Origin of the sequence: Streptomyces sedi (assembly GCF_006335015.1) — a bacterium.
Lineage (GTDB): Bacteria > Actinomycetota > Actinomycetes > Streptomycetales > Streptomycetaceae > Streptomyces > Streptomyces sedi.
Window position 1 is genome coordinate 57,672 of the sequence record NZ_VDGT01000020.1, and the last position, 57,091, is coordinate 114,762.

49 protein-coding genes (1 of these 49 running past the window's edge) are annotated in these 57,091 nt (G+C 72.7%); 18 read left to right on the top strand and 31 right to left on the bottom strand.

The features are described from left to right. The first annotated feature begins 347 nt into the window (after positions 1-347). Genes FH715_RS28360 through FH715_RS22575 form a run of 3 tightly spaced genes read left to right on the top strand, consistent with a single transcriptional unit; the run spans position 348 to position 1,572 of the window. On the top strand, positions 348-515 hold the full coding sequence (locus tag FH715_RS28360) for a hypothetical protein (RefSeq protein ID WP_170184795.1): 168 nt from the start codon (positions 348-350) through the stop codon (positions 513-515). 52 nt (positions 516-567) lie between these two features. Next, on the top strand, positions 568-1,200 hold the full coding sequence (locus FH715_RS22570; protein WP_139648238.1) for an HhH-GDP family DNA glycosylase: 633 nt from the start codon (positions 568-570) through the stop codon (positions 1,198-1,200). A 30-nt stretch (positions 1,201-1,230) separates the two neighbouring features. Beyond that, positions 1,231-1,572 carry a DUF3140 domain-containing protein gene (locus FH715_RS22575; RefSeq protein WP_139648240.1) on the top strand — a complete coding sequence of 114 codons (342 nt, stop codon included), beginning with the start codon at positions 1,231-1,233 and terminating at the stop codon, positions 1,570-1,572. 47 nt (positions 1,573-1,619) lie between these two features. Here FH715_RS22575 and FH715_RS22580 read toward each other — a convergent pair whose 3' ends face one another. Then, positions 1,620-2,807, bottom strand: coding sequence for an MBL fold metallo-hydrolase (locus FH715_RS22580; protein WP_246108899.1), 1,188 nt, complete (start codon positions 2,805-2,807; stop codon positions 1,620-1,622). 142 nt (positions 2,808-2,949) lie between these two features. On the opposite strand from FH715_RS22580, the gene FH715_RS22585 reads away from it, so the two are divergent. Next, complete coding sequence (locus tag FH715_RS22585) at positions 2,950-3,462, top strand: gluconokinase (protein WP_139648244.1); 513 nt, start codon at positions 2,950-2,952, stop codon at positions 3,460-3,462. Between the two features lie 80 nt (positions 3,463-3,542). On the opposite strand, the gene FH715_RS22590 is transcribed toward FH715_RS22585, so the two are convergent. The 6 genes from FH715_RS22590 to FH715_RS22615 form a co-directional block, all read right to left on the bottom strand. Beyond that, the gene (locus FH715_RS22590; RefSeq protein ID WP_139648246.1) at positions 3,543-4,547 is read right to left on the bottom strand and encodes a sugar phosphate isomerase/epimerase family protein; all 1,005 of its coding nucleotides are present in this window, start codon (positions 4,545-4,547) and stop codon (positions 3,543-3,545) included. Positions 4,548-4,579: 32 nt separating this feature from the next. Then, the gene (locus tag FH715_RS22595; RefSeq protein ID WP_139648248.1) at positions 4,580-5,743 is read right to left on the bottom strand and encodes a Gfo/Idh/MocA family protein; all 1,164 of its coding nucleotides are present in this window, start codon (positions 5,741-5,743) and stop codon (positions 4,580-4,582) included. A gap of 13 nt (positions 5,744-5,756) precedes the next feature. Then, positions 5,757-6,809, bottom strand: coding sequence for a substrate-binding domain-containing protein (locus FH715_RS22600; RefSeq protein WP_139648249.1), 1,053 nt, complete (start codon positions 6,807-6,809; stop codon positions 5,757-5,759). Between the two features lie 54 nt (positions 6,810-6,863). Then, positions 6,864-7,814, bottom strand: a complete 951-nt coding sequence (locus FH715_RS22605) for an ABC transporter permease (protein ID WP_425472767.1) — start codon at positions 7,812-7,814, stop codon at positions 6,864-6,866. Positions 7,815-7,927: 113 nt separating this feature from the next. Further along, positions 7,928-9,451: a sugar ABC transporter ATP-binding protein gene (locus FH715_RS22610; RefSeq protein ID WP_139648253.1), complete on the bottom strand. Its 1,524-nt coding sequence runs from the start codon at positions 9,449-9,451 to the stop codon at positions 7,928-7,930. A gap of 126 nt (positions 9,452-9,577) precedes the next feature. After that, complete coding sequence (locus tag FH715_RS22615) at positions 9,578-10,765, bottom strand: ROK family transcriptional regulator (RefSeq protein ID WP_139648255.1); 1,188 nt, start codon at positions 10,763-10,765, stop codon at positions 9,578-9,580. A 628-nt stretch (positions 10,766-11,393) separates the two neighbouring features. Here FH715_RS22615 and FH715_RS22620 point away from each other — a divergent pair. The 5 genes from FH715_RS22620 (at position 11,394) to metG (ending at position 19,037) form a co-directional block, all read left to right on the top strand. After that, positions 11,394-12,296 (top strand): phosphatase PAP2 family protein, encoded by a 903-nt coding sequence (locus FH715_RS22620; RefSeq protein ID WP_139648257.1) that lies wholly within the window; start codon positions 11,394-11,396, stop codon positions 12,294-12,296. Positions 12,297-12,652: 356 nt separating this feature from the next. Beyond that, the gene (locus FH715_RS22625) at positions 12,653-13,852 is read left to right on the top strand and encodes a transglycosylase family protein (protein WP_139648260.1); all 1,200 of its coding nucleotides are present in this window, start codon (positions 12,653-12,655) and stop codon (positions 13,850-13,852) included. A 324-nt stretch (positions 13,853-14,176) separates the two neighbouring features. Next, positions 14,177-14,989: an SAM-dependent methyltransferase gene (locus FH715_RS22630; RefSeq protein WP_139648262.1), complete on the top strand. Its 813-nt coding sequence runs from the start codon at positions 14,177-14,179 to the stop codon at positions 14,987-14,989. Then, a complete protein-coding gene (locus FH715_RS22635) occupies positions 14,986-17,121 on the top strand; it encodes a putative bifunctional diguanylate cyclase/phosphodiesterase (protein ID WP_246108900.1) in 2,136 nt (711 codons plus the stop codon). The genes FH715_RS22630 and FH715_RS22635 overlap by 4 nt, the downstream gene beginning before the upstream one ends. A 176-nt stretch (positions 17,122-17,297) precedes the next feature. Then, a complete protein-coding gene (gene metG, locus FH715_RS22640) occupies positions 17,298-19,037 on the top strand; it encodes a methionine--tRNA ligase (protein ID WP_139648264.1) in 1,740 nt (579 codons plus the stop codon). Positions 19,038-19,065: 28 nt separating this feature from the next. On the opposite strand, the gene FH715_RS22645 is transcribed toward metG, so the two are convergent. From FH715_RS22645 to FH715_RS22665, 5 genes are all read right to left on the bottom strand, one after another. Further along, positions 19,066-19,635 carry a GTP-binding protein gene (locus FH715_RS22645; protein WP_246108910.1) on the bottom strand — a complete coding sequence of 190 codons (570 nt, stop codon included), beginning with the start codon at positions 19,633-19,635 and terminating at the stop codon, positions 19,066-19,068. Positions 19,636-19,729: 94 nt separating this feature from the next. Beyond that, complete coding sequence (locus tag FH715_RS22650; protein WP_139648268.1) at positions 19,730-20,116, bottom strand: DUF742 domain-containing protein; 387 nt, start codon at positions 20,114-20,116, stop codon at positions 19,730-19,732. 9 nt (positions 20,117-20,125) lie between these two features. After that, positions 20,126-20,554: a roadblock/LC7 domain-containing protein gene (locus FH715_RS22655; RefSeq protein WP_139648270.1), complete on the bottom strand. Its 429-nt coding sequence runs from the start codon at positions 20,552-20,554 to the stop codon at positions 20,126-20,128. 47 nt (positions 20,555-20,601) lie between these two features. Next, positions 20,602-22,149 carry a sensor histidine kinase gene (locus FH715_RS22660; RefSeq protein WP_139648272.1) on the bottom strand — a complete coding sequence of 516 codons (1,548 nt, stop codon included), beginning with the start codon at positions 22,147-22,149 and terminating at the stop codon, positions 20,602-20,604. A gap of 151 nt (positions 22,150-22,300) precedes the next feature. Continuing rightward, the gene (locus FH715_RS22665) at positions 22,301-23,017 is read right to left on the bottom strand and encodes an alpha-ketoglutarate-dependent dioxygenase AlkB family protein (protein WP_139648274.1); all 717 of its coding nucleotides are present in this window, start codon (positions 23,015-23,017) and stop codon (positions 22,301-22,303) included. Between the two features lie 99 nt (positions 23,018-23,116). Between FH715_RS22665 and FH715_RS22670 the strand changes: the two genes are divergently transcribed. Beyond that, positions 23,117-23,908 (top strand): tyrosine-protein phosphatase, encoded by a 792-nt coding sequence (locus tag FH715_RS22670; protein ID WP_246108901.1) that lies wholly within the window; start codon positions 23,117-23,119, stop codon positions 23,906-23,908. A gap of 33 nt (positions 23,909-23,941) precedes the next feature. On the opposite strand, the gene FH715_RS22675 is transcribed toward FH715_RS22670, so the two are convergent. From FH715_RS22675 to FH715_RS22725, 11 genes are all read right to left on the bottom strand, one after another. Next, on the bottom strand, positions 23,942-25,000 hold the full coding sequence (locus tag FH715_RS22675; protein WP_139648278.1) for a polyprenyl synthetase family protein: 1,059 nt from the start codon (positions 24,998-25,000) through the stop codon (positions 23,942-23,944). After that, complete coding sequence (gene hpnE, locus FH715_RS22680; RefSeq protein WP_246108902.1) at positions 24,997-26,418, bottom strand: hydroxysqualene dehydroxylase HpnE; 1,422 nt, start codon at positions 26,416-26,418, stop codon at positions 24,997-24,999. Before hpnE ends, FH715_RS22675 begins: the two co-directional genes overlap by 4 nt. After that, a complete protein-coding gene (hpnD, locus tag FH715_RS22685) occupies positions 26,415-27,344 on the bottom strand; it encodes a presqualene diphosphate synthase HpnD (RefSeq protein WP_246108903.1) in 930 nt (309 codons plus the stop codon). The genes hpnE and hpnD overlap by 4 nt, the downstream gene beginning before the upstream one ends. An 11-nt stretch (positions 27,345-27,355) precedes the next feature. After that, a complete protein-coding gene (hpnC, locus tag FH715_RS22690) occupies positions 27,356-28,261 on the bottom strand; it encodes a squalene synthase HpnC (RefSeq protein ID WP_139648279.1) in 906 nt (301 codons plus the stop codon). Positions 28,262-28,425: 164 nt separating this feature from the next. Beyond that, positions 28,426-29,226 carry an ABC transporter ATP-binding protein gene (locus tag FH715_RS22695; RefSeq protein WP_246108905.1) on the bottom strand — a complete coding sequence of 267 codons (801 nt, stop codon included), beginning with the start codon at positions 29,224-29,226 and terminating at the stop codon, positions 28,426-28,428. Next, the gene (locus tag FH715_RS22700) at positions 29,219-30,133 is read right to left on the bottom strand and encodes an ABC transporter permease (RefSeq protein WP_139648281.1); all 915 of its coding nucleotides are present in this window, start codon (positions 30,131-30,133) and stop codon (positions 29,219-29,221) included. The genes FH715_RS22695 and FH715_RS22700 overlap by 8 nt, the downstream gene beginning before the upstream one ends. Before the next feature lie 87 nt (positions 30,134-30,220). After that, the gene (locus tag FH715_RS22705; RefSeq protein WP_139648364.1) at positions 30,221-31,066 is read right to left on the bottom strand and encodes a glycosyltransferase family 2 protein; all 846 of its coding nucleotides are present in this window, start codon (positions 31,064-31,066) and stop codon (positions 30,221-30,223) included. A gap of 53 nt (positions 31,067-31,119) precedes the next feature. Continuing rightward, positions 31,120-31,905, bottom strand: a complete 786-nt coding sequence (locus tag FH715_RS22710; protein WP_139648283.1) for a CDP-alcohol phosphatidyltransferase family protein — start codon at positions 31,903-31,905, stop codon at positions 31,120-31,122. Continuing rightward, positions 31,883-32,944 (bottom strand): iron-containing alcohol dehydrogenase family protein, encoded by a 1,062-nt coding sequence (locus FH715_RS22715; protein WP_139648284.1) that lies wholly within the window; start codon positions 32,942-32,944, stop codon positions 31,883-31,885. The genes FH715_RS22710 and FH715_RS22715 overlap by 23 nt, the downstream gene beginning before the upstream one ends. Then, the gene (locus tag FH715_RS22720; RefSeq protein ID WP_139648286.1) at positions 32,932-33,684 is read right to left on the bottom strand and encodes a phosphocholine cytidylyltransferase family protein; all 753 of its coding nucleotides are present in this window, start codon (positions 33,682-33,684) and stop codon (positions 32,932-32,934) included. Before FH715_RS22720 ends, FH715_RS22715 begins: the two co-directional genes overlap by 13 nt. Continuing rightward, on the bottom strand, positions 33,681-35,549 hold the full coding sequence (locus tag FH715_RS22725; protein WP_139648288.1) for a DUF5941 domain-containing protein: 1,869 nt from the start codon (positions 35,547-35,549) through the stop codon (positions 33,681-33,683). The genes FH715_RS22720 and FH715_RS22725 overlap by 4 nt, the downstream gene beginning before the upstream one ends. Positions 35,550-35,713: 164 nt before the next feature. Here FH715_RS22725 and galE (FH715_RS22730) point away from each other — a divergent pair, with 164 nt between their 5' ends. Continuing rightward, complete coding sequence (gene galE, locus FH715_RS22730; RefSeq protein ID WP_139648290.1) at positions 35,714-36,685, top strand: UDP-glucose 4-epimerase GalE; 972 nt, start codon at positions 35,714-35,716, stop codon at positions 36,683-36,685. Between the two features lie 204 nt (positions 36,686-36,889). After that, positions 36,890-37,852: a cation diffusion facilitator family transporter gene (locus tag FH715_RS22735; RefSeq protein WP_139648292.1), complete on the top strand. Its 963-nt coding sequence runs from the start codon at positions 36,890-36,892 to the stop codon at positions 37,850-37,852. 35 nt (positions 37,853-37,887) lie between these two features. Here FH715_RS22735 and FH715_RS22740 read toward each other — a convergent pair whose 3' ends face one another. After that, positions 37,888-38,409, bottom strand: a complete 522-nt coding sequence (locus FH715_RS22740) for an ATP-binding protein (RefSeq protein ID WP_246108906.1) — start codon at positions 38,407-38,409, stop codon at positions 37,888-37,890. Between the two features lie 669 nt (positions 38,410-39,078). Here FH715_RS22740 and FH715_RS22745 point away from each other — a divergent pair. After that, the gene (locus FH715_RS22745) at positions 39,079-40,845 is read left to right on the top strand and encodes an ABC transporter ATP-binding protein (protein WP_139648296.1); all 1,767 of its coding nucleotides are present in this window, start codon (positions 39,079-39,081) and stop codon (positions 40,843-40,845) included. A gap of 36 nt (positions 40,846-40,881) precedes the next feature. Here the strand turns inward: FH715_RS22745 and FH715_RS22750 are convergent, their stop codons facing one another. From FH715_RS22750 to FH715_RS22760, 3 genes are all read right to left on the bottom strand, one after another. Beyond that, the gene (locus tag FH715_RS22750; RefSeq protein ID WP_139648298.1) at positions 40,882-42,507 is read right to left on the bottom strand and encodes an ABC-F family ATP-binding cassette domain-containing protein; all 1,626 of its coding nucleotides are present in this window, start codon (positions 42,505-42,507) and stop codon (positions 40,882-40,884) included. A gap of 417 nt (positions 42,508-42,924) precedes the next feature. Next, positions 42,925-43,905, bottom strand: coding sequence for an acyl-ACP desaturase (locus FH715_RS22755; protein WP_139648300.1), 981 nt, complete (start codon positions 43,903-43,905; stop codon positions 42,925-42,927). Between the two features lie 174 nt (positions 43,906-44,079). Continuing rightward, a complete protein-coding gene (locus FH715_RS22760; protein WP_342782186.1) occupies positions 44,080-46,515 on the bottom strand; it encodes a Tex family protein in 2,436 nt (811 codons plus the stop codon). 100 nt (positions 46,516-46,615) lie between these two features. On the opposite strand from FH715_RS22760, the gene FH715_RS22765 reads away from it, so the two are divergent. Continuing rightward, positions 46,616-47,311 carry a TetR/AcrR family transcriptional regulator gene (locus tag FH715_RS22765; RefSeq protein WP_170184796.1) on the top strand — a complete coding sequence of 232 codons (696 nt, stop codon included), beginning with the start codon at positions 46,616-46,618 and terminating at the stop codon, positions 47,309-47,311. Positions 47,312-47,461: 150 nt separating this feature from the next. Continuing rightward, positions 47,462-47,890, top strand: coding sequence for an ATP-binding protein (locus FH715_RS22770; RefSeq protein WP_139648307.1), 429 nt, complete (start codon positions 47,462-47,464; stop codon positions 47,888-47,890). A gap of 78 nt (positions 47,891-47,968) precedes the next feature. On the opposite strand, the gene FH715_RS22775 is transcribed toward FH715_RS22770, so the two are convergent. Beyond that, entirely contained in the window at positions 47,969-49,228 is a 1,260-nt protein-coding gene (locus tag FH715_RS22775) for an ROK family protein (protein WP_139648366.1), read from the bottom strand. A gap of 194 nt (positions 49,229-49,422) precedes the next feature. Between FH715_RS22775 and FH715_RS22780 the strand changes: the two genes are divergently transcribed. Next, complete coding sequence (locus FH715_RS22780) at positions 49,423-50,496, top strand: LacI family DNA-binding transcriptional regulator (protein ID WP_139648309.1); 1,074 nt, start codon at positions 49,423-49,425, stop codon at positions 50,494-50,496. Between the two features lie 269 nt (positions 50,497-50,765). Next, positions 50,766-52,514, top strand: a complete 1,749-nt coding sequence (locus FH715_RS22785) for a discoidin domain-containing protein (protein WP_139648368.1) — start codon at positions 50,766-50,768, stop codon at positions 52,512-52,514. A 203-nt stretch (positions 52,515-52,717) separates the two neighbouring features. On the opposite strand, the gene FH715_RS22790 is transcribed toward FH715_RS22785, so the two are convergent. Further along, the gene (locus FH715_RS22790; RefSeq protein ID WP_139648311.1) at positions 52,718-53,287 is read right to left on the bottom strand and encodes a DUF4291 domain-containing protein; all 570 of its coding nucleotides are present in this window, start codon (positions 53,285-53,287) and stop codon (positions 52,718-52,720) included. A gap of 147 nt (positions 53,288-53,434) precedes the next feature. On the opposite strand from FH715_RS22790, the gene galE (FH715_RS22795) reads away from it, so the two are divergent. After that, a complete protein-coding gene (gene galE / locus FH715_RS22795) occupies positions 53,435-54,436 on the top strand; it encodes a UDP-glucose 4-epimerase GalE (RefSeq protein WP_139648313.1) in 1,002 nt (333 codons plus the stop codon). Here the strand turns inward: galE (FH715_RS22795) and FH715_RS22800 are convergent. Both FH715_RS22800 and FH715_RS22805 read right to left on the bottom strand, forming a co-directional pair. After that, on the bottom strand, positions 54,433-55,248 hold the full coding sequence (locus FH715_RS22800; protein WP_139648315.1) for a putative protein N(5)-glutamine methyltransferase: 816 nt from the start codon (positions 55,246-55,248) through the stop codon (positions 54,433-54,435). The genes galE (FH715_RS22795) and FH715_RS22800 overlap by 4 nt on opposite strands. Before the next feature lie 300 nt (positions 55,249-55,548). Continuing rightward, positions 55,549-57,091: the 3' portion of an adenylyl cyclase gene (locus FH715_RS22805; RefSeq protein WP_139648317.1), read on the bottom strand. The gene runs 299 nt beyond the window's last position; only the last 1,543 of its 1,842 coding nucleotides appear in the window; its start codon lies off the right edge, out of view; the stop codon is at positions 55,549-55,551.

The window sequence follows — 57,091 nt, forward strand, 5'->3', positions numbered from 1 at the left end:
GAACGCCAGCCCGCACCCGACCCGACCACGCCCACCACACCAGGGGCGCGGGGAACTGCGCGAGCAACCACACACCGGGCTGCGGACGACAACCCACCCACCCACGAAGCTCCATAGTCGACCAACCCCCGCCACCCAGCATTCGCGCAGTTCCCCGCGCCCCCAAACAAGCCGCCCACGGCAGGACAGGGGCGCGGGGAACTGCGCGAGCAACCACACACCGGAAGGCAGACGACAACCCACCCCAACCAGCACGGACCGTAGTCGCTCCGCCACCCCCTCCCCCCGGCAGGGGCACGTTTGAGCCGGACTCGACCGGGAACCCGCCGTTGTCGAGGTGATAAGACATGCCGGAATCGAGCCGGACGCTCACGAACTCGCCCGCTCACCCCACCCACGAGCCCCCCGGCCACCAGGAGTGGCGGCCGGTGTTGGAGGGGCGCGCCGCCGAGCGTGCCCTCGGCTCCGTGCCCGAACGGGCCGTCTTCGGGGAGCAGCTGCCGGAGACCGACTGACCCGTGGGGCGGCGCGGAGCGCGGGCCCCACCGCGGCGGGAGGAGAAGCGGGATGACCGCACAGACGAAACGCACGGCGCGGGCGCTGCTCGACCGCTGCGGCCAGACCTACGCCGCGCAGGCCGGCATCCGGTTGCGGGACACCCCGGCGCCGCTGTACCAGACGCTGGTCCTCGCCCATCTGCTGTCGGCCAGGATCAAGGCCGACGTGGCGGTGGCCGCGGCCCGGGCGCTCTTCGACGCGGGGATGCGCACGCCGCGCGCGATGGCGGACGCCAGCTGGCAGCGGCGGGTCGACGCGCTCGGCGTGGGGCACTACCGCCGTTACGACGAACGGACCGCGACCCAGCTCGGCGACGGGGCCCGGCTGCTGCTGGACCGCTACGGCGGCGACGTGCGGCGGATGCGTGAGGACGCGCCGTCCCGGCTGCGGGAGTACCCGGGCATCGGCGCGATGGGCGTGGACATCTTCCTGCGCGAGGTGCAGGCGGTGTGGCCCGAGTTCGCCCCCTACGTCGACGACAGGACCAGGGAGGGCGCCGGCCGGGTCGGGCTGCCGCGTTCGCCGAAGGCCCTGTCCGGATTGGTACGGCGCGCGGATGTCGCCCGACTCACCGCCGGCCTTGTCCGGGTATCCCTGGACAAGAGGTTGGCCAGGGACGTGACCGACCTGGCCCGCGCCTGAACCGTGCACCACCGGTCCTGGAGGCGGATGATGACCGACGCCGAGGCTTTCGAGATGGACGCGCTGTGGGCGGACTTCCACCGCGCGGTGAACATGACCTCGCAGGAGCTGGCCGCCTGGCTGCGGGTCAGCGGCGCGGGCGAGGAGGCCGAGCGCCTGCCGGACCGTGCCGGGCCCGCGCAGGGCCGCGGCGTCCTCGCGATCCTGCGGAAACGCCAGATGGATCTCACCGAGTCCGACATCGACCTGATGCGCGAGGTCGTGGACACCGTCAACAGCGAACGGGCGGCCGGCCCCCGGGAGGACCGGCCCGAGCCCGACTGGCGCTACCAGTTGATGTCGCTGGGGCACGACCCGCTGCGCGCCGGCTGACCGGCGTTGACCGGCGCCGGCGCGGCCCGTTCAACCACCCGTTTCGGTCAACCGTCGGCGGGGCGCGGCCCCAGCCGGGCCCGGCCCGCCCGCGCGGCGCGCGCCGGGCGGGCGACCGCCCGCCACCACGGGTCGGAGGGCGGCGGCGCCGCCGGCTCGACGGAACCGCCGGGCCGGGGCGCCGTGACCGGCACGCCCGCCTTCTCGGCGGCGGCGAGCGTCAGCTCCACCGGCTCGTCCCAGGAGTGCGGCCCCAGGTTGAACGTCCCCCAGTGCACCGGCATCAGCAGCCCGGCCTCCCCCTCCCCCGCGAGGTCGAGGTGGGCGCGGACGCCCTGCTCGGGCGTCATGTGGATGTCGGGCCAGAACCGCTCGCTGTAGGCGCCTATCTGGATCATCGTCGCGTCGAACGGGCCGTGCTCCCGCCCGGTCTCCGCGAAGCCGGGGAAGTAGCCGGTGTCCCCGCTGTGGTAGATCCGGTGCTCGGGGCCCGCGACCACCCACGACGCCCAGAGCGTCTGCCAGCGGTCGAAGAGGCCGCGCCCGCAGAAGTGCTGTCCGGGGGCGGCCGTCAGCGTCAGCGCGCCGACGCGGGTCGACTCGTGCCAGTCCAGCTCGGCTATCCGCTCGGCGGGCACGCCCCAGCGCTCCAGGTGCGCGCCGACGCCCAGCGGCACGGCGAAGACGGCGTCCCCGGCGACCAGCGCGCGGACCGTCGCCATGTCGAGATGGTCGTAGTGGTCGTGCGAGATCACGACCGCGTCCACGGCTCCCAGCTCGGACGGCAGGATCGGCAGCGGGTGCAGCCGCTTGGGGCCTACGAAGCCGAACGGGGAGCAGCGCTCGCCGAAGACGGGGTCGAAGAGCACCCGGTGGCCGTCGATCTCGGCGAGCACACTGGCGTGGCCCAGCCAGGTCAGCCGCAGCCCGGAGGCGGGCGGGCCGGCCTCGTCGCCCAGCCACGCCGGCCTGGCCAGCGGCGGCTGGCGCAGCGGGGTGCGCCGGCCGCGGGCGTCGTCCCCCGCCATCTGGCGCAGCACGCCCGGCATGTCACGGAGGCCGGTCATCCGGATCGGCCGGTCGTTGCGGAAGGCGCCGTCGCGGTACTGCGGCGAGCGGCGGATACGCTCCAGCCGCTCCCCGGTCGGCCGGGCGCCGAACGAGGCGGGGCGGAGTCGCGCCAGCGCGCCGGTCAGGGGCGCGCGGCGGGCGGGGGGCGTGCGGGGCTGGGACAACGCGACCTCCGGAACGCGGGTACCCGGAACGGGTATGTCCGTCAGCGTAGTTGATCGCTCCGACATTCCCCGGAGGGGTCCCTTCCGCTCGCTGTCCGGACGGTGTTTGCCGTGCGTCCCGGGGGCGGGCGATAGTGGGGGCATGACTGTAACCACCGTGGTCGTGATGGGTGTGTCCGGTGTGGGGAAGACCACGGTGGCACGGCCGTTGGCCGAGCGCCTCGGGGTGCCGTTCGCGGAGGCGGACGAGTTCCACTCGCCGGGGAACATCGCCAAGATGTCGGCCGGCACCCCGCTCACCGACGAGGACCGCCGGCCCTGGCTGGAGGCGATCGGCGACTGGCTGCGGGAGCGTCGCCGCACGGGCGAGGGCGGCGTGGTGACCTGCTCGGCGCTGAAACGTTCCTACCGTGAACTGCTGCGCGCGCGGGCCGGCGGGGAGGTCTTCTTCCTGCACCTGTCGGGCTCGCCCGAGCTGGTGGGCGAGCGGATGGCGCACCGCACCGACCACTTCATGCCGACGTCGCTGCTGCGCAGCCAGTTGGCGACGCTGGAGCCGCTGGGTTCCGACGAGCACGGGGTGGTGCTGGACGTCTCCCCCGGCGCGGACACGCTGGTCGACGAGGCGGCGCTGGCAGTCGGCCGGGGAGACTGAGCCGGCGGGCGAACGATGACGCCCGCGCGGCGGCCCCGGGTGCAGCGGGGCACGCCACGCGGGCGGACGGTCGCCTCGCGTCAGTCGCCGCCTCCGAAGGCGGCGTCGAACGAGGCGGTGGGCGGGGGATAGTCGTAGGCGCGCAGCCTGGCGAGCGCCTCGGGCGCGCCGGCCAGCCGGTCCATGCCGGCGTCCTCCCACTCCACGGAGATGGGGCCCTGGTAGTCGATGGACCGCAGCAGCCGGAAGACGTCCTCCCAGGCCACGTCGCCGTGGCCGGCGGAGACGAAGTCCCAGCCGCGCCGCGGGTCGCCCCACGGCAGGTGCGAGCCGAGGCGCCCGTTGCGGCCGTCGAGCCGGCGGCGGGCCTCCTTGCAGTCGACGTGGTAGATCCGGTCCCGGAAGTCGTAGAGGAAGCCGGCCGGGTCGAGGTCCTGCCAGACGAAGTGGCTGGGGTCGAAGTTCAGGCCGAAGGCCGGCCGGTGGTCGACCGCTTCGAGGGCCTGCTTGGTCGTCCAGTAGTCGTAGGCGATCTCACCCGGGTGCACCTCGTGCGCGAACCGGACGCCCTCGGCGTCGAAGACGTCGAGGATCGGGTTCCAGCGGGTGGCGAAGTCCTCGTAGCCGCGCTCGATCATCCCGGGCGGGACGGGCGGGAACATGGCGACCAGGTGCCAGATCGAGGAGCCGGTGAAGCCGATCACCGTGTCGACGCCGAACTTGGCGGCTGCCCGCGCGGTGTCCTTGATCTCCTCGGCGGCGCGGGTGCGCACGCCCTCGGGGTCCCCGTCGCCGAAGATGCGGGCCGGCAGGATGCCCTCGTGGCGCTCGTCGATGATGAGGTCGCAGACGGCCTGGCCCACCAGGTGGTTGGAAATGGCCCAGCACTCCAGGCCGTACTTCTCCAGCAGCGCCTTGCGGCCGGCCACGTAGTCGGGCTCGTTCAGGGCCCGGTCGACCTCGAAGTGGTCGCCCCAGGCGGCCAGTTCGAGACCGTCGTAGCCGAAGTCACGGGCCAGGCGGCAGACCTCCTCCAGGGGGAGGTCGGCCCACTGGCCGGTGAACAGGGTGAACTTACGGGACATGGGGTGCGTCTCCTTCCGTTGTGCGGCGGCGCTCACTCGGCGGCCGGGACGGGGGTGTGCACGGCGTTCTTCTCCGCGCTCTCCTCGATGGCGGCGAGCACCCGCTGCACCTGGAGGCCGTCGGCGAACGAGGGCCTGGGCTGGGTGCCGTCGGCGATCGCCTGCACCAGGTCCCTCGCCTGGTGGGCGAAGGTGTGCTCGTAGCCGAGCCCGTGACCCGGGGGCCACCAGCCCTCAAGGAACGGGTGGTCCGGCTCGGTCACCAGGATCCGCCGGAAACCGCCCTCGCTGGCCGGCTGGTCGTTGTCGTAGAACTCCAGCTCGTTCAGCCGCTCCAGGTCGAACGCCAACGCGCCGCGAGAGCCGTTGAGTTCGACGCGCAGCGCGTTCTTGCGGCCGGTGGCGAACCGGCTGACCTCGAAGGAAGCCAGCGCCCCCGAGGTCAGCCGGCCGCTGAACAGAGCGGCGTCGTCGACCGTGACCTGGCCGACCCCGCTGCCGTCCGGCAGCTCCCGCTCCTTGACGAAGGTCTCGGTGTGCGCCGAGACGCCGGTGATCAGCTCGCCGGTGAGGTGCTGCGTCAGGTCGACGACATGCGCGCCGAGGTCGCCGAGCGCGCCGGAGCCGGCCAGCTCCTTGCGGAGCCGCCAGACCAGCTTCAGCTCGGGGTCGGCTCCCCAGTCCTGGAGGTAGACGGCGCGGACGTGGCGCAGTTCGCCGATCCGGCCGTCGGCGACCAGCTTGCGCGCGAGCGCCAGCGCCGGCACGCGGCGGTAGTTGAAGCCGACCATCGTCAACTGGCCGCGTTCGCGCGCGGCTTCGGCGGCGGCGACCATGGCCTCGGCCTCGGCGACCGTGTTGGCCAGCGGCTTCTCGCACAGCACGTGCTTGCCGGCCTCCAGCGCGGCGATGGCGATCTCCGCGTGGCTGTCGCCGGGTGAGCAGATGTCGACCAGCTGGACGTCGTCCCTGGCGATCAGCGCGCGCCAGTCGGTCTCGGTGGCTGCCCAGCCGAGCTTGTCGGCTGCCGCGGTGGCCTTCGCCTGGTCACGGCCGCACACCGCGGCCATGACCGGCGAGAGGGGAAGGTCGAAGGCACGCCCGACGGTGCGCCACCCCTGGGAGTGCGCGGCGCCCATGAAGGCGTAGCCGACCATGCCCACACCGAGGGTCGGGCTTGTGGAGGGGTTTGGCATGGAGGAATCCCTGTCAGTTGAAACCGGTCGGCAGGTACTGCTCGACGTTGTCCTTGGTCACGACCGCCGAGTAGAGCTGGATGAAGGACGGGATCTCGAACTCGGCGAGCCCGCCGATCCCCTTCGCCTGGGCGCAGGCCCGCGCCAGGTCGATCGCCGATGCGGCCATCGTCGGCGGGTAGAGCACCGTGGCCTTGAGCACGGTGTTGTCCGCCTGGATGGCCTCCATCACGTGCTGGGAGCCGGCTCCGCCCACCATGAAGAACTCGTCGCGGCCGGCCTGGTCGATGGCGCGCTCGGCGCCCACGCCCTGGTCGTCGTCGTGGTTCCACAGGGCGTCGAACTCGGGGACGGCCTGGAGCAGGCCGGACATGACGTCCTGGCCGGACTCGACGGTGAACTCCGCCGCCTGGCGGGCGACCTTCTCGATGTTCGGGTAGTTCGCGAGCGCGTCGTCGAAGCCCTGGGTGCGCTGCACGGTGAGTTCGAGGTTGTCCGGGCCCGAGAGTTCGACGACCCTCGCCCCCTCCACGTCCTTGAGCTGCTCGCCGATGTAGTGGCCGGCGTTCAACCCCATACCGTAGTTGTCGCCGCCGACCCAGCAGCGGTAGGCCTGGGGCGTGTCGAAGACGCGGTCGAGGTTGATCACCGGGATGCCGGCGTTCATCGCGGAGAGCGCGACCTGGGTCAGCGAACGGCCGTCGGCCGGGAGGATCACCAGGACGTCGACCTGGCTGTTGATCAGGCTCTCTATCTGGCCGATCTGCTGCGCCGTGTCGTTGGAGCCCTCGGTGATCTCCAGGGTGACGTCGTCGTACTCCTCGGCGCGGCTCCTGGCGTGCTCGTTGATCGCGCTGAGCCAGCCGTGGTCGGCCTGCGGGCCGGCGAAGCCGATGGTGACGTCCGGTCCGGACTCCTCGTTGGAGGCGGCCTGGTTCCGCTCCGCGCCGTCGCTGTCGTCGTCGTTGCTCTCGTTGCTCGTACAGCCGGCGAGGAAGACCCCCGCGCCGGCGGCGGCTCCGCCGAAGAGGAGGCCTCTGCGGCCCAGTCCTGAGGGCATGTTCATGAGGAGAAACCTTCCGTGGTCAAAGGGAGCGGTCAGTCAGGGTGGTGCGGGTGCCTAGGTGGTGTGACTGGCGGATCGACGCTGGAGCAGCACGGCGGCCACGATGATGGCGCCGGTGGCGATCTGCTGGAAGGCGCTCTCCAGGTTGTTCAGCACGAACAGGTTGGTGATCAGCGTGAAGACGAGGACACCGAGCACGGAGCCGATGATGGTGCCGCGACCGCCGGTGAGGAGGGTTCCGCCGATGATGGCGGCGGCGATGGAGTTCAGCTCGTAGAGGTTGCCGTTGGTGTTCTGGCCGGAGCCGGAGAGCACGACGAGCATGAACGCGGCGATCCCGCAGCAGAGCCCGGACAGGGCGTAGAGCATCAGCCGCTGGCGCTTGACCGCGATGCCGGCGAGCCGGGCCGCCTCGGCGTTGCCGCCGATGGCCACGGTGCGGCGCCCGAAGGTCGTGCGGTTGAGCAGCACCCAGCCGAGGGCGGTGATCACGGCGAAGATGATGACCAGCGGGGGTATGCCCAGGATGTAGGAGTCGCGCCGGCCGAGGTCGAGCACCGAGTCGACGGTGACCATCTGGGTGGAGCCGCCGGTGATCTCCAGGGAGAGACCGCGCGCCGAGACCATCATGGCGAGGGTGGCGACGAAGGGCACCATCGGCCCGTAGGCGATCAGCACTCCGTTGACCAGTCCGCAGCCGACGCCGACGGCGAGGGCGCAGAAGATCATGCCGCCCATGCCGAACTCCTGGGTGGCGACCGTGGTGCACCACACCGAGGCGAGGGCGACGATGGCGCCGACGGAGAGGTCGATCCCGCCGCCGATCATCACGAAGGTCATGCCGACGGTGACGACACCGATCACGGAAGCCTGGGTGAGCACCAGTTGGAGATTGTTGGTGTCCAGGAACTGATCGCCCGCGGTGATCGCGCCGATCACGCAGAGGATGGCCAGCACGCCGAGCAGCGACAGGGTGTGCAGGTCGAAGAGCTTGCCGAGGACCAGCCTCGGCCCCTGGCCCGGTCCCTTGTCCCCGGTGGCGGCGGCCGGGGGCGGGCCCGGTGGCGCCGGCTTGTCGAGCGAGGCGGTCGCGGACGGTTCTGGGGTGGCGCCAGTGGTCACGCCTGGCTCCCTTCCATGACGAGGTCGAGAACCCGGTGCTCGTCGAGCTCCCGGGCCGGTGCGGTGTGCACCACCTGGCCCTCCCGCAGCACCAGCACCCGGTCGGCGAGCCCGAGGACCTCGGGTATCTCGCTGGAGACCAGCAGGACGGCGACGCCGTCGTCTGCCAGGCGGCGGATCAGGGTGTACAGCTCGGACCTGGCGCCGACGTCCACCCCTCGGGTGGGCTCGTCGAGCAGCAGGACCTTGCAGCGGCGGAGCAGCCAGCGGGCCAGCACGGCCTTCTGCTGGTTGCCGCCGGAGAGGGTGCGGATGGCCGCGTCCGGGTTGTCCGGCCGCAGCGACAGCTCCCTGATGTTGTCGTGCGCGGCGGCGCGTTCGCCGGAGCGGTCGAGCCAGCCGCCCCTGGAGAAGCGGGGCAGCGAGGAGATCGAGACGTTGCGGGTCACCGACTCCAGCATGAACAGCGCCTGCGCCTTGCGTTCCTCGGGCGCGAGCCCGAGGCCGGCGCGGACGGCGGAGATGACGCTGCCGGGGCGCAGCCTCTTGCCCTCGACGCGCACCGTTCCGCCGGTGGGTGTCCTGGCGCCGTAGAGCGTCTCCAGGATCTCGGAGCGGCCCGAGCCGACGAGGCCGGCGAGGCCGACGATCTCGCCGGGCCGGATCTCCAGGTCGAGAGGGTCGAACTCCCCCGCGCGGGAGAGCCCTTCGGCGACGAGCACGGGCTCGCCGCCCTCCGCGTCGTCGAACGGCGTGGCGCGCCGCGGGAAGGAGTGCTCGACGTCGCGGCCGGTCATCAGGGCCACGATGTCCTTGGTCGCGGTCTCCTTGGCGGGCAGTCCCCGCGCGACGGCGCGGCCGTCCTTCAGCACGGTGACCCGGTCGCCGATGCGGCGGATCTCCTCCAGCCGGTGCGAGATGTAGACGACGGCCACGTTGTCGGCCGTCAGGTTCTCCACGATGCGGAAGAGGTTGCCGACCTCGTCGGGGTCGAGCACGGCCGACGGCTCGTCCATCACGATGAGTTGGGTGTCGTGGGAGAGCGCCCTGGCCATGCTGACGATCTGCTGGCCGGCGGATGAGAGGTCGCCGACGATGGTGTCGGGGTGGATCTCCGGGTGGCCGAGCCTGGTGAGGAGTTCGGAGGTGCGGGTCCTGGCCTCGCCCCGGCGCACGAAGCCGGCGGTCGCCCTCTCGTGGCCCAGGTGCACGTTCTCGGCGACCGAGAGGTGCAGCACCAGGTCGAGTTCCTGGTAGATGGTCGAGATGCCCAGGCGCATCGCCGAGACCGGGTTGGAGAGGGTGACCTGCTCCCCCTGCCAGGTGATCTCGCCGGTGTCCGGCTGGTGGGCACCGGCGACGACCTTGATCAGCGTGGACTTGCCCGCGCCGTTCTGGCCCAGCAGGCAGTGCACCTCGCCCGGCAGCACCTCCAGGTCCACCCCGTCCAGGGCACGGACCCCGGGGAAGGACTTGGTGATGCCGGAGAGGGTGAGTATCGGTGGTGGCGCGCTTGCCATGCTGGTCTCCTGGGCAACGGTGCCGGTGCGCGGACATGCGGGGGTAGGGCTGCGGCGGTGCTGGTGGTGCGCCGGCCGTCAGGGGCCGACCGGGCCCGCGTGCGGCCCGGGGTGAGTCGGTGCGGCTCAGGTCGGGGTGTAGCTGAACAGGTGGTCGCTGATCAGGCGGGCGGCGCCGGTCACCCCGGCGACGGGCCCGAGTTCGCCGAGGACGATGGGCAGGTTGCCGGTGGCCAGCGGCAGGGACTGCCGGTAGACCTGGGTGCGGATGCTGGCGAGCAGGGTGTGGCCGAGGCCGGTCACTCCGCCGCCGATCACCACGAGCGCGGGGTTGAAGAAGCTGACCAGGGCCGCGATCACCTGTCCGGTGCGCGCGCCGCCCTGGCGAATGAGGTCGAGCGAGGCGACGTCGCCCGCGGCGGCGGCCCCGGCGACGTCGGAGGCGGTCAGCGTGCCGGCCGCCTCCAGCCGCGAGGCCAGCTCGACGGAACGGCCGTCCCTCGCCGCCTGTTCGGCGTCCCTGGCGAGCGCGGCGCCGCCGAAGTACGCCTCCAGGCAGCCCCGGTTGCCGCAGGGGCACTGCCGCCCGTCGGACTCGACCTGGATGTGTCCGATGTCGCCGGCGCTGCCGGTGGCGCCGCGGTGGACCTTGCCGTCGGCCACGACACCGCAGCCGATGCCGGTGCCGATCTTGACGCAGATGAAGTCCTGGACGGAGTGGGCGACTCCGGCGTGCCGCTCGCCCAGCGCCATCAGGTTCACGTCGTTGTCGACCATGATGGGGCAGCCCAGCTCCTGGCTGAGCACCTCGCGGACGGGGAAGCCGTCCCACCCGGGCATGATCGGGGGCGCGACCGGCACCCCGTCGGGGAAGCGCACCGGCCCCGGGACGCCGATGCCGGCGCCGTCGAAGTGCTCGGCGAGGCCGGCGTTCCGCAGCTTCCCCGCCATGGACAGGACCTGCTCGAAGACCGCGACGGGCCCCTCGCGGACGTCCATCCGCTCGGTGAGGTGGCCGAGGATCTCCAACTCCGGCCCGGTGACGGCCACGTCGAGGGACGTGGCGCCGATGTCCACGCCCAGGAAGCGCAGTTCGGGCGCGAGCCGCACGTTGTGCGAGCGGCGTCCGCCCCTGGAGGCGGCGAAGCCGTCGCCGACCACGAGTCCCGTCTGGAGCAGGCGGTCGATCTCCACGGCCAGCTTGGAACGCGACAGCTCGATCTGGTCGCCGAGCTGCGCCCTGGAACTGGGGCCCGCGTCCCGCAGCAGCCGAAGCAGCCGCGCCTGGTGCGCGTTCGCGGGCCGAGCCGTCATGCGCCTCACGCTGCCCCTCCCGCCACCGTCGGCATCGATCCCCGACACGAGGTCCGTACCGGGCTTGCCGAGGGAATGTAGCAGCGTGAAGGCGGGCAGGGAAGAAGTTCTGCATGAATCACTGAAACTTCTTCCTCGTTGAGGACAAAGCCTCCGAGGTCACCCTTCTGACCTGCGAAGATCTTCACCCTCCGCGCGTCGCCCCGCCGCCGCCCTCCGCCCCGTTCCGTTTTCCCCGCCTCCGCGCCCCGCCGGGCCGACGCCCGTCCGGGCGCGACCGGGACGAACGGGCACCCGGCCGGGCGTGAGCAGCCTGGTCCGCGCCCGAATCACCCGAACGGTGGGGGGCGCGTCGACGCCTTGAGGAGCGCAGGAGCGCGCGAGGGGGCTTCCGCTTAGGCGCGGAACCGGTCGTGAACGCCCCGTGCGCTCCACGTGCGGCCCTCGTGTGCTCCGGTCACCCGGGGGCGTCGAACAGGGGGAGCGCCGTAAACTCACCGAGGGGGAACCGAGGACCACGGGGGAGAGTAAGGGCGGGTTCCCTCGCGCCGCGCCAGACCGCGACCATCTCCTGCGTTCGGGAACACTGCCTATGCCTCGTAACGGAACGTCCCAGCTGATCCGCCGAATGCGGACGCCCCAGAGACCCGAGCAGAGCCGGCGCCCGCCGCTGGTCAGGGAACTCCTGCTCGTCAGCGTCCTCTACCTCGCCTACAAGCTGGGCAGACGTGTGGCCAACGGGCAGTTCGACGACGCCTACGCGAACGCCGAACGCGTCTGGGACCTGGAGCGGGCGCTCTTCCTGCCCAGCGAGGCATGGGTGCAGGAGATGGTGCTGCACAGCGAGCCGCTGATCCGCTTCATCAACGTCTACTACGCGACCGTGCACTTCCCGGCGACGGTGGCGTTCCTGATCTGGATGTACTGGCGGCGTCCGGGCTTCTACGTCTGGATCCGCTGGGTGATCACCTGGCTGACCGCCGGCGGCCTGGTGCTGCACCTGCTGGTGCCGCTCGCGCCGCCCCGGCTCTTCGACCGGGTGGACATGATAGACACCGGCGTCGTCTACGGCCCCGCCGTCTACGACAAGCCGGACCCGGACTCGATGGCCAACCAGTTCGCGGCCATGCCCTCCCTCCACGTGGGCTGGTCGGTGCTGGTCGCGGTCGGGCTGATCGTCGCCACCCGCAGCCGGTGGCGCTGGCTGTGGCTGGCGCACCCGCTGATCACGGTCACCGCCGTGGTCTCCACCGCGCACCACTACTGGATGGACGGCCTGGTGGCCTGCGCGATCCTCGCCGTGGTCGTCTACTTCCTGCGCCCCCCGCGCCGCACCCCGCTTCCGGTGGGGTCCGAGTCGGCCGCCCGCCGAGGGCTGAGCGCCGACGGCAGCCCGGTGGCGGCCGTTCCGACCACCGAGGTCACCGACGCGCACACGGCTCCCGAGGTCGGGGCCGCCGGCCCCTCGCTGACCAAGGAGAGACAGGAGTTGACCGGTCCCGACGCGGAGCTGTCCCCCAGGGACGGCTGAAAGGATCGAGAGGAAACAGCAGGTGGCGGGCGCCGGCGGGGCGCCCGCCACTTCGTTTTCCCCGCGGGATCCCCGGGGAGAACGAGGCCGGGAAAGGCCCGGTGGGCTCGTTCAACTTCGATCATTCCATCGTTGTTTATCGCTCAGAATCCGGCGGTCAACGCAGCGTTCAACGGGGTCGCCGACAAAAGTCGACCAGTACCGGACGAGAGCGTTCCCCGTGCCGGCCAACGCGTCACGTTCCGCTTTCACTCCCTTGCCCACGGCATTGTCGCGCCATATCGTGGTGCCCAACTTCCGTGTCCCAGAGGAGAACTGACGCGGATCACGGGTTTTCTCCGGGGAGGGGACGAGGAATGTCCGGACGTGGCCGCCACCGCCGCTATCGGCCCAGCGCGGTCTCCCGCGCCTCACTGACCGTGACGGCGGGCGGAGCGGGGTTGGCCCTTCCGCTGGTGAACGCCGGCGGCGCCGCCGCGGCCCCGGTGGAGACCTGGGAGATGGTCGCCGAGTGCGAGAGCAGCGGCGACTGGTCCATCGACACGGGCAACGGCTTCTTCGGCGGCCTGCAGTTCCAGCAGAGCACCTGGGAGGCGTACGGCGGCACGGAGTACGCGCCCCGCGCCGACCAGGCGACCAAGGACCAGCAGATAGCGGTGGCCGAGGCCGTGCTGCGCGGGCAGGGCCCGCAGGCGTGGCCGACCTGCTCCGTCGAGGCCGGGCTGACCAGGGACGGCGCCCCGCCCGAGATCACCCCGGAGGCCCGGCCGGCCACCGAGGCCGAGCCGGCGGCGGAGGAGGCCGCGGACGCGCGCCCCGCCTCGGCGAGCGTCGAGGCCCCCGAGCGCCACGAAGTCATCAGCGGCGACACCCTCTCCGGCATCGCCGACCAGCACCGGGTCGCCGGCGGCTGGCGCTCCCTCTACGAGCTGAACCGCGGCACCGTCGGGGGGAACCCGGACCTGATCTTCCCCGGGCAGCGGCTCACCCTCCAGCCGGGCGAGGCCGCCGAGGAGCCGGAGGACCGGTCCGACGAGGTCCAGGGCGACCGAGCCGAGGAGCCGACGCCCGACCCTGAGCCGGAACCGGAGCCCGAACCGGAGCCCGAGCCCGAACCGGAGCCGGAACCCGAACCCGAACCCGAACCCGCGGCGACCTTCCACTCCCCCGTCGACGCGGGCACCGGCACCGCCTACCGCGCCTCCGGAAGCTCGTGGTCACAGGGCTACCACACGGGCGTCGACTTCCCGGTCGCCACCGGCACCACGGTGAAGTCCGTGACCGAGGGCCAGGTCGTCTCCGCCGGCTGGGCCGGCTCCTTCGGGTACGAGGTGATCGTCCGGCACGCCGACGGCAACTACAGCCAGTACGCCCACCTCTCGGCGATCTCGGTCTCCGACGGCCAGCCGGTCAGCGCCGGCCAGCGCCTGGGCCGGGCCGGCTCCACGGGGAACTCCTCGGGCCCGCACCTGCACTTCGAGATCCGCACCGGCGAGTCGTTCGGCACCGACATCGACCCGGTCGCCTATCTCCGGACGAACGGGGTCAGCCTCTGACTGGCCGGCGCGGCGGCGAGGGGCCGGGAGGGGTGGCACGTACGTTCCTCCCGACAGGTTGGCCGAACTCGCCCCCGTGCGACACGAACTGACCGGCCGTGACCTCCCGGTTTCCGGATTCCCGCGGATCGCGGTCGTCCGGAATGCCCTCGGGATTCACCGGGAAGAGCTCCACGGTCGCACCCGCCAATCGGGACAGATGCTCCACTAACCCCCCAGCAGGGGGAGGTTGCCCTTCCGTTTCCTTCCCTGAACTGGCACTCGGTCAGTACTCTCGACCGTCGGGGCCAATGAGCGCGTATGCAGGGGACATTGGAGACGTCGATGGAACGACCCACCTGGGCGCCGCAGGGCATTGACCTGTCGGTGCCGAGCGTGTCGCGCGTGTACGACTATTACCTCGGTGGCTCGCACAATTTCGAGGTGGACCGGATCACCGCCCGCAGGGCCCTGGAGGCGTTCCCCGGCATCCCCAAGATCGTGCAGGCCAACCGCGCGTTCATGCGCCGCGCGGTGCGCTATGCCGTGGAGTGCGGTGTCACCCAGTTCCTCGACATCGGTTCGGGCATACCGACCTTCGGCAGCGTGCACGAGGTGGCCCGGCAGGCCGCCCCCGACGCCCGGGTGCTGTACGTGGACAACGACCCGGTCGCCGTCGCGCACAGCCGCGCCGTGCTCAGAGGAGTGCCGGGCACCGGCATCCTGACGGCCGACCTCCGCGAGCCGGAGGCCATCCTCGCCAGCCGGGAGGCCAGGGAGCTGCTGGACCCGAGACGGCCCACGGCGCTGCTGCTGGTCGCCGTGCTGCACTACCTCGACGACGAGGAGAAGCCGCACGAACGGGTGGCGGCCCTGCGCGACGCGCTGGCCCCCGGCAGCCTCCTGGTGCTCTCCCACGCCTCCGCCGACAACGGCCCGGGCACCGCGGAGCAGTGCGGCCAGGTCGTCGAGGTGTACCGGGACGGCGGCAGCCGCCTGGTGCTGCGCGCGGAGTCCGAGGTCGCGCGCTTCTTCGAGGGGTTCGAGCCCGTCGACCCGGGGCTCGTGCCGATGGGGCGCTGGCGCCCGGACGGACAGATCGAGGACGAGGATCCGATGGCGTTCAGCGGCATCGTCGGGGTGGGGCGCAAGGCGTGAGCGAGACCACCCCGACCCATCACCTCCCGCCGGACGGGCTGCGGCGGTTCGCCACCATCTGGTGCCGCGCGCTCTACCCGGCCACCGCCACCTCCATGACCAAGCGCGAGTTCGAGGACCTGCTGGTCGCCCTGAGCGAACGGCTGGCGATCGCGCTGCGCGCCAGGTCGTTCGACCCGAGCCCCGGCGTCTCCGTCGGCGAGGCGCTGGTCACCGCGCACTGCACCGCGCCCGAGGCGCTGACCCGCGCGCTCGGCGTGATCGACGCCTATCTGCTGCTCTACTGCGCCGACCCGGCCGTTCTCGGCCCGGACGAGGGCCGCAGCCGCTGCGCCAAGCTCCAGCACGCCATCGCGGCGGGCTTCGCCCGCGCGCTCCAGGAGCGCACCCGCAGTGAGCAGGAGGCGCTGTCGGTCGCGGCGCTCACCGCGCAGACGGAGATCGCCAACGCGCTCCACGAGAGCGAGACCCGCTTCCGCGCGGTCTTCCGTGACGCGGCACTCGGCATCGCCATCGCCGGCATAGACGGCGAGATCATCGACACCAACGAGTCGTTCGCCCGCATGATGGGCTCCGCCTCGCCCCCGCGCCGGCGCAACGTCCTGGACTGGACCCACCCCGACGACTCCCCCGAGGTCTGGCGGCTCCAGCGGGAGCTGATGCGGGGCGAGCGCGAGCACTACCAGGTCGAGAAGCCGTACGGCCGCACGGACGGCACGGTGCTGTGGACCAATCTCACGGTCTCGCTGCTGCGTGACGCCGAGGGCGAGCCGCGGTACATGCTGGTGATGGTGGAGGACGTCTCCGAGCGCCGGCTGCTGAACCTGCGGCTGCGCTACCAGGCGACCCACGACGCGCTGACCGACCTGCCCAACCGTTCGATGTTCTTCGAGCGGTTGGAGCAGGCGCTGGCCGCCGGCTCCTCGCAGAGCAGGGTCGGTCTGTGCTATCTCGACCTCGACGGCTTCAAGGCGGTCAACGACAGCCTCGGGCACGCCGTCGGCGACCAGCTGCTGATCGCGGTGGCCGAGCGGCTCCAGCCGTGCGCCTCGGGACCTGGCCAGATGCTGGCGAGGATCGGCGGCGACGAGTTCGTGGCGCTCTTCGTCGACCCGCCGACGGTGGACTCCGTGGCCGAGCTGGCCCGCAGGGCGCTGGACGCGCTGGCCACCCCGGTGACCGTCGGCGACCGCGAGCTGATGGTGCGGGCGAGCATCGGCGTCGTCGAGGGCCCCACCCGCCATCTCACCTCGGCCGAGGTGCTGCGCAGCGCCGACATCACCATGTACCGGGCCAAGGCGGAGGGCGGCAACCGCTACGCGCTGGCCGACCCGGACTCCGACGCGCGCGCCATCAGCCGCCACCACCTCACCCACCACCTCCCTGCGGCGTTGAAGGGCTGCGAGTTCTTCATCGAGTACCAGCCGCTGGTGCGGATGGAGGACGGCAGCCTGGAGGGCGCCGAGGCGCTGGTCCGCTGGAGCCATCCGCGGCACGGGGTGCTGGGGCCCGACCGGTTCATCCCGCTGGCCGAACACACCGGCCTGATCGTGCCGTTGGGCCGCTGGGTGCTCCAGGAGGCGGTGCGCCAGGCGTGCCAGTGGCAGGTCAGGGGCATCGGCGGGCCGCGACCGCTGCGGGTGAACGTGAACCTCTCCCCGCGCCAGCTGCACCACCCCGAGCTGGTCGAGGACACGGTCGCGGTGCTGGAGGAGGCCGGGCTGCCGCCCAGCGCGCTGTGCCTTGAGGTGACCGAGACGGCGATGATAAGAGCCGACGAGAACGAGCTGCGGCCGTTGCGGGAGCTGGCGGAGCTGGGTGTGGGGATCGCGCTGGACGACTTCGGCACCGGCTACTCCAACCTGGCCAACCTGCGGCGGCTGCCGGCCAACACCCTGAAGCTGGACCGCTCCTTCACCCAGGGGCTCCAGCGCGATCCGGCCGACCCGGTGGACCTGAAGATCGTGGAGGGCATCGTCTCGCTCGCGCACGCGCTGCGGCTTTCGGTGACGGTGGAGGGCGTGGAGACCTCGACCCAGGCCGAGCAGCTGCGGGAGTTGGGGTGCGACTCGGCGCAGGGCTGGTTCTACGCGAGGCCGGGCCCGCCGGAGCGGCTGCCCGAGGCGGTCTGAGCCGGGGCGTCAGCGGCGGGCGGGCACCGGCGGGCGCGGCGGGGTCCGGTGGGGCAAACTCCGTACGGTCGGCCGGTCGCGGCTCGGTAGGATGAACGCTGTCCATGGTGGTGTTTCGTCACCCTCGGTGACTCTTCATCGCCCGCTGATCCCTCTCACCATTGGAGCATCCGAGGATGGCCCGACACCTCATCACCAGTGCGTTGCCCTATATCAACGGGATCAAGCACCTGGGGAACATGGTGGGCTCGATGCTCCCCGCCGACGTCTACTCCCGCTATCTGCGCCAACGCGGCCACGACGTGCTCTACATCTGCGCCACGGACGAGCACGGCACGCCGGCCGAGCTGGCGGCCAAGGCCGCCGGGCTGCCGGTCGAGGAGTTCTGCGCCCAGCAGCACGCGGTGCAGAAGGGCGTCTACGACGGCTTCGGCCTGGCCTTCGACTACTTCGGGCGCACCTCCTCCCCGCAGAACATCGAGATCACCCAGCACTTCGCGCGGCGCCTGGCCGAGCACGGCTTCATCGAGGAGCGCTCCACCCGCCAGGTCTTCTCGGTCGCCGACGACCGTTTCCTGCCCGACCGCTACATCGTCGGCACCTGTCCCTACTGCGGCTACGAGGCCGCCAGGGGCGACCAGTGCGAGAACTGCACCCGGGTGCTCGACCCGACGGACCTGCTGGAAGCCCGTTCGGCGGTCAGCGGCAGCACCGATCTTGAGGTGCGGGAGACCACGCACCTCTTCCTGCTCCAGTCCACGCTGGAGCCCGAGGTCGAGGCGTTCGTCGAGCGGCACGCGACGGAGTGGCCGACGCTGGCCTCCTCCATCGCCCGCAAGTGGCTGACCGAGGGGCTGCACGACCGGGCGATCACCAGGGACCTGGAGTGGGGCGTGCCGGTGCCCGCCGACGTCTGGCCCGAACTGGCCGCCGAGGGCAAGGTGTTCTACGTCTGGTTCGACGCGCCGATCGGCTATGTCGGCGCCACCAAGGAGTGGGCCGACGCGGCGCCCGAGGGCGAGGAGCGCGACTGGCGCTCCTGGTGGTTCGAGGCCGACGACGTCCGGCACACGGAGTTCATGGCCAAGGACAACGTGCCCTTCCACACGGTGATGTTCCCCGCCACGCTGCTGGGCACCAGGGAGCCGTGGAAGCAGGTCGACTACGTCAAGGCGCTCAACTGGCTGACCTACTACGGCGGGAAGTTCTCCACCTCGCAGAACCGCGGCATCTTCACCGACCAGGCGCTGGAGCTGCTGCCCGCCGACTACTGGCGCTACTTCCTGATGGCGGCGGCCCCGGAGTCGGACGACTCGGCGTTCTCCTGGGAGCTGTTCTCCTCGGTGGTCAACAAGGACCTGGCCGACACCCTGGGGAACTTCGTCAACCGCGTGCTGTCCTTCTCCCGCAAGCGCTTCGGCGACGCGGTGCCCGCCGGCCACGAGCCGGGCGAGGCGGAGCGCGCGCTGGGCGAGGAGATCGCGGGGCTGCTGGCCGAGTACGAACGGCAGCTGGAGGCGCTCCAGTTCCGCAAGGCGGCGTTCGCGCTGCGCGCGCTGTGGAGCGCGGGCAACGTCTATCTGGAGTCGAAGGCCCCCTGGAAGGAGATCAAGGCCGATCCGGAGGCCGCGGCGCTGACGCTGCGCACCGCGATCAACCTGATCCATCTCTACGCCGTGGTCTCCGAGCCCTTCGTCCCGTTCACCGCCGCCGCGCTGCGGGGGGTCTTCTCCCCGGAGGACCCGGCGGTGGCGGAGCGCCTGGCCGAGCGCTGGGTGGACGCCGAGGCGGCCGGGGCGCTGGACGCGGTGCCGGCGGGGACGCCGTTCACCGTTCCGGACGTGCTCTTCGCCAAGCTGACCGACGAGGACCTGGACGGTTTCCGGGAGCGTTTCGGCGGCGCCGAGGAGGAGTGAGGCGGCGGTCCGCCTCCGCCGGCCGGGGTCAGCCTCGTCCGGCGGAGGTGGGCGGCTTCCGGTCCTCCGTCCCGCCCTCCCTGGCCTCGATCAGGTGGCGCACCAGGGAGACCAGCACCCGGGTCGCCGAGGCCGCCTTGCGCGCGTCGCAGGCGACGACGGGCACCCGTGAGTCCAGGTCGAGGGCGGCCCTGACCTCGTCGGCCGAGTAACGCACGGCGTGGTCGAACTCGTTGACCGCGACCACGAAGCCGAGCCCCCGCCGCTCGAAGAAGTCCACGGCGGGGAAGCAGTGTTCGAGCCGGCGGGTGTCGGCGAGCACCACCGCGCCCAGCGCGCCGTGGCACAGCTCGTCCCAGACGAACCAGAACCGTTCCTGCCCGGGGGTGCCGAAGAGGTACAGGACATGCTGGTTGTCCAGGGTGATCCGGCCGAAGTCCATGGCCACCGTGGTGGTCGCCTTGCGCTCGACGCCCTGGAGGCTGTCGGTGTCCGCGCTGAGCTGGGTCAGCAGCTCCTCCGTGCTCAGCGGCTCGATCTCGCTCACCGCCCCGACCAGCGTGGTCTTGCCGACGCCGAAGCCGCCGGCGACCAGGATCTTGGCCGTGGTGGGGAACGGGTCGGGACCGGCGGCGCCCTCGTCCCCTGGGCGTTCCCCCCGGCCCTTGTCGCAGCGGTTCTCGGAGCCGTTCTCAGAGCCGTTCGCGGAGTCCACGCAGGACCGCCTCCAGCAGGTCTCGGTCGGTATGGGGCGCGCCGGGGGCCTCCGGCGCGTTGACGGTGACGGCGCCGCAGGCCAGCAGGTCGCTGACGAGGACCTTGGTGACGGCCGCCGGCAGCCGCACCTGGGCGGCGAGTTCGGCCACGGAGACCGGGCCCGGGCAGAGCGCGAGCAGTTGGCCGTGCTCGGGGCCGACCGCGCCGCGTCGCGCCGGCCGGCCGGTGGCCCGCACCAGGGTCATCAGGTCGAGTGCGGTGGCCGGGCGGGTGCGCCCGCCGCTCGCCGTGTAGGGCCGCATCAGGCGCCCGGCCGCCTCGTCGAGCCAGGCGCCGGTGCCGGCGTCGCGCAGCTGGTCCATGGCGGCGCCTCAACGCCCGGCCGGCAGCCGCAGCGGGCTTTCCAGCACCGACCGCACGCTTCTGACCAGGAGGGTCATCTCGTATCCGAGCACGGCGGCGTCGGCGTCGCGGTCGGCGAGTGCCGCCAGACACGAGCCGTTGCCCGCCGCGCGGACGCTGAGCAGCGCCGCGTCCCACTCGACCACCACCTGGCGCACCGGCCCGCCGTCGGCGAACCTGGCGCCGGCGCCCCTGGCCAGCGCGTGCAGCCCGGAGGCGAGCGCGGCCAGCTGGTCGGCGGTCTCCCCGTCGAGCCCGTGTGCGGCTCTGACCATGCCGTCTACGGTCAGCAGCAGCGCGCTGCGGGTGTGCGGCACCCGCTCCACGAGGCCGGTCAGCAGCCTTTCGAGTGTGGGGCGTTGGTCGCTCGGCGAGTCGTTGGGGGAAGCGTTGTCCATCGTCTCCTGGTCTCCTCGGGCGGGTCGTCGGGGCGGGCGGGCGGCGGTCAGGTGCCGCGCGCCTCGGCCTCCTCGGCCAGGGTGGCGCCGCGCCGGAAGGCGGCCATCAGGCCGGGGTCGGGCGGCTCGACCTCCTCCTCGGCGGCCGGCGCGGGGTGCCGCGGCACGCCGTCCCGCAGCTGCGGGACCAGGTGCTGCTGGCGCACCCGCCGGGGCAGTGGCGGCCGGTGGTCGTGTCCGGTGCCAGCGGCCGGCGGCGGGGGCGGGTCGGCGGCGCCGACGACCGGGGGCAGCGGCACCGGTTCGCTGGCCTCGGCGGAGCTGGGCGCGGCGGGGAACCGCGCCGACGTCAGCGAGGGGCCCAGCGCGCGTCCGGGGGTGAAGTGGCCCTCGGCCTCGTCGCCGAGCAGCTCGTGCGGCAGGACCAGCACCGCCTGGACCCCGCCGTAGATGTTGCTCTGGAGGCGCACGCCGATCCGGTGCCGGCGGGCGAGGGTGGCCACGACGAAGAGCCCGACCCTGCCGTCCTCCAGCAGCGTGGCGACGGGGTGGCGCTCGGTGCCGGCGAGCACCGCGTTCATCTGGCCCTGCTCGGCGGGGGTCATGCCGAGGCCGCGGTCCTCGACCTCGATGGCCAGCCCCGCCGTGACGCGTTCGACGCGGAGCAGGACCTGGGTGCCGGGGGCGGAGAACTCGGTGGCGTTCTCCACCAGTTCGGCCAGCAGGTGGACGACGTCGGCGACCGCGTGGCCGCGCACCGTGCCCTCGACCGGGGGCACCAGCTTGACCCGGGAGTACTGCTCGACCTCGGCGAGGCAGGAGCGCAGCACCTCGGACATCCGCACCGGGCGGCTCCACTGGCGGCGGGAGATGGCGCCGCCGAGCACGGCGAGGTTCTCCGCGTGGCGCCTGATCCGGGTGGCCAGGTGGTCGAGGTGGAAGAGCCCCTTCAGCAGCTCGGGGTCCTCCACGTCGTGTTCCAGCTCGTCGAGGTACTCGATCTGGCGGTGCACGAAGGACTGCATCCGCCGGGCCAGGTTGACGAAGACCTCGACGCGCTCGTCGGAGCCGACGCGCTCGTCGGCGAGCGCCACGGCCTGGGCGACGGCGCACTGGGCGGCGTGCCTGCTGGCGGCGATCTCGTGGCGCAGCAGTTCGAGCGGGGCCTCCCCCGGCTCGGTCGGCGCCGGCACCTCGGGCGGCCTGACGCGCTCGCCGCGCTCCAACTGGTCGACCAGCGCCTGGAGTTCGACCCGCCCCCTGGCGGCCTGGCGGCGCAGGGTGTGGATCCGGCCGGCCTGCCGGGCGGCCTCGGCGCCTGCCAGCAGGGCGGCGCCGGCCAGCAGCGCGCAGGTCAGCAGCGCGCCGGCGGTGAGCGCGGGCCACAGTGTTCCCCCGGCGCCCGTGCCGTCGGCCGGTCGACTCCGTAACACGTGGCCGACCACCAGCACGGCGAGCGACGCGACCGCGACCGCCGGCAGAACCGTCAGCGCGAGCAGTCGGCGCCGGAACCCCGGCTCGCGGAGCGCCGAGCCACGGCCGGAGGGCCGGCCGTGGCGGGCGGTGCGGGCCACCTGGCGGAGCGGTACTGGCATGGGTGTCCTTATCGGCCGGTCATATCTGCCGAAGCAACGCTAGGCAGCAACAGGCGGGCGACCAGGCGCACTTCCGGCATTCGCCACCCCTCGCCAGCTCCCATCGGGTGAATTCCGCGAAGCCGCTTGACCGGGGGTGCCCCGACGGCGTTCAACCGCCCCCGCCGAAACCCGAGGCGCGGAGGGTCACGTTCAGCCGCCCGCGCACGCCCAGCGCGGGGGGCCCGCTGCCGGGGACGGTGCGCGGCACCCCGTGGTAGGCCAGCCGCGCCGGCCCGCCGAAGACGAACGCGTCGCCCGAGCCGAGCGTCACGTCCGTCCAGGGGCGGCCCCTGCCCTCCGCGTTCCCGAAGCGGAAGACGCAGGAGTCGCCCAGGCTGAACGAGACGACCGGGGCCGGCGAGCGCTCGTCGCCGTCCCGGTGCATCCCCATCCGGGCGCCGTCCGGGTAGTGGTTGACCAGCGCGATGTCGTAGGGCTCGGCCGGGGGCGGCTCCCCGGGCAGCGCCTCGGCCACGGCGGCGAGCGCCCACTCCCCCAGCCAGGCGGGGAACGGCTTGACCGGCGCGCCGTCCCCGTCGACCGCGGTGCGGGAGTAGCCGTAGGGGTACCAGTGCCATCCGAGGCTGAGCTGCCGCGCCGACATCGTGCCGTTCCCGATGCGCACCACCCGCAGCCCGGCCGGCGGCGCGGCCCACTCGCGGCAGGACTCCAGCAGGGCGCGTTGGCGCGCCTCGCCCAGCCAGTCGGGGAGGTGGACCGCGCCGGGCGCGACCGCGCGCGCGGGGCGGGCGAACAGGTCGGGCTGGTCGGGCGGACCGGGCGGGTCACGGGGGTCGGAGGGGTCGGGAGGCGGTCGCTCGCTCATGGCCCCATCATGCGGGCGCGGTCTGACATCGCGGCCGGCCGGTGCCGTAGGGTCGCCTGCGGTTCGGCCCCAGGGCGGGGCCTGCCGGGAGGAGGAGCGTTGACCGAGGTGCCGACGGAGCCGACGCTGGTGGCGGTGCGGAACTTCCGCGACGTGGGTGGGCTTCCCACCGGGGAGGGGCGCACGGTGCGCCGGGGCCGGCTGTTCCGCAGCGGACATCTGGCGCACGCGACCGAGGAGGACCGGGCCTTTCTCGGCTCGCTCGGTCTGCGCACCGTCTTCGACTTCCGCAACGAGGCCGACCTGGAGACGGACGGCCGCGACGTGGAGCTGCCGGGCGTGCGCAACGTGAACATACCGCTGGACGACCCGGCCGAGGGCGCCGCGTTCTGGGAGCTGGTGCACAGCGGCGACCTGGCGCGGCTGCGGCGGGAGTTCGGCGCGGGCGGCGGCGCCACGCGGATGCGGAGCAGCTACCGGACGATGGTCACCACCCGCACCGCGGAGCACGGCCGGGTGCTGGCCGCGCTCGCCGACGGCGACACCCCGGCCCTGCTGCACTGCGCGGCGGGCAAGGACCGCGCCGGGCTGACGGTGGCCGTGGTGCTGATGGCGCTCGGCGTGGAGCGCGAGACCATAGCCGAGGACTATCTCAAGTCGAACGTGGCGCACCGCCGTTACCGGCTGCGCCGGGAGGCGGCGGCGGACGCGGCCGTGGAGGCCCGGGTCGCGGAGCTGCTGGCGCCGGTGTTCGACGCCAGGATCGAGTATCTGACGACGGCCTTCGAGACCATCGACGCCGAGTGGGGCGGCACCGAGCGCTATCTGTCCCACGGGCTGGGGCTCACCGGGCCGGCCAGGGAGCGGCTGCGCGCCGCGCTGCTGGACTGACCGCCCGGAGCGGCGGCGGACGGTCGCCGGGACCTACTTGCTGCGCACGACCACGAAGTCGGCGAGCGCGGTGAGCCGTTCCCTGGTGTCCAGCGGCAGCGGGACGGCGTCCAGGGCGCCGATCGCCGTCTCGTACTGGCGTCTGGCCTCGTCGGCCGTCCACTGCCGGCCGCCCGCCTCCTCGATCAGCGCGGCCCTGGCGGCGAACTCCTCCTCGTCGAAGTCCTCGAACTCCTCGCGGCTCTTCTTCGCGTCGGCGGTCAGCAGCGCCGTCAGCCGGGCGGCGGCCGGTCCCTCGGCCGCCATCGCGGCGACCACGGGCAGCGACTTCTTGCGCTGCCTGAGGTCGCTCCAGGTCAGCTTGCCGGTGGAGCGCGGGTCGCCCCAGATGCCCAGCAGGTCGTCCACGGCCTGGAACGCCAGGCCCAGGTGACGGCCGTAGGTGTCCAACGCGTCGGCCAGGGGGTCGTCCGCGCCGCCGAGGACCGCGCCGATGGAGGCGGCGAACGCCAGGAGCGCGCCGGTCTTGTTGCCCTCCATCGTCAGGCACTCGTCGACCGAGACCCGCTCGCGGTGCTCGAAGGCGATGTCCTGGGCCTGGCCGTCGATCAGCCGGCGGCTGGCCGAGGCGAGCCGGCGGGCGCCGCGGGCGGCGATGGAGTCGTCGCCGTCCAGGATGATCTCGCCGGCCAGCGCGAAGAGCGCGTCGCCGACGAGGATCGCCTGGGCGGGACCGTGCACCTTCCAGACGGTGTCCCGGTGGCGGCGCTGCTCGTCGCCGTCCATCAGGTCGTCGTGGAGCAGCGAGAAGTTGTGCACCAGCTCCACGGCGACGGCGCCCGGCACACCCACCTCGGGCGCGGCGCCCGCGGCCTCGGCCGACAGCAGCGCGAGCGCGGGCCGGACGGCCTTGCCGCTGTCGCCGTCGGCGGGGCGTCCTTCGGCGTCGATCCAGCCGAAGTGGTAGGCGCCCACGGTGTCCATGGGCGGGGCCAGCCTGGCCACCGCGGCACGCAGCGCGGGAGTGGTCAACTCCCGGCTGCGTTCCAGTAGTTCGGCGACGGCATGGGGACGGGGGGCGTCCGGGTTCACGCGGGCTCCTTAGCCGGTCGGTGGGGGGTGGGCGCTCCCTGGACCGCCGCGCGTGCCGCCGTCAGGCCGCTGCGCACCGCGCTCTCCATGGTCGCTGGCCAGCCGGTGGCGGTCCACGCCCCGGCGAGGTAGAGGCCCTCGGCGCCGGTCACGGGACCGGGCCTGAGCCGGCCGACGCCCGGGGTGGGCGCGAAGGTGGCGGTGCGCTCGCGGGTCACGAAGAAGTCGAGCAGCCGGGCCTCGGCCGCCCTCGGCAGCAGCCGTTCCAGCTCGGGGACGTAGCGCTTGCGCAGCACCTCGGCCGGTTCCTGGATCTCCGCGCCGACCGCCGACTGGGAGAGCGCCAGGTACTGGCCGCCCCTGGCCGCCGGCAGCGTGTCCAGTCCTGAGGGCCCGGTGCGGTCGAAGACCCACTGCACGGGGCTGTTGACCGCGGCGACGAACGGGCGGTCCAGTACCGGCCGGTCGTAGATCACGTGCACGTTGAGGATGGGCGCGGTGTCGATGGCCAGCAGCCGGTCGGCGTCGGGCAGCGCGCCCGGCGGCAGCAGCCGGTGGGCCGCCTGCTGCGGAACGGCCAGCACCACGGTCTCGGCCGCCAGCTCCTGATCGGGCCGGTGCCCCTGGCCCGGCCTGCTGCTGACGCCCAGCCGCCAGCCGCCGCCGGGGGCGGCGCGCAGCGACCTGGCCCTGGTGGCCAGCAGCACCCGCACGCCGGCGCGGGCCAGCGCGGCGCGGGTCAGCTCGTCGTGGAGGGTGCCGAGCGGCACCCTCGGCAGTCCGATGTCGGCGGCACCGTTGCCGCTGAGCAGCCCGGTGCGGAACACCTTGGCGGCCAACGCGAGCGAGGTGTCCTCGGCCCTGGCGTTGAGCGTCGCGACGCCGATGAGGTCCCAGAGCGCGGCGACGGCGCCGGGGCTCTGGCCGCTCTCGCGCAGCCAGTCGGCGAACGAGCGGTCGTCGAGCCCCGGGTCGTCCGGGTCGAGCCGGCGCAGGCCGAGCGCCGCGCGCGCGACGGAGGCGCGCTCGGCGAGCCCGAGGTGCGGGTAGCGGGCCAGCCCGCCCGCGAGATGCAGCGGGACGGGCAGCGCGTTGCGGGTGATCCGCCCGAGCCGGCGGCTCTCGGCGTCCAGCACCGGCACGTCGAGGCGGCGCTGCACCGGCGCCAGCCGGGCGCCGCCGATCCGGTCCAGCAGGCCCCGGTAGGCGGAGCAGCAACGCAGGTAGACATGCTGGCCGTTGTCCACGGTCAGCTCGCCGACGGTCGACTCGCGGCGGAAGGAGAACGCGAGGCCGCCCAGGCGTGGCCGGGTCTCGACCAGGGTGACCCGCCGGCCGCGGGCCGCCAGCACCAGGGCGGCCGTCGTGCCGGCGAGGCCGCCGCCGACCACCAGGGCGCGGCGGCGTTCGCCGCTCACCCGCGCTCCCGCAGCGCGGCCCTGCGGGCGTCGAGCCCGGCGAGGCCGCGGACGGCGACCAGCGCCTTCTGCGCGGTCGGCAGCGCGACCCGGCCGCGCAGCACGGCGTGCGGGTCGGCGGCGATGCGGTCGAGCAGGCGGTGGTAGATGCCGGCCATGGCCGCGACACAGGCGCCGGAGCGGCGGTCCAGCATGGGCAGCAGCCGGAAGCCGTCGGCGAACAGCTCGCGGGCGCGCCGCACCTGGAAGCGGACCAGGCCGCCGAAGTCGGCGTCCTCGCGCGGCGGGTCGTGGTGGGCGCCCTCGGCGAGGCCGAACTTGCGCAGCTCCTCGTCGGGCAGGTAGCTGCGTCCGTTGCCGGCGTCCTCCCGGATGTCGCGGAGGATGTTGGTGAGTTGCAGGGCCAGCCCCAGGGTGTCGGCGTACTCCGGCGCCCGGTCGGCGTCCCGTACGCCCGGCACGGTACCGAAGACCCCGAGGGAGAGGCGCCCCACCGCGCCGGCCACGCAGCGGCAGTAGGTGCGCAGTTCGTCCCAGGTCTCGTAGCGGCGGCCGTGGACGTCCATCAGCACGCCGTCGATCAGCTCGTCCAGCGCCTCCAGCGGCACCGGGTAGCGCCGCGCGGTGTCGGCGAGGGCCACGGCCACGGGGTCGGTGTCGTCCTCGGCGACCCGGTCGGTCCGCACCCGCTCCAGCAGCTCGCGGGTGGCGCCGAGACGTTCCTCCTTCTCCGCGGCGGGCAGCGTGCCGTCGCCGATGTCGTCGACGCGGCGGGAGAAGGCGTAGAGCGCGGAGAGCGCCCTGCGGCGGGGTACGGTCAGCAGCCGGATGCCGTAGGCGAAGTTCTTGGCCTGGTGGCCGGTGACCGCCTCGCAGTACTGGTAGGCGGCGAGCACGGGCGCGGGCGCGGCGGGGCTCTTGGTCACGGGCTGGCGCCTCACGTTCCTCGTTGTCGCAGTGCGGTCGCCGCCGCGTACGCCAGGCGGGTCCGGCTCGCGCGGGGCGGGCCGGCCAACACGTCGTAGCCGGCCTGGGCGATGGCGTGTGCCGCAGCGTAACCCCCGCCGAGGAAACCCGCGAGCAGCAGCCTCAGCCGCCCGTTGACGCTTCCCACCAGGGGGGCTCCCTCGTCGAGCAGCCTACGTGCTCGGTCGGTCTGGTAGGCGACCAGGGTCCTGACGGAGGCGTTGGCCGTGGGCTGGGCCAGGTCGCGTTCCGTCACGCGGAATCGGCGCAGGGCGGTGGCCGGCAGGTAGACCCGGCCGTTGGCGAGGTCCTCGGCGACGTCCTGGAGATGCTCGACCAGCTGGAGCGCGGTGCATATGGCGTCGGAACGGCGGATCCGCTCGGGCGTCGCGGTGCCGGTGACGGAGAGCACGAGGCGGCCGACCGGGTTGGCCGACAACTCGCAGTAGCCGAGGAGTTGGCTCTGGGTCTCGTAGCGGCGCACCCGCTGGTCGACGCGGTTGGCCTCGATGAGCGCGCGGAAGGGCTCGGGGGTGAGGTCGGTGCGGCGCACGGTGGGGACCAGGGCGGCCAGCAGCGGATGGCCGGGGCCGGGGCCCGTGGCGGCGAAGACGCGGTCGAGGTCGGCGGAGAGCGCGTCCAGCAGGGCCAGCCGGTCGTCGGAGTGGTCGCGGTCCACGCCCAGCAGCGTGGCGTCCGCCCCGCCGGGCGGGAGGTCGCCGTCGCCGATGTCGTCCACCAGGCGCGCGAAGCCGTAGACGGCCATCAGGTCGTCCCGCCAGGCGCGGGGCAGGAAGCGGGGGGCGACCGGGAAGTTCTCGTGGGCGGCCTTGGCCAGCGTCGCCGCCGCCGACCGGTCCCCGGCGGCGGTCACCACGCCGGTCCCGTTCTCACCATTGCCGTCATGCTCGTATTTCTACCTCGGGTCGCGGAGCCTTCCGTCTCCGGACACGCTACCCCGACCGGCGAGGGGGCCGGCGTGGTGCGCCGGCGTGTGGCGGGCGGAGGCCGGGGCGAGGCCGGCCATCCGCCCGTGGCCGCCTACTTGTTGGTCTCTTCCTCGTAGGCCTTCAGCACCTGCTCGGTGGGGCCGTCCATCATCAGCACGCCCCGCTCCAGCCAGAGCACCCGGTCGCAAGTGTCCCTGATGGTCTTGTTGTTGTGGCTGACGAGGAAGACGGTGCCGGCCTCGGCGCGCAGCTCGCGGATGCGCTCCTCGGAGCGGCGGCGGAACTTCTTGTCCCCGGTGGCCAGCGCCTCGTCGATCATCAGGACGTCGTGGTCCTTGGCAGCCGCGATGGAGAACCGCAGCCTGGCCTGCATCCCCGAGGAGTAGGTGCGCATGGGCAGGGTTATGAAGTCGCCCTTCTCCTGGATGCCGGAGAAGTCGACGATGTCCTCGTAGCGGTCGCGGATCTGTTGCCTGGTCATGCCCATCGCCAGGCCGCCCAGGATCACGTTCCGCTCGCCCGTCAGGTCGTTCATCAGGGCCGCGTTGACGCCGAGGAGCGAGGGCTGACCGTCCGTGTAGACCTTGCCGGTCTCGGGCGGGAGCAGGCCGGCGATGGCCCGCAACAGGGTCGACTTGCCCGAGCCGTTGGTGCCGATCAGTCCGATCGCCTCGCCGCGGTAGGCGACGAAGCTGACGCCGCGTACGGCGTGCACCTCGCGGACGCGGGCGTTGGGTTCGCGGCGGACGATCCTGCGCAGCGCGGCCGTCGCGTTGCCGCGCTTGGCGGCGCCGTTGACGCGGTAGACGATGTGCAGGTCGTCGGCGATCACGGTGGGGACGCGGCCGTCGTCGACGACCTTGATGGGGGCGGGGATGTTCCAGTCAGCCACGGCCGTACCGCTCCTCCGCCTTCCAGAAGTACATGAAGCCGCCGACGCCGACGACGACGGCCCAGCCGAGCGCCCACCACCAGGTGGTCATCGGGATGCTGTCATGGTAGTCACCGTCGATCATCGCGTAGCGCATGAGATCCATGTAGACGGCGGCGGGGTTGGCCTCCATCACGCTGGCCACCCAGGAGGGCCAGTCGGCGCGGGTCTCCACCATGTAGCGCAGCGGGAACATCACGCCCGAGGCGTACATCCAGGTGCGCAGCACGAACGGCATCAGCTGCACCAGGTCGGGGGTGGAGGCGCCGAGCCGCGCCATGATCAGCGCCAGGCCGGCGTTGAAGACCAGCTGGAGCGCCAGGACGGGGATCACCGTGAACCAGCCCCAGTCGGGGAAGTGGCCGAAGCCGATCACGATGACGACCAACACGATCATGGAGTACAGCAGTTGCTGGAGCTGCTGGAGCGAGAAGGAGATCGGCAGCGAGGCCCGGGGGAAGTGCAGGGCGCGCACCAGCCCCAGGTTGCCCGAGATCGACTTGACCCCGGAGAGCACCGACTGCTGGGTGAAGGTGAAGATGAAGACGCCGATGACCAGGAACGGGATGTACTCCTGGTTGTCCATCCCGCCCCGCCCGCCGATCAGCAGGCCGAAGATCAGAAAGTAGACGAAGGCGTTCAGCAGCGGGGTGAAGACCTGCCACAGCTGGCCCAGCTTCGCCTGGCTGTACTGCGCCATGAGCTTCGCCTGCGAGAAGGCGAGGATGAAGTAACGACGACCCCAGAGCTGCCGCGTGTACTGCGGCAGCGAAGGTCGAGCACCACTGACGGACAGACCATGACGGGCCGCGAGTTCTGATAGTGGCACTTCGCGGGGGGACGCACTGTCGTGCGTGGTCTCACTCACCTTGGGAAACTTTCGTCCTCGCAGGGCAAAGGGCGGTAGGGGCCGCGCGAACTCTTCGGCCCCAGGATGGTCTCAGACCCGAGCTTGTCAGATAACAGGAGGTCGTCCCAGCCGGGTCAGCCGCCATACCGTACGCCAACGCATCGCCCTGCGTTGACCACACGGGGTGCGCCAGCCCTCGGCGAAACCGCCGAACCATGCCTTCAGTGCCGTCCAGGAGGGGCGTCTGACCAGGGTGAGCAGCATCCAGACGCCGAGATAGACCGGTACCAGGGGAATCGGCAGGTTCCTACGGGCCAGCCAGACGCGGTTCCTGGCGACCATGCGGTGGTACATCGCGTGCCGGGAGGGCGCGGTGGTGGGGTGGTGCAGCAGCAGATCCGCGCGGTAGTCGATCGCCCAGCCCGCGTCGAGGGCGCGCCAGGCCAGGTCGGTCTCCTCGTGCGCGTAGAAGAAGTTGTCCGGGAGGCCGCCGACGTCCCGGAAGACGTCGGTGCGCACCGCGTTGGCGCCGCCGAGGAAGGTGGTGACCCGCGAGGAGCGCATCGGGTCGGAGGCGCGCAGGCGGGGGACGTGGCGGCGCTGGGTGACCCCGGTGTCGGGGTCGGCGATCCGGAAGCTGACGATGCCGAGACCGGGATCGGCGGCGAACGCCTCCCGCACCAGGCGGACCGTTTCTTTGTCCGGAAGCAGCCCGTCGTCGTCCAAAAACAGCAGCACGTCGACATCGGAACCCGCGGGTCCGAACGCCTCGATGCCGACGTTCCGACCTCCGGGAATGCCCAGATTCTCCGGGAGTTCGACGCCGCGGACCCCCTCGGGGAGCGGGGGCAGTCCGGCGCCGTTCCCCACCACGACGACGTCGACGGCCTTGCCCTCCTGGGCCGCCACCGAGTCGAGCAGGGCGCCCAGCTCCGCCGGGCGGTCCCCCATCGTCAGCACCACGGCGCCGACGGTGAGGGACGCCGGGTCCGTCTCCGGGGCGCTCACCGCAGCCTGCTGGAGGCGAGGATGGAGACCAGGTGCAGCAGCGTCTGGAGCACGGCGACCGCCGCCAGGAACGCCACCCCGAGCCGGGTGAAGAACAGCTCGCCGCCGACGACGTCGGCCACCGCGACCACCAGGATCAGCAGCGAGGCCTCGACGCCGCCGACCAGCCGGTGGAACTTGAGCGCCGCCGCCGCCCTGCGGGCCAGCGCGAGGCCGGAGGATCGCGGCGTGGCCGCCTCGTCCTTGACCGCGGGCAGCCCGCTGCGCGCCCTGGCGACGTCGACCAGGTCGGTCTCGGCCTTGATCAGGATGGCGCCGAGCGCGGCCAGCGCGCCGAGGAACGCCCACAGCCAGTTCGCCGACTCCTCGTGCTGGCCGAAGAGGTCGGCGGCCCGCATCCCGAACCCGACGAGCAGCGCCGCCTCGGAGAGGTAGTGGCCGACCCGGTCCAGGTAGACACCCGTGATCGAGGTCTGGCCGCGCCAGCGGGCGACCTCGCCGTCGACGCAGTCCAGCAGCAGGTAGAGCTGTATCAGCAGGGCGGCCAGGACCGCGCCCGTCAGCCCCGGGATCAGCAGGGCGGCGCCGGCTGCCACCCCGGCGACGACCATCAGATAGGTGAGCTGGTTGGGCGTGACGCGGGTGTTGACCAGGTGCCTGGTCCAGCGCAGGGAGATCTCCCGCATGTACAGCCGCCCGGCCCAGTGCTCACCACTGCGGCGGTCCTTGACGCCGGCGGGGTGCACCACGGGGCGGAGTTCAGCTACCGATGGCTTTGACATAGTCCGCGTACGCGTCCCTGATTTCGTCGGTGGTCAGGTCGAGGTGTTCGAGAATGGTGTAGCGCCCGGGGCGGGTCTGCGGGGCGAACGCCACGGCGGTGACGAACTCCTCGGTGGAGAAGCCGATCTCGTCCGGCCGCACGGGCAGCCCGTGCCGCGCCAGCACCTCGGCGAAGAGCCCGCAGGACTCCCCGTCGCCCCGCAGGTGCATGGCGAAGGCGGCGCCGAGGCCGACCTGCTCGCCGTGCGGGGCCGAGCGGCGCGGATAGAGGATGTCCAGCGCGTGCGAGATCTCGTGGCAGGCGCCGGACGACGGGCGGCTGTGCCCGGCGATGGACATGGCGATGCCGCCCAGCACCAGTGCCTCGGCCAGCACCGTCAGGAACTGGTCGTCGTCGCAGTCCCCCGGGTGCCGCAGGACGGCCTCGCCGGCCTGACGGGCGATGGCGGCGGCCAGCCCGTCGATCTGCTCGCCGGTCTCCCGGTGGGACAGCTCCCAGTCGGCGATGGCGGAGATGTTGGAGACCGCGTCGCCGATGCCGGAGCGGACGTAGCGCCGCGGGGCGTCCCTGATGACCTCCAGGTCGACGACGAGCGCGATGGGCGCGGGCACCCCGTAGGAGCCGCGCCCCGCGTCGTTGTCGAGGGTGGAGATCGGGGAGCAGATGCCGTCGTGGGCGAGGTTGGTGGCGACCGCGACCATCGGCAGGCCGACGCGCGCGGAGGCGTACTTGGCGGCGTCGATGATCTTGCCGCCGCCGAGGCCGACCACGGCGTCGTAGTGGCCGGAACGCATCGCGTCGGCCAGCTGGACGGCCGCGTCGATGGTCCCGCCGGCGACCTCGTACCAGTCGGCGCCCGGCAGCGCGGGGCTCAGCCGCTCGCGGAGCGTGGCGCCCGAGCCCTTGCTGATGGCGACGGCCAGCCGGCCGGAGGACGAGATCCGCTGGTCGGCCAGGAGCCCCGCCAGGTTGTCCAGAGCCCCCGCCGCGATGTCGACCGAGACCGGGGACGGGATGAGGCGGGTCAGTACTGGCACGCGATCTCCCTGCCCCGGGCGAGGTCGTCGTGGTTGTCGATCTCGACCCAGCTGACCTCGCCGATCGGCGCGGTGTCGATGTGGAAGCCGCGGTGGACCAGCTCCTGGTAGCCGTCCTCGTAGTAGAGCTGGGGGTCGCGCTCGTAGGTGGTGCGCAGCGCGTCGGCCAGCTCGGCGGCGGCCTCCGGCTCGATGAGGGTGACACCGATGTACTCGCCGGTGGCCTCGGAGGGGTCCATCAGCTTGGTGATCCGGCGCACGCCCTTCTCCGGGTCGGCGACGACCTTCATCTCCTCGTCGGCCAGGTTCTTGACCGTGTCCAGGGCGAGGATGATCCGGCGGCCCTCGCCCCTGGCGGCGAGCAGGGTGCGCTCGACGGAGGGCGGGTGCACGGTGTCGCCGTTGGCCAGGATCACGCCCTCGGCGATCACCTCGCGGGCGCACCAGAGGGAGTAGGCGTTGTTCCACTCCTCGGCCTTGTCGTTCTCCACGAGGGTGAGCTTCACTCCGTAGCGGCGCTCCAGGTCGGCGCGGCGCTCCTCGATGGCCTCCTTGCGGTAGCCGACCACGATGGCCGCCTCGCTGAGGCCGACCTCGGCGAAGTTGGCCAGGGTGAGGTCGAGCACGGTCCTGGCTTCGCCGCCCTCCGGCTCGATCACCGGGACCAGTGCCTTGGGCAGGGTGTCGGTGTAGGGCCGAAGACGCCTTCCGGCGCCGGCGGCCAGCACGAGGCCGATCATGCGGGTTCTCCTGTTTCGTCGTGTACGGCTGGTGCCTGGGAGGAGACCCAGAAGCGGATGCTCTCCGCCAGCACCAGGAGCGCCAGGACCCCGGCGAGGGTCGCGAGCGCGAGAGTGAAGCCCTGGCCGCCGGCCCACAGGGCGGCGGCGACCGTGACCACCAGGGCACGGCCCTCGTGGCCGCCGGTGGCGGTGACCAGCCAGCGGGGAGGCGCCCCGGCGCCGCCGCGAAGGCGGTACACCGTGTCGTAGTGATGGTAGGCGCTGGCGGCCACCAGGCAGAAAGCCGCCGGCAACGCACCGTTCACCTCGCTGTGGGCGGCCAGCAGCAGGATGGTCAGATACTCGCCGGCCCGGAAGAGCGGCGGGAGCAGCCAGTCGAGGCGGCCCGCCAGCGGGAGCGCGGCGGCCCGGCCAGCGAGCAGCGCGTAGCCCGCCGCGCCGAGCACGGCGAGCCAGCTGCCCTCCCCCACCGTCGGGGGCAGGGTGAGCGACAACACGGCCACCGCCAGCAGCGCGAGGGCGGGGGCCGGCACGGGCAGCGGCAGTCGGGGGCGGGCGGCCAGCGCCGCGAGCGGGCCGTTGTCGGCGAGGCCGGCCAGCGCCTCGGGCGCCGAGGCCGCCGAGCCGCGGCTCCGCAGCGAGCGCAGCAGCCGGCCGGCGGTGGTGTAGCAGGCGGCGAAGCCGCTGGCGACCAGCAGCACCACCAGCGTGGTCCTGGGGGTGGTCAGTGCCGTCAACACGGCGATCAGCAGCCAGCGTTCACCGATCGGCAGCACGATCATGCGGCGGGCCCAGACGGTCCAGCCGATGCGGTCCAGCCGGCCGGAGAGGGCGTTGGCCGCGCCGCCGCCCGAGGGGGCGGGCGGATGGGACTCGTTGAAGGCGAAGTCCACGATATGGCGGCAGGTGCCCAGGATCATCGCGCCAAGCGCCAGCGCCCAGACGTCGTCGTCGGAACGGGCGGCGCCCAGCGCGAGGCCCGCGTAGAACGCGTACTCCTTGGCGCGGTCGAAGGTGGCGTCCAACCACGCGCCGAGCGTGGAGTACTTGAGCGCGTAGCGCGCCAACTGGCCGTCGGCGCAGTCGAGTACGAACGAGGCGAGCAGCAGCACGCCGGCGGCGACGAAGCCCCAGCGCTCGCCGGTGGCGGCGCAGCCGGCGGCGATCAGCGCGGTGAGCAGTGAGGCGGTGGTGACCTGGTTGGGCGTCAGGCCGCGCCGGGCGCACCAGCGGGCCACATAGCGGGAGTAGGGGCTGACGAGGTGGGTGGTGGTGAACCCGTCGCGCGACTTCACGGCGGTGCGCAGCCGGACGGCCTCGTCGTCGACGGCGGCGACGCGCTCGGCGGCCCGCGCGCGGGCGGGTCCGTCGGCCGGGACCTCGGCGACGAGGGTGCCGAGCTCCGGCCGGTGCGGCTCGGCACCGGCCTCGGCCAGCAGCGCGGCGAGCCGGTCCACCGTGCGGTCCGCCTCCGGGGGCGCGGCGAGCCCGCCGGCGCCGGCCTCGCGGTCGGCGCCGTCGCCGGCGAGGGCGGCGAGCGCGGCGGCGAGCGCCGCGCGGCCGGCCGGGGCGGCCGTCAGGGCACCGGGGACGGCGGCGGTCGGGAAGCGCGGGTCGGTGAGGCCGAGGCGCAGGCTGTGCCGGTGGCCGACGAAGCGGGGGTCGACGAGGGCGACCCGCCGGCCGGCGGGAACGGCCGCCACCGCCTCCGCCAACTCGCCCGGCGACCGGACCGTCGAGACGGTGAATCCCAACGCCCGCAACTCGTCCTCGATCAAGGACCCGGGATCGGGTGGTCCGGTCAGGATGGCGCTGGACAGCTGACTCACTCCTCGCGACAACTCCGCGCTCTGCGGCGGCATGTCGGCAGAGATTATCTGATGACCACCGCGCGGCAAGAACGGCGTTGGGGTGGGGAAACCCACGGTTCATTTAGGGCGTCCGACGAACACCGAATGTGACCCTACGCGATGCCGCCGACACTCAGCGAAGTCGCCCTGTCCGAGGCGGCCGTTAGGGTTTCCGCATGAGTTGGCTGATCACCGGCGGCGCCGGTTACATCGGGGCCCACGTGGCGCGGGCGATGGTCGAGGCCGGCGAGCGCGTGGTGGTACTGGACGACCTGTCCTCCGGCGCCGCCGAGCGACTGCCGGACGGGGTGGAGCTGGTGCGCGGCTCCGTCGCCGACGCGGACACGGTCGCCGGAGCGCTCACGGAGCACGGGGTGACGGGCGTGGTCCATCTCGCGGCGCGCAAGCGGGTGCCCGAGTCGGTGGCCGACCCGCTCCTCTACTACCGGGAGAACGTGGGCGGCCTCGGCGAGCTGCTGGAGGCGATGGTGGGCGCCGGGGTGCGCCGGCTGGTCTTCTCCTCCTCGGCCGCGGTCTACGGCTCCCCCGACGTGCCGCTGGTCACGGAGGAGACGCCCTGCCTCCCCGTGAACCCGTACGGCGAGACCAAGCTGGCCGGCGAGTGGCTGGTGCGCGCGGTCGGCCGGGCGCACGGGCTGCGTTCGGTGTGCCTGCGGTACTTCAACGTGGCGGGCGCCGCCTCCCCCGAGCTGGCCGACCGGGGCGCGGCCAACGTCGTCCCCCTGTTCTTCGAGCGGATCGACGCGGGGCTGCCGCCGGTGATCTTCGGCGACGACTACCCGACGCCGGACGGCACCTGTGTGCGGGACTACGTCCATGTCGCGGACCTGGCGCGGGCGCATCTCGCGGCGGCCCGGGAGCTGGCGCGCGGGGGCCCGCCGGAGGGCGACCTGACGGTGAACGTGGGGACCGGCGCGGGCGTCTCCGTGCGGGAGATGGCGGCGGCGGTCGCCGAGGCGACGGGCCGGCCGCTGACGCCGGTGGTCGAGGCCCGGCGCGCGGGCGATCCGCCGCGGGTGGTGGCCTCGGCGGCGCTGGCCGCCGAGCGGCTGGGCTTCACGGCGCGGCACGGGCTCGCGGAGATGGTCTCCTCGGCCTGGGAGGGCTGGCGGGCGACCCGACCGTGACACGCCGCGCTCCGTTCCGCGACGCCTGCGGCGCGCGGTGGGGACGCTGTGTGGACCCACCAGTGCCGCAGGTCGGGGCCCCTCTCCGCCGGACCGATGAACGCGCAGGTCAGAGCACATGACAACGGTGTTCAGTGCCGCGTTGCCCGATACCCCCCGCCCGTAGTTCACTGGTCGGGAGCCTACGAAGAGGGGGCGGCGCGCATGGGCGCGGGACACGATCACGGCCGGCTGGGCCACGGCCACGGCCACGGCCACGGGCACGGTGCCCGGGAGACCAGGGGCGCGGCCTATCGGGGGCGCCTGTGGGTGGCCCTCGGCATAGCGGCGCTGCTGCTGGTGGGGCAGATGGTGGGGGCGTGGGTCACCGGCTCGCTGGCGCTGCTGGCGGACGCGGGGCATGTCGCGACGGACGCCGTCGGGATCGGGATGGCACTGGCCGCGATCCACTTCGCCAACCGGCCGGCCGACAGCGAGCGGCGCACGTTCGGGATGGCGCGGTTGGAGATCCTCGCCGCGCTGGTCAACTGCCTGCTGCTGCTGGGGGTGGGCGGCTACATCCTGGTCGAGTCGATCAGCAGGCTGCGCGAGCCGACGGAGGTGCCGGGGGCGACGACGATCGTCTTCGGCGTGGTGGGTCTCGCGTTGAACTGCCTCTCGCTGGCGCTGCTGATGCGCGGCCAGCGGGAGAACCTGAACGTCAGGGGCGCCTTCCTTGAGGTGCTGGCGGACGCGTTGGGCTCGGTCGCGGTGATCGCGGCGGCGCTGGTCATCCTGCTGACCGGCTGGCAGCGCGCCGACCCGGTGGCCTCGCTGCTGATCGCCCTGATGATCGTGCCGCGCACGGTGAAGCTGGCGCGGGAGGCGCTTGAGGTGCTGCTGGAGTCGGCGCCGCGGGACGTGCGGGTGGCCGAGGTGCGTGACCACATCCTTGAGCTGCCGGGCGTCGAGGGCGTGCACGACCTGCACGTGTGGACGATCACCTCGGGGATGCCCGTGCTGACGGCGCACGTCGTGGTCAGCCCCGAGCTCCTCGACGAGGTCGGGCACGAGCAGACCCTCCACGAGTTGCAGGCGTGCCTGGGCGGCCACTTCGAGGTGGCGCACTGCACGTTCCAGCTGGAGCCCTCCGGGCACGCCGCCCACGAGTCGGGGCTCTGCCACTGAGCCGCCGGCCCGGCGCGTGGCCGCGTGAGCGGCGGTCACGCGGCGGGCGGGGGCGTGCCGCCGGCGACGCCGTCCAGGGGCAGGACGGCCCAGACGACCTTGCCTCCGCCGCTCGCCGCCCGCACCCCGCAGGAGCCGCCGGCCTCCTGGGCGGTGGCCTGCACGAGCAGCAGCCCGCGCCCGCCGGTGCGGTGCCGCTCCGGGCTGGCGGCCAGCGCGTGCGGTCGGTACGGGTGCCCGTCCTCGACGCGCAGCCAGATCCAGCGGCCGTCCACGACGATCTCGACGCCTATCGCCGGGGTCAGCAGCGCGGCGTGCCGCACGACGTTGGTGACCAGCTCGGTCAGGACGAGTAACAGCCCGTGCAGTCGGTCCCCGGTCAGCGGGGCACCCCGGTGGCGCAGCAGGTCGCGGACCGCGTGCCTCGCCCGCGGCACCGACGCCTCGACGGGAGGGAGGGTGAACGCCCAGGTCCCCTGCCAGTCGGGGGTCGGCGGGTGCCCGGCCGTGTCGGCGGCGGGCGGGGCTGGTGACGATCTGTCCACGATGTTCGACACGGCCTTGCTCCTCGTCCTCGAAGTCTTCGAAGTCCTGGGAAAAACGACCCCGAAACGTGCGCTTCCGGTTCCGTCGCCGCTCACTCCCGACCGCTCGGGGGCGGGAACACCGGCTCCGGAGGGCATGTCGGCGGCGTCGCCGTCGACAACCCCCTGTGTCGAGTGTTGGCATGTGCCAGCGCAACATGACCGGGTGCACGAAATTCACGAGAAAGCGGTCGTTCTCCGATCAACAGGCTTCGTTTTAGACCTACTTGAAGGCCGATACGATCGTTTGCCCCCGGCGCAACGTTTCACTCCGGGGAGCGTCACGGACTCCGGCCGCTCGGGCGGGCGTTCGCGAGGACCGCGCGGCGCTCACCCGTCCGGACGGGCGCACGGTGGTGAAAACGCCGAGAAGCAACGCACCGGCGTGAGCGCCGGCATAGAAGCACCACCGTGTCGCGAATATACGGAAGTTGAGAAATCGGACTGCCGGACGGCGACCACCTGGTACCTTTCGGTACAGGCACTCCCATACATGCCTACTATCACGAAGTATAGGAATTGCCGCGAACCATAAGGAATGGGGCAGAGCCCTCTTCCAGGCGTCATTTCGGAGAGTGTTCGAGACGCTTCAGGGGCAAGGTCATCCCGACTTGATTCCCTGGACGTTGGAGTGCTGCTGTCATGGCTCTTCCGCAAGGTCCCCTGGAGCATCGCTACCGGGGGGAACACCCGGTGCGGACCCTCGCCTACCTCTTCCGGGACGACCGCCTCCGGCTCCTGGTCGCCTTCTTAGCGTTCGTGGTCAAGCACAGCCCCGTGTGGCTGCTGCCCCTGGTCACGGCGAACATCATCGACATCGTGGTGGAGCATCGCCCTATCGACCAACTCGGCGGCAACACCCTGGTGTTGCTGATCGTCCTGATGCTCAACTACCCCACCCACCTGCTCTATGTCCGGTGCATGCACGGCAGCGTCCGGCGGGTGGGCACCGGGCTGCGGTCCGCGCTCTGCCGCAGGATGCAGGAGCTGTCGATCGGCTACCACTCCCGCGTCAGCGCCAGCGCGCTCCAGACCAAGGTCATCAGGGACGTGGAGAACATCGAGGTCTCCGCCCAGCAGAGCGCCGACACGGGTCTGGCCGCCCTCATCACGCTGACCGGTGGCCTCGCGGTGATCGCCTTCCGGGTGCCGACCGCGCTGCCCGCGTTCATCGTGATCGTGCCGGCCGCCGCCTGGCTGATCCGCCGGCTGCGCACCCGGCTGCGCAGCAAGAACGAGCAGTACCGCAGGCAGGTCGAGCAACTCTCCACGCGCGTCGGCGAGATGACCAGCCTGATCCCCGTCACTCGCGCGCACGGGCTGGAGCGGACGGCCATCGGCCGGGTCGAGCGCTCGCTCAGCCAGGTGCTCCGCGCCGGCATACGGCTCGACCTGCTCAACGGCCACTTCGGCGCGCTCGCGTGGATCCTGCTCAACGCGATCGGCATCGGCTTCCTGGCGGGTGCCGCGTTGATCTCCTACTACGCCTGGCTGCCGATCACCGCCGGTGACGTCGTGATGCTCAGCACGTTCTTCACCACCCTCACCGGGTCGATGACCATGCTGATGGGTCTGGCCCCGATCATCACCAAGGGCCTGGAGTCGGTGCGTTCGGCCGGCGAGGTCCTCCAGGCCCCCGACCTGGAGGAGAACACGGGCAAGGCCCAGGTCGACGAGGTCAAGGGCGGCCTGCGGTTCGAGGGCGTCACCCACCGCTACGACGGGGACGGGCCGGCCGCCGTGGTCGACTTCGACCTGTCGGTGCCGCCGGGCGAGACCGTCGCGCTGGTCGGCGCCTCCGGCGCCGGGAAGTCCACGGTGCTCAACCTGCTGATCGGCTTCATCCGCCCCTCCTCGGGGCGCATCCTGCTGGACGGCGCCGACATGAGCACCCTGGACCTGCGCAGCTATCGCCGCTTCCTGTCGGTCGTCCCCCAGGAGTCGGTGCTCTTCGAGGGCACCATCCGGGAGAACGTCGGCTACGGGATGCCCGACGTGGACACCGCCACCGTCCGCGCCGCGCTGCGGGACGCCAACGCGCTGGAGTTCGTCGAGCGGCTCCCCGAGGGGCTGGAGACCATCGTGGGCGAGCGCGGGGCGCGGCTCTCCGGCGGCCAGCGGCAACGCATCGCCATCGCCAGGGCGTTGATCCGCGACCCCCGCATCCTGGTGCTGGACGAGGCCACCTCGGCGCTCGACACCCGCTCGGAGGCGCTGGTGCAGGAGGCGATGGACCGGCTGATGCGCGGACGGACGGTCTTCGTCGTGGCGCACCGCCTGTCCACGGTGCGGAACGCCGACCGGATCGTGGTCATGGAGCACGGCCGGATCTCGGAGGTCGGCCCGCACGCCGAGCTGCTGCGGCGCGGCGGGGCCTACTCCCGGTTGCAGGCGGGCCAGATCACCTGAGGGGTGCCCGACCCGCCCGCGGGGGCCGAGGCCGGCTCAGCCGGGCTCGGCCCCCTCCGGCGCGCCCTCGGTCACCTCCCCCTCGTCGAGGGAGAGCCACCTGGTCAGCCCCAGCTCCCGCAGGAACGGCAGGTCGTGGCTGGCCACCAGCAGCGCGCCCCGGTAGGCGGCGAGCGCCGAGGTGAGCTGACGGACGCTGGCCAGGTCCAGGTTGTTGGTCGGCTCGTCCAACAGCAGCAGCTGCGGCGCCGGGTCGGCCAGCATCAGCGCGGCCAGCGTGGCGCGGAACCGCTCCCCGCCCGACAGCGTGCCGACCCGCTGGTCGGGCGCGTCCTTGCGGAAGAGGAAGCGCGCCAACTGGGCCCGCACCCGCTGCGGTTCGGCCGTCGGGGCCAGCGCCCGCACGTTCTCGGCGAGGGTGAGCGCGCCGTCCAGGACGTCCAGCCGCTGCGGCAGGTAGCGCAGCGGCACGTGCGCCAGGGCCTGCCCCCCGGCCGGCGCCAGCAGCCCCGCCACGGTGTGGAGCAGCGTGGTCTTGCCCGCGCCGTTCGGCCCGACCAGGCCGATCCGCTCCGGGCCGACGACCGCCAGGTCGGCGCGGGCGCCGTTGCGCAGCTCCAGCTCCCGCAGGGTGAGCACCCGGCGCCTGGCCGGCACGGCGGTGTGCGGCAGGTCGACGCGGATCTCGTCGTCGTCGCGGACGGCCGACTCGGCCTCGGTGAGCCGGTCCCTCGCCTCGGAGAGGCGTTCCTCGTGGAGGATGCGGTGCTTGCCGGCCGAGACCTCGGCGGCCCGTTTGCGCGCGCCGGCGACGATCTTCGGCAGCCCGCCCGTCTCGGCGGCCCGCTTGCCGGCCCTCGCCCGTCCGGCGAGCTTGTCGTGTGCCTCGATCAACTCCCGCTTCTGCCGGCGCACATCGGCCTCGGCGGCACGCACGCCCCGTTCGGCGGCCTCTTGTTCGACGGCGAGCGCCTCCTGGTAGGCGGTAAGCGTCCCGCCGTAACGGACCACCCGCCCCTCGCGCAGGTCGGCGATCTGGTCGACGCGTTCCAGCAGCTCGCGGTCGTGGCTGACCACGACCAGCACGCCGCGCCAGGCGCGCACCGCCGCGTTGAGCCGTTCCCTGGCGCGCAGGTCCAGGTTGTTGGTCGGCTCGTCGAGCAGCAGCACGTCGGGGCGGCGCAGCAGCAGCGCGGCCAGCCGCAGCAGCACGCCCTCGCCGCCGGAGACCCGGCCGACGGTGGCGTCCAGGTCGATGTGGGAGAGCCCGAGCTGGTCGAGGACGGCGCGGGTGCGCTCCTCGACGTCCCAGTCGTCGCCGACGGCGGCGAAGTGCGCCTCCGAGCCGTCGCCCGCCTCGATGGCGTGCAGCGCGGCGCGGGCCCTCGCGATGCCCAGCAGCCGGTCGACGGGCTGCTCCGTGTCGAGGGTGAGGGTCTGCGCCAGATAGCCGACCTCGCCCTCGACACGGACGGAGCCGGCGGCCGGGGTCAGCTCGCCGGCGATCAGCTTGAGCAGGGTGGACTTCCCGCTGCCGTTGAGGCCGACGAGCCCGGTCCTTCCGGGACCGAAGGCGAGTTCGAGGCCGTCGAAGACGCGGGTTCCGTCGGGCCAGTCGTAGACCAGGCGGTGGCAGGAGATATGGGTGGTACCGGTGGACATGAGCGCCTTCCGGGGTGCGTACCGGGCGTCGCCGACGCGGCGACGGGCCGAGGGTGGTCAACGGAACGCGAGAAGACACCGGGCCCGAAGGGACGCCGAGTGACGGGGAAGGCGGGGAACAGAAACGGGAACTGCCGGGAACGGGCAGGGGCGACGTCTCTCGTGGCCTCCGAGGTCAACCGCGGAGAAGCGTGGCGCTCGTGTCGCCGCGTGACACGCGGCGAGGAACACGAACCGACCGGGCTCGCGGTGTCATGGACCTCAGAACCTCAACGAAGCTCCCGACATCGACGACAGAGACGCGGAGAAGTCTAACGAGCGGACCGGGGGCGGGCAATCGCGTTCCGCCGCCGGAACGCGGCGGCGCCGTCCCCCGGACCCCTGCCCGGGAGACGGCGCCGCTCGGTGAGCCGGCCCTCAGCTCTCGCGCGCCTTGCGCGCCTCCAGCCGGGCGCGACGGGCGGCGAGCCGCTCGTCGAAGATCCGCGCCTCGGAGTCCAGCCCCCCGAGGAACGTGCCCAGCTCCTCCTGCGCCTTCTGCCCCTCGGGGCTCAGCCCGGCGATCTCCATCACGCCGAGGTACCGCAGCACCGGCTGGAGAACGTCGTCCATGTGGATACGCAGGTTGTAGATCCCGCCGATGGCCATCCGCGCGGCGGCCCGCTCGAAGCCGGGGATGCCGTGCCCCGGCATCCGGAAGCCGACCACCACGTCGCGCACGGCCCGCATCGTCTGGTCCGGCGCGATCTCGAAGGCCGCGCGCAGCAGGTTGCGGTAGAAGACCATGTGCAGGTTCTCGTCGGTCGCGATGCGCGCCAGCAGCTTCTCGCAGACCGGGTCTCCGGACTCACGGCCCGTGTTGCGGTGCGATATACGCGTCGCCAGCTCCTGGAAGGCGACGTAGGCCACGGAGTGCAGCATCGAGTGCGCGTTGTCCGACTCGAAGCCCTCGGACATGTGGGCCATCCGGAAGTTCTCCAGCTGGACCGGGTCCACCGCCCGCGTGGTGAGCAGGTAGTCCCGCAGCACGATCCCGTGGCGGCCCTCCTCGGCCGTCCAGCGGTGCACCCAGGTACCCCAGGCGCCCTCGCGACCGAAGATGGTGGCGATCTCGTGGTGGTAGCTGGGGAGGTTGTCCTCGGTCAGCAGGTTGACCACGAGCGCGGTGCGCCCGACGTCGGTCACCTTGGACTGCTCCAGGGACCAGGGCTCGCCGCCCATCAGGCCGTCGAAGTCACGCCCCTGGCTCCAGGGCACGTACTCGTGCGGCATCCAGTCCTTGGCCGCCTTGAGATGGCGGTTCAACTCGGTCTCGACGACCTCCTCCAACGCATAGATCAGCTTGGCGTCCGTCCAGTCGCCCGATCTACCGGTGGGGTGGGCTGGGTCGAGGGTCACATGATCTCCCGCGCGGTTCCAAAGATACTTACGACACCGTAGGTTACGGTACCGTAGGTTGTTACTCGCCAGTCTGGCAAGGAACTGCGGGACAACTCACAACGGAAACGGCCGGGACCCGAAGGTCCCGGCCGTGTGGATGCCCGTCAACCGCCGTGCGGCGCGGGTGTGTCGTCAGCGGCGCCCCCGCTCGGGACGCACCAGGCCCGCCCGGCGCAGCGCGTCGGCCATCGCGCTGTTCGACGGCTGGCCGCCACCGGAACGCTGGCCACCGCCGCCACCGCCGCCACCGGAACGCTGACCGCCGCCGCGGCGCCCCCCGCCACCGCCGTTGCCGCCACCGCCGCCGTCGCGCCGGTCGCGCTGCCGGGGCGCGCCCCCGCGCTCCCCGCGCTCGCCCCGCTCCCGGCCGGCGCCCGGCTCGTCGTCCAGCCGCAGCGTCAACGAGATGCGCTTGCGCGGCACGTCCACGTCCAGCACCTTGACCTTGACGATGTCCCCCGGCTTGACGACCTCGCGCGGGTCGGAGACGAACTTCCGCGACATCGCCGAGACATGGACCAGGCCGTCCTGGTGGACCCCGACGTCGACGAACGCGCCGAAGGCCGCCACGTTCGAGACCACGCCCTCCAGCGTCATCCCCGGCTCCAGGTCCCCGAGCTTCTCCACGCCCTCCTTGAACCGGGCGGTGCGGAACGCGGGCCTGGGGTCACGACCGGGCTTCTCCAGCTCCCCGATGATGTCGGTGACCGTCGGCAGCCCGAAGGTGTCGTCCACGAAGTCGGCCGGGCGCAGCGCCCGCAGCGCCGAGCCGTTCCCCACCAGGGAGGCCACGTCGCCGCCCGTCGCCTTCACCATGCGGCGCACCACCGGGTAGGCCTCCGGGTGGACGGCCGAGGAGTCCAGCGGGTCCTCGCCGTCCCTGATCCGCAGGAAGCCGGCGCACTGCTCGAACGCCTTCGGCCCCAGCCTGGGCACCTGCCGCAGCGCGACGCGGCCCGTGAAGGGGCCGTTGCCGTCGCGGTGGGCCACGATGTTCTCCGCGAGGGTGGTGCCGATGCCGGAGACCCGGGCCAGCAGCGGCACGGACGCCGTGTTGACGTCGACGCCCACGCCGTTGACGCAGTCCTCGACCACCGCGTCCAGCGAGCGGGAGAGCTTCACCTCGGACAGGTCGTGCTGGTACTGACCGACCCCGATCGAACGGGGATCGATCTTGACCAGCTCGGCCAGCGGGTCCTGGAGTCGACGGGCGATGGAGACCGCGCCGCGCAGCGACACGTCCAGCTCCGGCAGCTCCCTCGCCGCGTAGGCGGAGGCCGAGTAGACCGAGGCCCCGGCCTCGGAGACCATCATCCGGGTGACGCCCGTCTCCCCGAGCCTGGCGATCAACTCGCCGGCCAGCTTGTCCGTCTCGCGGGACGCCGTGCCGTTGCCGATGGCGATCAGCTCCACGCCGTGCGCCGTGACCAGCGCGGCCAGCGTGTCCAGGGCGTCGGCCCAGCGGCGCTGCGGCGCGTGCGGGTAGACCGTCTCGGTCGCCGCGACCTTGCCCGTGGCGTCGACCACCGCGACCTTGACGCCGGTGCGCAGCCCCGGGTCGAGCCCCATCGTGGCGCGGGTGCCGGCGGGGGCGGCCAGCAGCAGGTCGCGCAGGTTGGCGGCGAAGACGCCGACCGCGTCGTCCTCCGCCGCGGTGCGCAGCCGGGAACGCAGGTCGATGCCCAGATGCACCAGGATGCGGGTGCGCCACGCCCAGCGGACCGTCTCCGCCAGCCAGGCGTCGGCCGGCCGGCCCCGGTCGGCGACGCCGAAGCGGTGCGCGATGGCCCGCTCGAACGCCGAGGGCCCCTCGCTCTCCTCCCCCGCCGGCTCCGGCTCCAGGACCAGCTCCAGGGTCTCCTCCTTCTCGCCCCGGAACATGGCCAGCACGCGGTGCGAGGGCAGCTCGGTGAACGGCTCGGAGAAGTCGAAGTAGTCGGAGAACTTGGCGCCCTCCGCCTCCTTGCCTTCCTTGACCCGGGAGACCAACCGGCCGCCGGTCCACATCCGTTCGCGCAGCTCCCCGATGAGGTCCGCGTCCTCGCCGAAGCGCTCGGTGAGGATGGCGCGCGCGCCGGCCAGCGCCGCGTCCGCGTCGGCGACCCCGCGCTCGGCGTCCACGAAGGCGGCGGCAGCCGCGGCCGGCGCCACCGAGGGGTCGGACAGCAGCCCGTCGGCCAGCGGCTCAAGGCCGGCCTCCCTGGCGATCTGCGCCTTGGTCCGCCGCTTGGGCTTGTACGGGAGGTAGATGTCCTCCAGCCTGGCCTTGGTGTCGGCGGCGCGGATGCGCGCGGCCAGCGCGTCGTCCAGCTTGCCCTGGGCGCTGATCGACTCCAGGATCGCCTCGCGCCGCTCGGTCAACTCGCGCAGATAGCGCAGTCGTTCCTCCAGGGTGCGCAGCTGGGTGTCGTCCAGCGCGCCGGTGACCTCCTTGCGGTAGCGGGCGATGAACGGCACCGTCGAACCGCCGTCCAGCAGGTCGACAGCCGCCCTCACCTGCCCCTCCCGGACGCCCAGCTCCTCGGCGATCCGACCCTCGATGGACCGGCCTGCGACAGGCTCGTTCACAATCTCGCTCCGCTTTCCCGGCGCGCCCTGCGCCGCGTTGTGCATTGTGGCAGGAGGCACCGACAGTCACCCGGAGAGGCGCGCCGCTTACGATGCGGGCATGACAGCGAAGAGTGCGGGAGAGCGGTCTCCCATGGGGTTGAGGGAACGGCGGCGGCGCGACGTCCAGGACCGACTCCTCCACACGGGCCTTGAGTTGTTCCTGACCCAGGGCTACGAGGAGACCACGGTCAGCGGAATAGCACGCCGAGCCGACGTGTCGGAACGCACCTTCTTCCGCCATCTGCCGTCCAAGGAGGACGTGATCCTGGAACCGCTGCGGGCGATGCACGTGGTGTTCCGGCAGGAGTTGGCGCGTCGGCCGGTCAACGAGGCACCGCTGCAGAGCCTGCGCCGCACGGTCTCCTCCGCGCTGCGGTCCGCGCCGCCGCGGGACCGGCAGCTGGCGCTGCGCGCGCTGCGGGTGATGGGCAGGGACGAGACGGCGCGCTGGGTGAGCACGCGGCTGGCTCTCGAACAGCACGGCCGCGTCGCCGAGGCCATCCGCACCCAGCGCGGACTCCCGGCGGACGACCCCCGACCCGGGCTGCTCACGGGCGCGTTCGGTTCGGCGACCCTCCAGGCGGCGTCGCGGTGGAGCCGGGATCCGAACGGCACCGCGCGTTCCCTGGAGCGTGTCGGCGAGTCGCACTACGCTCTGCTCAACACGGCGCTCGGGAACGACTGGAGCACCCCCTTCTCGACCGAAGGTCCTCCCGGAGCCGAACACCAGCGCAAGCCCCGACCATCGAGCTGAGGGTCCGTCAACTCAGCCACTCCTTCGAGTGATATGAACGGCACACGTGCAGCTGAATTCTTCACTGACTGCCACGCGTGAGGGGCAGGGTGCGAGACAAACACAGCGCAGTCACTCCCTGACTCCCGTGCGGCAACCGGAGGGTTCACGATGCCTACCAGACTCACCAGCGAGGGGACCGGCACCCGACGACGCGGCCACAGCTGGCTGCTGACGGCCCGTCGGGAGGACCTGGCGCGCTTCCGGCGGCTGGCCGCGCTGGCCATGCGGGAGTGGGAACAGCCTCAGGCGGTGACCGAGGTGGTGCTCCACGGGGTCACCGAGCTGCTCTCCAACGTGGCCCGCCATGTCCCGGACCCGCACTGCCGGTTGGAGCTGGGCTGGGACGGCGAGTCGGTGCGGGTCGCCGTGCACGACCGGCTGGCCACGCTCCCGACCATCACGCTCCCCGACTGGACGGCCGAGGCCGGCAGGGGGTTGTGGCTGCTGCGCGAGATGGCGGACGAGCTGGGCTTCGAGGCCACTGCCGAGGGCAAGGTGGTCTGGGTCCTGGTGCACGGCGAGGAGACCCCGGTCTGAACGGACTCGGCGGCGTCGGTCCGTGGCCCGTGGCCCGGCCGACGCCGCTCCCGTCACCGCCTCACCGCCTCATCACCGTTACTTCAGCGCCGCGGCCCGACGTCCGCGCCGTTCCGTCTCCCGACTGCCGCCACCCGCGAGGAAGTCGGCCAGGGGCAGCGTCGCCGCGCCCACGGTGACCGCGTCGGGCCCCAGCCGCCCCAGCTCGATGGTGCTGCGCCGGGCAGGGTGCGGCAGCGCGCAGGAGTCGGCGACGCGGCGCACCTCGGGGAGCAGCCGGGGGCCGAGCGCCAGGCCGGCCCAGCCGCCGACCACGATCCGCTCGGGGTTGAAGAGGTTGATCAGGTCGGAGATCCCCGCGCCGAGGAACTCCGCGGCCTCGTCGAGGAGTTCTCGCGCTCCCCCGTCCCCCGACTCGGCCGCCTCCAGCAGCCGCGACACCTCCCGCTCGTGGTCGGCGCCGCCGACCGCGCCGCCGGTCTCCTTCCAGCGCTCCACCAGCCCCCACGCCCCGACATACGCCTCAAGGCAGCCGGAGGCACCGCAGCGGCACCGCCTGCCGCCCAGCCGCAGCGTGGTGTGGCCGAACTCTCCGGCCGCCGACCCCGTTCCCCCGTAGGGCACGCCGTCCGCGACGATGCAGGCGCCGACGCCGGAGCCCCACAGCACGATCACGGCGTCCCGGCTGCCACGACCGGCGCCGTGCCACATCTCCGCCTGGCCGAAGGTGCGCGCGCCGTTGGCCACCAGCAACGGAACGCCGGACGGCAGCCCGACCGCGTCCCGCGACAACGACTCCAACGGGACCGCGTCCCACCCCACCGTCACGGCGTGCACCACGGCGCCCACGCCCGGCGCGCGTTCCACGATGCCGGGCACCCCGACGCCCACGCCCAGCAGCGCGTCGGGCGCGACCTCCGCCATCCGCAGCACCGCGGCGACGCCGGCGCCGATGTGGCCGACCGCCGCGTCCACGTCCCTACCGCCGTCGCGCAGCGGGAACTCGGCCCTGGCCAGCTCGGTCAGCGCGAGGTCGTAGAGCGCGACGCGGACCCCGGTCTCGCCGACGTCCACGCCCACCAGCCGACCGTGGTCGGGGGCGACCCGCAGCAGGATGCGCGGGCGCCCGCCGTCCGAGTCGACGGAACCGGCCTCCACCAGCAGCCCGTCGGCGAGCAGCCCCCCGGTGACGTTGCTGACCGTGCCGGAGCCGAGGCCGGTGGCCAGTCCCAACTCGTGGCGGCTCAGCGGCCCGTGGTGGTAGAGCTGGAGCAGCAGTGCCGCCCGGTTGGCGCGCCGCAGGTCGCGCACCGTCTGTTTCCTCGCCTGGTCGGCCATCTGTCGTTCCCCCTCGGTGAAGATCAACCTACCGAACGTCGACGCCCGTTGACCTCGCGCTGACCTCCCGCGCGACATCCCGCGAAGTGAGCCGGGGCCGGCGTGCCGAGGGGGCGCGAACGAGCGCCCCGGAACGCGGAGAGCCGGGAAGCGCACCCGGGAGAGCGCTCTCTGGGTGTGTTATAAAGGCCACCATGAGCGACCGCGCGGCCAAGGGTTCCCCGACGCTGGAGGACGTGGCCAGGGAGGCGGGGGTCTCCCGCGCCACCGTCTCCCGCGTGATCAACGGCATCCGCAACGTCGACCCCTCGATCCAGGACGTGGTGCGCCGGGCGATCGCCACCACCGGCTACGTCCCCAACCGCGCGGCGCGCTCCCTGGTCACCCGCCGGGCGGACACGGTCGCGCTGGTGGTCTCCGGCGCCGGCGCCGACGAGGGAGGGGAGGCGGGCGATGAGGACGGGCCCGGGACCCCGTTCCGCGGGCAGCTGTTGGCCGACCCGTTCTTCGGCCGGATCAGCGCCGGGGTCGTCGACTTCCTGCGGCGGCGCGCGATGCATCCCGTGCTGATGCTGGCGGACTCGACTGACGCCAGGAAGCAGGTGGTCAGCTACCTGCGGCAGGGCCACGCCGACGGCGCGCTGCTGGTCTCCATCCACGCCGACGACCCGCTGCCGGAGACGCTGGTGGCCGCCGGGGTGCCCTGTGTGCTCTTCGCCAGGCCCCCGCGCCCGGTGCCGGTCAGCTATGTCGACCTGGCCCACCGGGACGGCGGGCGGCTCGCCGCCGACCACCTCGTCGCGCGCGGCCGGCAGCACATCGCCAGCATCACCGGCCCGCTCGACGTGCTCGCCAGCCAGGACCGGCTCGCGGGCTTCCGCGACGCCCTGGCCAGGCACGGCCACCCGTATGTGCCGTGCGAGGAGGGGAACTTCACCCTGGAAAGCGGCGAACGCGCCATGTCCGCGCTGCTGGAGCGGCACCCGGAGGTCGACGGGCTGTTCGTCGCGAACGACCTGATGGCCCAGGGCGCTCTCCATGTGCTGCGCGAACGGGGGCGCGCGGTACCGGACGACGTGGCCGTCGTGGGGTTCGACGACAGCAGCGCGGCGCTCTCCTGCCGTCCGGCGCTGACCACGGTGCGGCAGCCCGTCGAGGAGATGGCCGCCGAGATGACCCGGCTGCTGCTGGAACGCGTCGACCAGCCGGGGGCGCGGCCGACCTCGGTGATCTTCGAACCGGCGCTGGTGGCACGGCAGTCCGCCTGAGCGGACGCCCCGCGCGGGTCCGCGCGCTCGGGGGCGGACCGACAAGCCGACCCTGCCCGATCCGGAACCGCGTCCGGCCCGTTGACATGCCCCGTCCATGCCGCCACTCTGCTGCGGAGAGCGCTCTCCCGTCCCGTTCCCTCGTGGTTTCCGGGGAGAGGCGCGACAGCCGTCCCCCCGTGTGAGGAGAAGGTGTGCTGACCAGTAAAGAGACGTCGTCCTCGGCATCCGGAAGACGTCGCGGACGGCCGGTCGCCGTCGTCGGCGCCGTGTTGGCGCTGCTGGGCGGCGTCCTCACGGCGACGCACCAGGCCGCGACCGCCGCGACCTCCGCCGGGCAGGAGGGCGCGGACCCCGACCCCGCCCTGACCGCCGCCAGCGTCGTGGAGGTGGCCGGCGGCGACGGCGACTGGCAGTTGACCGTCGACGGGGAGCCCTACGTCGTGGAGGGGCTCACGTGGGGCCCGCCCGCCGACCAGGCCGACAGCTACATGCCCGACCTCGCGTCCATGGGCGCCAACACCACCCGCACCTGGGGCACCGACGCCAGCAGCCGTCCGCTGCTGGACGCCGCGGCGGCCAACGGCATCCGGGTCATCGCCGGCTTCTGGCTCCAGCCGGGCGGCGGCCCGGGCAGCGGCGGCTGCGTGGACTACGTCAACGACCACGACTACAAGGGAGAGCAGCTCGCCGCCATGAACACCTGGGTGGCGGAGTACCGCGACCACCCGGGCGTGCTGATGTGGAGCGTCGGCAACGAGTCCGTGCTCGGCCTTCAGAACTGCTACGAGGGCACGGAGTTGGAGGCCCAGCGGGTCGCGTACACCCGGTTCGTCAACGACGCGGCGCTGGAGATCAAGGCGCTCGACCCCGACCACCCGGTCACCTCGACCGACGCCTGGGTGGGCGCCTGGGAGTACTACGAGGCGCACTCCCCCGACCTCGACCTGTTCCAGGTCAACGCCTATGACGCGGTCTGCGGAATACAGCAGGCGTGGATCGAGGGCGGATATGACCGGCCCTACATACTGACCGAGGGAGGACCGGCCGGCGAGTGGGAGGTCGACGACGACGTCAACGGCGTTCCCGAGGAGCCGACGGACGTGGCGAAGGCCGAGGGCTACCGCGCCGCCTGGGACTGCCTGATGGACCACGAGGGCGTCGCGTTGGGCGGCACCCTCTTCCACTACGGCGTGGAGGAGGACTTCGGCGGGGTCTGGTTCAACCTGCTGCCGGGAGGTGAGAAGCGGCTCTCGTACTACGCGGTCGCCGACCTGTTCGGCGGGCAGGCCCCGGCCAACACACCACCGGTGATCACCGACCTGGCCGTGGGCGGCGACCGCACCTCGGTCCCGGCGGGCTCGGAGTTCACGCTGAGCGCCTCGGTCAACGATCCGGACGGCGACACGCCGACATACGAGGTGCTGGTCAACAGCAAGTACATCGACGACAACGGCGCGCTGACGCCGGCCGACTTCCGCGACAACGGCGACGGCACCCTCACGGTGACGGCGCCCGGCCGCCCCGGGCCGTGGAAGGTCTATCTGGCGGCGCGCGACGGCCAGGGCAACCTCGGCATCGAGGCAACGTCGGTCAACGTGGTGCCCCCGCCGGTCGACGGCACCAATCTGGCGCTGGGCGCCGAGACGACCGCCTCCACCTTCCAGGAGGAGGGCGACGGCGCGCCGTTCCTGCCGGAGCACGCCACGGACGGCGACGACGGGACCCGCTGGGCCAGCGACTGGTCGGACCCGCAGTGGCTCCAGGTCGACCTGGGCGCCAGCACCCGCTTCGACACCGTCCAGCTCTACTGGGAGACCTCCCACGCCCGCGCCTACGAGGTCCAGGTCTCGGAGAACGCCCAGGACTGGACGCCGGTCCACACCGTGACCGACGGCGCCGGCGGCGTGGAGACCGCCGCGGTCGACGCCACCGGCCGCTATGTCCGGGTGCTGGGCACCGAACGCGGCACCGGGTGGGGTTACTCGCTCTACGAGTTCGGCGTCTACGCGTCCTGACGCGACCCGCCACTCCCCCGCGACGGCCCCGGCCGCCCCTCTCGGGCGCCGGGGCCGGACCACGAGGTCCCGGACCGGGGGCGGCGTCGCGGACCGTTCCACCGCCCGGCGCCTCCGGAACTCGGCCGCGCCGAGGCCGCGCCGTTCACGGACCCAGCACGCGTGTCACCAACCTGCCGAGACAACACATCAGGCGCGACTGGTCAACTCCCCCGGCACAGCCGCGACTCCAGCTCCCCGGGCAGCGGGTAGGCCCGTTCGGGCGGGAGCAGGCGCCGGGCCTCGGCCTGCCGGCCGTCGCGGACCAGGGCGGCGGCCCTGCGGACCTTCGGGGTGAGGTCGGTGAGTCCGGTGATCCAGTCGTCGTTGAAGGCGCGGATCAGGGCGCGCCCGATACCGACCTGGATGCTGTACCGGTTCTCCGCGGCGCCGCGCAGCGTGCGTTCCGGGTCCCACTGGACATGGACGTCGGCGCGGGCGAGGGCGGCCCTGTCCCGGGTGGTGGTCAGCACCGCCCGGGACAGGGCCTCCTCCCAGCCGCCGCGGCTGATCCGGACCGCGAGGACGCGCTCCTGGCCGGGCTTGGTGGCCCAGTTGCTGCGGTGCGTCAGCCACGCGAGCGAGGGCTTGATCCAGGTCATCCGGTGGAAGGAGAACGGCGCGACGAAGTGCCCGGCGCGCAGCGCCGGTTCGGCGATCGCCGGTGTGTACGCCTGATAGACCACGATCGTCTCGCGGTCGTAGTCGGCGCGGATCTGATACTGCGGTGCCATGCTCCGGACGTTGCCACCCGACGCACACCGCCGGCGAACGGTTTTCGCGGCGAACGGTCGCCGATCCTGCCACGCGCGGCCCGCGCGCTCCCCGCCGGGGGCCGCGGGTAGGTTGGGGAGCTTCGGACGTCGACGAAGGGGTGCGTGATGAAGGTCCTGATCGCCGGGGGTGCGGGGTACATCGGCAGCACGGTCGCCTCGGCCTGTCTGGACCGCGGGATCACCCCGGTGGTGCTGGACAGCCTGGTCACCGGGCGGCGGGAGTTCACCGAGGGACGCGCGTTCTACGAGGGGGACATCGCCGACGGGCCGCTGGTGGACCGGATCTTCGCCGAGCACCCGGAGATCGGCGCGGTGGTCCACTGCGCGGCGCTGATCGTGGTGCCCGACTCGGTGGCCGACCCGATCGGCTACTACCGGGCCAACGTGGCCAAGAGCCTGGAGTTCACGGGGCATCTGCTGCGCAACGGCTGCCACCGCATGGTGTTCAGTTCCTCGGCCTCGATCTACCGGGCGGGTGAGGACCTGACCGTGGACGAGGAGTCGGCGATCGAGCCGCTGAGCCCCTACGCCAGGACCAAGGCGGTCTGCGAGGGGATGTTCGCCGACATCGCGGCGGGCAGCCCGCTGCGGGTGCTCTCGCTGCGCTACTTCAACCCCGTCGGCGCCGATCCCCAGCTGCGCACCGGGCTGCAACTCCCCCGGCCCAGCCACGCGTTGGGGCAGATGATCCTGGCGGGCGAGGAGGGGCGGCCGTTCCGGATCACCGGGACCGACTATCCGACCAGGGATGGCTCCGGGCTGCGGGACTACGTCCATGTCTGGGATCTGGCCGCCGCGCATCTGGCCGCGTTGGATACCTTCGACGGACTCTTCGCCGACGGCACCCGGTCAACGGTGATCAACCTCGGCACCGGAACGGGCACCACCGTGCGCGAACTACTCGCCGCCTATAACGAGGTGAGCGACCGTCCGATCGAGGCGGTCGAGGCGGAGCGCCGCCCTGGCGACTCCGCCGGCGCCCGCACCCGCTGCGACCGGGCCGAGCGGCTGCTCGGCTGGCGGGCACGGCTGCCCCTGACCGACGGAATCCGGCACTCGCTGCGGTGGGCCGCCGTGCGGCCCACCGTGCTCGGCGAGCAGCGCTAACCCGCGTCGGGCCGCCGGCCGATCAGCACCGTCGCCTCGCGCTCCGCGCAGTGGGCAACGCTGGGCAACAGGCCGCCGGCGCCCAACGCGTCCAGCAGCGCGGGACGTTGACGTTCGCTGGACTCCACGAGCAGGCTCCCGCCGGGCGCCAGCCAACGCGCGGCACCGGCGATCACCCGGCGCAGCACGGTCAGCCCGTCGGCGCCACCGTCCAGTGCCGTCGCGGGCTCGTGCACGCGGGCCTCGGTGGGCAGCAGGGCGACGGCGTCGGTGGGAACGTAGGGCGCGTTGGCGACGAGCACCTCCACCCGGCCGCGCAGCCGTGTCGGCAGCGGTGCGTAGAGGTCGCCCTCGTGCACGACGGCGGCCGGGCCCAGGTTCCGTCGGGCGCAGGCCACCGCGCGCGGGTCCAGGTCGGCGGCGTGGAGTTCGACATGCTCCCAGGCGGCCAGAAGGGCCACGCCCACGGCGCCCGAGCCGCAGCAGAGGTCGACCGCGACGGCGGGCGAACGGGCGAGCCGCACCGCGCGTTCCACCAGGAACTCGGTGCGGCGCCTGGGCACGAAGACGCCCGGCCCGACCTCCACGCGGTGACCGGCGAACTCGGCCCAGCCCAGGACGTGTTCGAGCGGTTCGCCGGCGGCCCTGCGGGCGACCGAGGCGGCCAGCGCCTCCCCGCCGCCGGTGCCCGCCACCAGCAGGGCGGCCTCGTCCTCGGCGAAGACGCAGCCCGCCGCCCGCAGCCGGGCCACGACGGCGGGGAGCGAGGGAAGGGAAGAAACAGAGGGGGAGAAAGGGGGTGGAACCGACATCAGAGCCTCTCAAGCGTGTCGGACACCCCTGACCCCCGGCGGCGTCTCACCGCCTGGGAGCCACCCCGCGGGGCGGGAGTGCCCGTGCCGACCGAACGGTGATCGGGCTCACCTCCCTCGTCCCACCGGGCGCTTCCGCACCCGTTGCCTGTGAAGTCGCCGACCACCCTACCCGAGTCGGGGCTCCCGCCGGAGACACGGAACGGCAAGGGTTCAGCGGTACGGGGCGGGGTCGGTGGAGCGGGGCCGAGGGGCGTGCGGTGGAACGGTGGGACCGACCGAACGCCCCCCGGCCCGCGGTCAGTTGCTCTCCAGATAGAAGATGCCGTCGTTGAGCTCCGGGCCGGCGGGGCCGCCGAGATCGTTGATGACGTGGTTGATGACGCCCAGCTGGCCGAGCGAGACGATCACCATGCTGGTGAAGTCGAACCCGTCCCCCGCCGGTGTGGCGATGGCCCGCTCGGTGGTGATGTGCGCGTCCTCCAGCATCAGGCTGTAGACGCCGAGCCCGTAGGCGGTGTGGGCCGTGGTGCCCTCGGAGACGACGTAGGCGGTCCAGCCCAGCTCGTCGCCGTTCATCCAGGACGCCTGGTCGGGTGGGTCGTAGGGCAGTTCGCACTGGTAGAAGTAGGTGCGCCCGTGGTCCCCGTTCCAGATGACCTGGTGGCCCTGGTAGTGCTCGACGAAGAGACCGTATCCGGTGACGTGGTCGCCGTTGACGACCAGGCCGTTGCGGGCCGGGTTGACGTCCCAGCCGACGCCCTCGCCGTGGTCGCCGCGCCAGAGCCAGACATGGTCGACCACCGTGTCGTGGGCGTGGATCAGCAGACTCACCTCGGCCGATCCGGGATGGGCGCCGCCGATTCGGCAGAAGACGTCGTGCAGATGGATCGGGTTCTCCTGGTGGCGGGTCGTCGAGCCCTCCTCCCCGACCTCGATCAACGTCCGGGAGCCGTCCTCGCCGGCGTCCACGAGGAGGCCGGCCAGCTGGACGCCGTCCACGTCGGCGACGTGGATCGCGTCGACTCCGCCCTCGGGGACCAGGGTGGCCAGGCCCAGGCCGAGCACGAGGGTCCCCGGGTGGGTGATCTCCAACGTCTGGTCGATCCGGTAGACGCCGGGGGTGACCAGCAGATGCCTGCCCTCGGAGAGCGCGGCGTTCATGGAGGCGGCGTCGTCGCCCTCGTGCGCGACATGGAAGGCGCTCAGCGGGACGGAGGTGCCGGGCGTCGGGCCGTTCGCCCAGGTGGTCCCCCGGGAGTCGCGGCGCGGGTCGGGCACGAACACGGCATAGTCGTCGCCGTCGAGATAGAGGTAGGGCTTCTCCCTGACCCAGGGCGTGGTGTCCACGACCGTGTGCGAGGGATCGGGGAAGTGGTGGGGCGGGGCGCCGTCGACGCCGACGAAGACCATGTTCCACACCGAGCCGGCCCACTCGCCCAGTTCGCTGTTGCGGGTCAGCCACTGCTGCTGCGAACCGGAGACCACGCGGTCCACCTTGCTGTCCGCGAGGAACCCGCCGCTGGCCCAGCCGTCGTAGCCGTTCCACAGCGGCATCTCGCCTCTGACGTGCACGCGGCGGATGGGCGCCGCCTGGGAGACGGCGTAACGGTTGTAGCCGTCCCAGGGGGTGACGGAGAGGTTCTCGGTGGCGCGCCAGAAGTTCTGGGTGGCGTTGCCCTCGAACCAGTCGGCCTCCACCCGGACCCAGCCGGTGATGTCCACGTCGTCGGGCGAGCGGCCGAGCCCCGCGACATGGGTGTAGTAGCCGATGTTGACGTCCAGGTCCTGGTAGTGGCCGGGCTTGAAGAGGAACGCGAAGCGTCCGGAGCCGAACTGCGCG

Excerpts from the sequence above, each read along its gene's own strand:
- FH715_RS22725 (WP_139648288.1), bottom strand. The coding sequence starts at position 35,549 with ATGCCGCCGCAGAGCGCGGAGTTGTCGCGAGGAGTGAGTCAGCTGTCC.
- FH715_RS22705 (WP_139648364.1), bottom strand. The coding sequence starts at position 31,066 with ATGGGGGACCGCCCGGCGGAGCTGGGCGCCCTGCTCGACTCGGTGGCG.
- FH715_RS22735 (WP_139648292.1), top strand. The coding sequence starts at position 36,890 with ATGGGCGCGGGACACGATCACGGCCGGCTGGGCCACGGCCACGGCCAC.
- FH715_RS22750 (WP_139648298.1), bottom strand. The coding sequence starts at position 42,507 with ATGTCCACCGGTACCACCCATATCTCCTGCCACCGCCTGGTCTACGAC.
- FH715_RS22765 (WP_170184796.1), top strand. The coding sequence starts at position 46,616 with ATGACAGCGAAGAGTGCGGGAGAGCGGTCTCCCATGGGGTTGAGGGAA.
- FH715_RS22600 (WP_139648249.1), bottom strand. The coding sequence starts at position 6,809 with ATGAACATGCCCTCAGGACTGGGCCGCAGAGGCCTCCTCTTCGGCGGA.
- FH715_RS22745 (WP_139648296.1), top strand. The coding sequence starts at position 39,079 with ATGGCTCTTCCGCAAGGTCCCCTGGAGCATCGCTACCGGGGGGAACAC.
- FH715_RS22665 (WP_139648274.1), bottom strand. The coding sequence starts at position 23,017 with ATGAGCGAGCGACCGCCTCCCGACCCCTCCGACCCCCGTGACCCGCCC.
- FH715_RS22660 (WP_139648272.1), bottom strand. The coding sequence starts at position 22,149 with ATGCCAGTACCGCTCCGCCAGGTGGCCCGCACCGCCCGCCACGGCCGG.
- FH715_RS22655 (WP_139648270.1), bottom strand. The coding sequence starts at position 20,554 with ATGGACAACGCTTCCCCCAACGACTCGCCGAGCGACCAACGCCCCACA.
- galE (WP_139648313.1), top strand. The coding sequence starts at position 53,435 with ATGAAGGTCCTGATCGCCGGGGGTGCGGGGTACATCGGCAGCACGGTC.
- FH715_RS22595 (WP_139648248.1), bottom strand. The coding sequence starts at position 5,743 with ATGCCAAACCCCTCCACAAGCCCGACCCTCGGTGTGGGCATGGTCGGC.
- FH715_RS22620 (WP_139648257.1), top strand. The coding sequence starts at position 11,394 with ATGCGGACGCCCCAGAGACCCGAGCAGAGCCGGCGCCCGCCGCTGGTC.
- FH715_RS22585 (WP_139648244.1), top strand. The coding sequence starts at position 2,950 with ATGACTGTAACCACCGTGGTCGTGATGGGTGTGTCCGGTGTGGGGAAG.
- metG (WP_139648264.1), top strand. The coding sequence starts at position 17,298 with ATGGCCCGACACCTCATCACCAGTGCGTTGCCCTATATCAACGGGATC.
- FH715_RS22630 (WP_139648262.1), top strand. The coding sequence starts at position 14,177 with ATGGAACGACCCACCTGGGCGCCGCAGGGCATTGACCTGTCGGTGCCG.
- FH715_RS22575 (WP_139648240.1), top strand. The coding sequence starts at position 1,231 with ATGACCGACGCCGAGGCTTTCGAGATGGACGCGCTGTGGGCGGACTTC.
- FH715_RS28360 (WP_170184795.1), top strand. The coding sequence starts at position 348 with ATGCCGGAATCGAGCCGGACGCTCACGAACTCGCCCGCTCACCCCACC.
- FH715_RS22790 (WP_139648311.1), bottom strand. The coding sequence starts at position 53,287 with ATGGCACCGCAGTATCAGATCCGCGCCGACTACGACCGCGAGACGATC.
- FH715_RS22710 (WP_139648283.1), bottom strand. The coding sequence starts at position 31,905 with ATGTCAAAGCCATCGGTAGCTGAACTCCGCCCCGTGGTGCACCCCGCC.
- galE (WP_139648290.1), top strand. The coding sequence starts at position 35,714 with ATGAGTTGGCTGATCACCGGCGGCGCCGGTTACATCGGGGCCCACGTG.
- FH715_RS22610 (WP_139648253.1), bottom strand. The coding sequence starts at position 9,451 with ATGGCAAGCGCGCCACCACCGATACTCACCCTCTCCGGCATCACCAAG.
- FH715_RS22590 (WP_139648246.1), bottom strand. The coding sequence starts at position 4,547 with ATGTCCCGTAAGTTCACCCTGTTCACCGGCCAGTGGGCCGACCTCCCC.
- FH715_RS22800 (WP_139648315.1), bottom strand. The coding sequence starts at position 55,248 with ATGTCGGTTCCACCCCCTTTCTCCCCCTCTGTTTCTTCCCTTCCCTCG.
- FH715_RS22775 (WP_139648366.1), bottom strand. The coding sequence starts at position 49,228 with ATGGCCGACCAGGCGAGGAAACAGACGGTGCGCGACCTGCGGCGCGCC.
- FH715_RS22770 (WP_139648307.1), top strand. The coding sequence starts at position 47,462 with ATGCCTACCAGACTCACCAGCGAGGGGACCGGCACCCGACGACGCGGC.
- FH715_RS22650 (WP_139648268.1), bottom strand. The coding sequence starts at position 20,116 with ATGGACCAGCTGCGCGACGCCGGCACCGGCGCCTGGCTCGACGAGGCG.
- FH715_RS22615 (WP_139648255.1), bottom strand. The coding sequence starts at position 10,765 with ATGACGGCTCGGCCCGCGAACGCGCACCAGGCGCGGCTGCTTCGGCTG.
- FH715_RS22625 (WP_139648260.1), top strand. The coding sequence starts at position 12,653 with ATGTCCGGACGTGGCCGCCACCGCCGCTATCGGCCCAGCGCGGTCTCC.
- FH715_RS22570 (WP_139648238.1), top strand. The coding sequence starts at position 568 with ATGACCGCACAGACGAAACGCACGGCGCGGGCGCTGCTCGACCGCTGC.
- FH715_RS22780 (WP_139648309.1), top strand. The coding sequence starts at position 49,423 with ATGAGCGACCGCGCGGCCAAGGGTTCCCCGACGCTGGAGGACGTGGCC.
- FH715_RS22720 (WP_139648286.1), bottom strand. The coding sequence starts at position 33,684 with ATGATCGGCCTCGTGCTGGCCGCCGGCGCCGGAAGGCGTCTTCGGCCC.